This window comes from uncultured Tateyamaria sp. (assembly GCF_947504105.1).
Lineage (GTDB): Bacteria > Pseudomonadota > Alphaproteobacteria > Rhodobacterales > Rhodobacteraceae > Tateyamaria.
The window spans coordinates 1-53,674 of the sequence record NZ_CANNGP010000027.1; the positions used below are offsets into that span (position 1 = coordinate 1).

63 protein-coding genes, 1 tRNA gene and 1 pseudogene are annotated in these 53,674 nt (G+C 58.9%); 31 read left to right on the plus strand and 34 right to left on the minus strand.

What is annotated here, in order from left to right:
- Positions 1 to 465: 465 nt before the first annotated feature.
- A complete protein-coding gene (locus Q1A75_RS15490; RefSeq protein WP_299552361.1) occupies positions 466 to 978 on the minus strand; it encodes a hypothetical protein in 513 nt (170 codons plus the stop codon).
- Positions 979 to 1,484: 506 nt separating this feature from the next.
- Here Q1A75_RS15490 and Q1A75_RS15495 point away from each other — a divergent pair.
- From Q1A75_RS15495 to Q1A75_RS15505, 3 genes and pseudogenes are all read left to right on the plus strand, one after another.
- Positions 1,485 to 1,982: pseudogene (locus Q1A75_RS15495) on the plus strand (IS5 family transposase); the annotation flags it as partial.
- Positions 1,983 to 1,996: 14 nt separating this feature from the next.
- Positions 1,997 to 2,116: a hypothetical protein gene (locus Q1A75_RS15500; RefSeq protein ID WP_299552369.1), complete on the plus strand. Its 120-nt coding sequence runs from the start codon at positions 1,997 to 1,999 to the stop codon at positions 2,114 to 2,116.
- An 888-nt stretch (positions 2,117 to 3,004) separates the two neighbouring features.
- A complete protein-coding gene (locus Q1A75_RS15505) occupies positions 3,005 to 3,220 on the plus strand; it encodes a hypothetical protein (protein WP_299552358.1) in 216 nt (71 codons plus the stop codon).
- Positions 3,221 to 3,566: 346 nt separating this feature from the next.
- Here Q1A75_RS15505 and egtD read toward each other — a convergent pair whose 3' ends face one another.
- Entirely contained in the window at positions 3,567 to 4,535 is a 969-nt protein-coding gene (egtD, locus tag Q1A75_RS15510; protein ID WP_299552355.1) for an L-histidine N(alpha)-methyltransferase, read from the minus strand.
- Entirely contained in the window at positions 4,535 to 5,797 is a 1,263-nt protein-coding gene (egtB, locus tag Q1A75_RS15515; RefSeq protein ID WP_299552352.1) for an ergothioneine biosynthesis protein EgtB, read from the minus strand. The genes egtD and egtB overlap by 1 nt, the downstream gene beginning before the upstream one ends.
- A 186-nt stretch (positions 5,798 to 5,983) precedes the next feature.
- Between egtB and Q1A75_RS15520 the strand changes: the two genes are divergently transcribed.
- Positions 5,984 to 6,853 carry a LysR family transcriptional regulator gene (locus Q1A75_RS15520; RefSeq protein ID WP_299552349.1) on the plus strand — a complete coding sequence of 290 codons (870 nt, stop codon included), beginning with the start codon at positions 5,984 to 5,986 and terminating at the stop codon, positions 6,851 to 6,853.
- On the opposite strand, the gene Q1A75_RS15525 is transcribed toward Q1A75_RS15520, so the two are convergent.
- The gene (locus tag Q1A75_RS15525) at positions 6,843 to 7,811 is read right to left on the minus strand and encodes a hypothetical protein (protein ID WP_299552346.1); all 969 of its coding nucleotides are present in this window, start codon (positions 7,809 to 7,811) and stop codon (positions 6,843 to 6,845) included. The genes Q1A75_RS15520 and Q1A75_RS15525 overlap by 11 nt on opposite strands.
- Positions 7,808 to 8,656 carry a DUF6502 family protein gene (locus Q1A75_RS15530; protein WP_299592444.1) on the minus strand — a complete coding sequence of 283 codons (849 nt, stop codon included), beginning with the start codon at positions 8,654 to 8,656 and terminating at the stop codon, positions 7,808 to 7,810. The genes Q1A75_RS15525 and Q1A75_RS15530 overlap by 4 nt, the downstream gene beginning before the upstream one ends.
- A gap of 209 nt (positions 8,657 to 8,865) precedes the next feature.
- Here Q1A75_RS15530 and Q1A75_RS15535 point away from each other — a divergent pair, with 209 nt between their 5' ends.
- Entirely contained in the window at positions 8,866 to 9,282 is a 417-nt protein-coding gene (locus tag Q1A75_RS15535; protein WP_299552366.1) for a fasciclin domain-containing protein, read from the plus strand.
- Positions 9,283 to 9,447: 165 nt separating this feature from the next.
- Complete coding sequence (locus Q1A75_RS15540) at positions 9,448 to 11,235, plus strand: gamma-glutamyltransferase family protein (RefSeq protein WP_299552340.1); 1,788 nt, start codon at positions 9,448 to 9,450, stop codon at positions 11,233 to 11,235.
- A gap of 48 nt (positions 11,236 to 11,283) precedes the next feature.
- Here Q1A75_RS15540 and Q1A75_RS15545 read toward each other — a convergent pair whose 3' ends face one another.
- Positions 11,284 to 12,426 (minus strand): alpha-D-ribose 1-methylphosphonate 5-triphosphate diphosphatase, encoded by a 1,143-nt coding sequence (locus tag Q1A75_RS15545; RefSeq protein WP_299552337.1) that lies wholly within the window; start codon positions 12,424 to 12,426, stop codon positions 11,284 to 11,286.
- A gap of 34 nt (positions 12,427 to 12,460) precedes the next feature.
- On the opposite strand from Q1A75_RS15545, the gene Q1A75_RS15550 reads away from it, so the two are divergent.
- On the plus strand, positions 12,461 to 13,141 hold the full coding sequence (locus Q1A75_RS15550; RefSeq protein WP_299552333.1) for a DUF1045 domain-containing protein: 681 nt from the start codon (positions 12,461 to 12,463) through the stop codon (positions 13,139 to 13,141).
- On the opposite strand, the gene phnN is transcribed toward Q1A75_RS15550, so the two are convergent.
- The 5 genes from phnN to Q1A75_RS15575 are packed head-to-tail and all read right to left on the minus strand — an operon-like array spanning position 13,123 to position 16,360.
- On the minus strand, positions 13,123 to 13,665 hold the full coding sequence (gene phnN, locus Q1A75_RS15555) for a phosphonate metabolism protein/1,5-bisphosphokinase (PRPP-forming) PhnN (RefSeq protein ID WP_299552330.1): 543 nt from the start codon (positions 13,663 to 13,665) through the stop codon (positions 13,123 to 13,125). The two genes, Q1A75_RS15550 and phnN, sit on opposite strands and share 19 nt — an antisense overlap.
- Entirely contained in the window at positions 13,662 to 14,345 is a 684-nt protein-coding gene (gene phnL / locus Q1A75_RS15560) for a phosphonate C-P lyase system protein PhnL (RefSeq protein WP_299552327.1), read from the minus strand. The genes phnN and phnL overlap by 4 nt, the downstream gene beginning before the upstream one ends.
- A gap of 43 nt (positions 14,346 to 14,388) precedes the next feature.
- Positions 14,389 to 15,159 carry a phosphonate C-P lyase system protein PhnK gene (gene phnK / locus Q1A75_RS15565; RefSeq protein ID WP_299208692.1) on the minus strand — a complete coding sequence of 257 codons (771 nt, stop codon included), beginning with the start codon at positions 15,157 to 15,159 and terminating at the stop codon, positions 14,389 to 14,391.
- On the minus strand, positions 15,156 to 15,494 hold the full coding sequence (locus tag Q1A75_RS15570) for an NIPSNAP family protein (protein ID WP_299552323.1): 339 nt from the start codon (positions 15,492 to 15,494) through the stop codon (positions 15,156 to 15,158). The genes phnK and Q1A75_RS15570 overlap by 4 nt, the downstream gene beginning before the upstream one ends.
- On the minus strand, positions 15,491 to 16,360 hold the full coding sequence (locus Q1A75_RS15575) for an alpha-D-ribose 1-methylphosphonate 5-phosphate C-P-lyase PhnJ (RefSeq protein ID WP_299552320.1): 870 nt from the start codon (positions 16,358 to 16,360) through the stop codon (positions 15,491 to 15,493). The genes Q1A75_RS15570 and Q1A75_RS15575 overlap by 4 nt, the downstream gene beginning before the upstream one ends.
- 118 nt (positions 16,361 to 16,478) lie before the next feature.
- Here Q1A75_RS15575 and Q1A75_RS15580 point away from each other — a divergent pair, with 118 nt between their 5' ends.
- On the plus strand, positions 16,479 to 16,718 hold the full coding sequence (locus Q1A75_RS15580; protein ID WP_299552317.1) for a hypothetical protein: 240 nt from the start codon (positions 16,479 to 16,481) through the stop codon (positions 16,716 to 16,718).
- Between the two features lie 77 nt (positions 16,719 to 16,795).
- Here the strand turns inward: Q1A75_RS15580 and Q1A75_RS15585 are convergent, their stop codons facing one another.
- From Q1A75_RS15585 to phnG, 3 genes are read right to left on the minus strand one after another with little or no spacing between them, the layout of a single operon-like run.
- Complete coding sequence (locus tag Q1A75_RS15585) at positions 16,796 to 17,887, minus strand: carbon-phosphorus lyase complex subunit PhnI (protein ID WP_299552314.1); 1,092 nt, start codon at positions 17,885 to 17,887, stop codon at positions 16,796 to 16,798.
- Position 17,888: 1 nt separating this feature from the next.
- A complete protein-coding gene (phnH, locus tag Q1A75_RS15590) occupies positions 17,889 to 18,449 on the minus strand; it encodes a phosphonate C-P lyase system protein PhnH (RefSeq protein ID WP_299552311.1) in 561 nt (186 codons plus the stop codon).
- Positions 18,449 to 18,904 carry a phosphonate C-P lyase system protein PhnG gene (gene phnG / locus Q1A75_RS15595; RefSeq protein WP_299552308.1) on the minus strand — a complete coding sequence of 152 codons (456 nt, stop codon included), beginning with the start codon at positions 18,902 to 18,904 and terminating at the stop codon, positions 18,449 to 18,451. Before phnG ends, phnH begins: the two co-directional genes overlap by 1 nt.
- A 102-nt stretch (positions 18,905 to 19,006) precedes the next feature.
- Here phnG and phnF point away from each other — a divergent pair, with 102 nt between their 5' ends.
- Both phnF and Q1A75_RS15605 read left to right on the plus strand, forming a co-directional pair.
- Positions 19,007 to 19,720, plus strand: coding sequence for a phosphonate metabolism transcriptional regulator PhnF (gene phnF / locus Q1A75_RS15600; protein WP_299552306.1), 714 nt, complete (start codon positions 19,007 to 19,009; stop codon positions 19,718 to 19,720).
- A gap of 82 nt (positions 19,721 to 19,802) precedes the next feature.
- The gene (locus Q1A75_RS15605) at positions 19,803 to 20,984 is read left to right on the plus strand and encodes an alpha-D-ribose 1-methylphosphonate 5-triphosphate diphosphatase (protein WP_299552303.1); all 1,182 of its coding nucleotides are present in this window, start codon (positions 19,803 to 19,805) and stop codon (positions 20,982 to 20,984) included.
- On the opposite strand, the gene Q1A75_RS15610 is transcribed toward Q1A75_RS15605, so the two are convergent.
- From Q1A75_RS15610 to Q1A75_RS15640, 7 genes are all read right to left on the minus strand, one after another.
- The gene (locus Q1A75_RS15610) at positions 20,985 to 21,602 is read right to left on the minus strand and encodes a chloramphenicol acetyltransferase (RefSeq protein ID WP_299552300.1); all 618 of its coding nucleotides are present in this window, start codon (positions 21,600 to 21,602) and stop codon (positions 20,985 to 20,987) included.
- Complete coding sequence (gene phnE / locus Q1A75_RS15615) at positions 21,602 to 22,921, minus strand: phosphonate ABC transporter, permease protein PhnE (protein WP_299552297.1); 1,320 nt, start codon at positions 22,919 to 22,921, stop codon at positions 21,602 to 21,604. Before phnE (Q1A75_RS15615) ends, Q1A75_RS15610 begins: the two co-directional genes overlap by 1 nt.
- Positions 22,921 to 23,799, minus strand: a complete 879-nt coding sequence (gene phnE, locus Q1A75_RS15620) for a phosphonate ABC transporter, permease protein PhnE (protein ID WP_299552294.1) — start codon at positions 23,797 to 23,799, stop codon at positions 22,921 to 22,923. Before phnE (Q1A75_RS15620) ends, phnE (Q1A75_RS15615) begins: the two co-directional genes overlap by 1 nt.
- 63 nt (positions 23,800 to 23,862) lie before the next feature.
- Positions 23,863 to 24,768: a phosphonate ABC transporter substrate-binding protein gene (phnD, locus tag Q1A75_RS15625; protein WP_299552291.1), complete on the minus strand. Its 906-nt coding sequence runs from the start codon at positions 24,766 to 24,768 to the stop codon at positions 23,863 to 23,865.
- A gap of 56 nt (positions 24,769 to 24,824) precedes the next feature.
- Entirely contained in the window at positions 24,825 to 25,646 is an 822-nt protein-coding gene (gene phnC, locus Q1A75_RS15630) for a phosphonate ABC transporter ATP-binding protein (RefSeq protein ID WP_299552289.1), read from the minus strand.
- Positions 25,647 to 25,967: 321 nt separating this feature from the next.
- Positions 25,968 to 26,043, minus strand: a tRNA-Ala gene (locus tag Q1A75_RS15635).
- Between the two features lie 90 nt (positions 26,044 to 26,133).
- Positions 26,134 to 26,466, minus strand: coding sequence for a TIGR02300 family protein (locus Q1A75_RS15640; protein WP_299552287.1), 333 nt, complete (start codon positions 26,464 to 26,466; stop codon positions 26,134 to 26,136).
- 154 nt (positions 26,467 to 26,620) lie between these two features.
- On the opposite strand from Q1A75_RS15640, the gene Q1A75_RS15645 reads away from it, so the two are divergent.
- A complete protein-coding gene (locus Q1A75_RS15645; protein ID WP_299552284.1) occupies positions 26,621 to 27,313 on the plus strand; it encodes a SprT family zinc-dependent metalloprotease in 693 nt (230 codons plus the stop codon).
- 31 nt (positions 27,314 to 27,344) lie between these two features.
- The gene (locus Q1A75_RS15650) at positions 27,345 to 27,995 is read left to right on the plus strand and encodes a GntR family transcriptional regulator (RefSeq protein ID WP_299208830.1); all 651 of its coding nucleotides are present in this window, start codon (positions 27,345 to 27,347) and stop codon (positions 27,993 to 27,995) included.
- Here Q1A75_RS15650 and Q1A75_RS15655 read toward each other — a convergent pair whose 3' ends face one another.
- Both Q1A75_RS15655 and Q1A75_RS15660 read right to left on the minus strand, forming a co-directional pair.
- The gene (locus Q1A75_RS15655; RefSeq protein WP_299552281.1) at positions 27,996 to 28,958 is read right to left on the minus strand and encodes an acetyl-CoA carboxylase carboxyltransferase subunit alpha; all 963 of its coding nucleotides are present in this window, start codon (positions 28,956 to 28,958) and stop codon (positions 27,996 to 27,998) included. It lies immediately after the preceding gene.
- Between the two features lie 58 nt (positions 28,959 to 29,016).
- Positions 29,017 to 29,610: a LysE family translocator gene (locus Q1A75_RS15660; protein WP_299552278.1), complete on the minus strand. Its 594-nt coding sequence runs from the start codon at positions 29,608 to 29,610 to the stop codon at positions 29,017 to 29,019.
- Between the two features lie 72 nt (positions 29,611 to 29,682).
- On the opposite strand from Q1A75_RS15660, the gene Q1A75_RS15665 reads away from it, so the two are divergent.
- On the plus strand, positions 29,683 to 30,135 hold the full coding sequence (locus tag Q1A75_RS15665) for an Lrp/AsnC family transcriptional regulator (protein ID WP_299552275.1): 453 nt from the start codon (positions 29,683 to 29,685) through the stop codon (positions 30,133 to 30,135).
- Between the two features lie 9 nt (positions 30,136 to 30,144).
- Here Q1A75_RS15665 and Q1A75_RS15670 read toward each other — a convergent pair whose 3' ends face one another.
- Positions 30,145 to 30,612 carry a DUF302 domain-containing protein gene (locus Q1A75_RS15670; protein ID WP_299552272.1) on the minus strand — a complete coding sequence of 156 codons (468 nt, stop codon included), beginning with the start codon at positions 30,610 to 30,612 and terminating at the stop codon, positions 30,145 to 30,147.
- A gap of 110 nt (positions 30,613 to 30,722) precedes the next feature.
- On the opposite strand from Q1A75_RS15670, the gene Q1A75_RS15675 reads away from it, so the two are divergent.
- Positions 30,723 to 31,199 (plus strand): lytic transglycosylase domain-containing protein, encoded by a 477-nt coding sequence (locus Q1A75_RS15675; RefSeq protein ID WP_299552269.1) that lies wholly within the window; start codon positions 30,723 to 30,725, stop codon positions 31,197 to 31,199.
- 63 nt (positions 31,200 to 31,262) lie between these two features.
- Here the strand turns inward: Q1A75_RS15675 and Q1A75_RS15680 are convergent, their stop codons facing one another.
- Positions 31,263 to 32,222 (minus strand): L-malyl-CoA/beta-methylmalyl-CoA lyase, encoded by a 960-nt coding sequence (locus tag Q1A75_RS15680; RefSeq protein WP_299552266.1) that lies wholly within the window; start codon positions 32,220 to 32,222, stop codon positions 31,263 to 31,265.
- Between the two features lie 256 nt (positions 32,223 to 32,478).
- On the opposite strand from Q1A75_RS15680, the gene dgcN reads away from it, so the two are divergent.
- The 4 genes from dgcN (at position 32,479) to Q1A75_RS15700 (ending at position 36,047) form a co-directional block, all read left to right on the plus strand.
- On the plus strand, positions 32,479 to 33,477 hold the full coding sequence (gene dgcN / locus Q1A75_RS15685; protein WP_299552263.1) for an N-acetyltransferase DgcN: 999 nt from the start codon (positions 32,479 to 32,481) through the stop codon (positions 33,475 to 33,477).
- A gap of 65 nt (positions 33,478 to 33,542) precedes the next feature.
- Positions 33,543 to 34,508 carry an N-acetyl-D-Glu racemase DgcA gene (dgcA, locus tag Q1A75_RS15690; RefSeq protein ID WP_299552260.1) on the plus strand — a complete coding sequence of 322 codons (966 nt, stop codon included), beginning with the start codon at positions 33,543 to 33,545 and terminating at the stop codon, positions 34,506 to 34,508.
- A complete protein-coding gene (locus Q1A75_RS15695) occupies positions 34,505 to 35,140 on the plus strand; it encodes an exonuclease (protein ID WP_299552257.1) in 636 nt (211 codons plus the stop codon). Before dgcA ends, Q1A75_RS15695 begins: the two co-directional genes overlap by 4 nt.
- 43 nt (positions 35,141 to 35,183) lie before the next feature.
- A complete protein-coding gene (locus Q1A75_RS15700) occupies positions 35,184 to 36,047 on the plus strand; it encodes a D-amino-acid transaminase (RefSeq protein ID WP_299552254.1) in 864 nt (287 codons plus the stop codon).
- A gap of 126 nt (positions 36,048 to 36,173) precedes the next feature.
- Here Q1A75_RS15700 and Q1A75_RS15705 read toward each other — a convergent pair whose 3' ends face one another.
- From Q1A75_RS15705 to Q1A75_RS15715, 3 genes are all read right to left on the minus strand, one after another.
- Positions 36,174 to 36,776 carry an OsmC family protein gene (locus Q1A75_RS15705; protein WP_299552250.1) on the minus strand — a complete coding sequence of 201 codons (603 nt, stop codon included), beginning with the start codon at positions 36,774 to 36,776 and terminating at the stop codon, positions 36,174 to 36,176.
- Positions 36,777 to 36,786: 10 nt separating this feature from the next.
- Positions 36,787 to 37,098, minus strand: a complete 312-nt coding sequence (locus Q1A75_RS15710; protein ID WP_299552247.1) for a DUF1244 domain-containing protein — start codon at positions 37,096 to 37,098, stop codon at positions 36,787 to 36,789.
- 78 nt (positions 37,099 to 37,176) lie between these two features.
- Positions 37,177 to 37,914 carry an N-formylglutamate amidohydrolase gene (locus Q1A75_RS15715; protein ID WP_299552244.1) on the minus strand — a complete coding sequence of 246 codons (738 nt, stop codon included), beginning with the start codon at positions 37,912 to 37,914 and terminating at the stop codon, positions 37,177 to 37,179.
- Between the two features lie 99 nt (positions 37,915 to 38,013).
- On the opposite strand from Q1A75_RS15715, the gene pyk reads away from it, so the two are divergent.
- The 5 genes from pyk (at position 38,014) to Q1A75_RS15740 (ending at position 41,024) form a co-directional block, all read left to right on the plus strand.
- Positions 38,014 to 39,459 carry a pyruvate kinase gene (gene pyk, locus Q1A75_RS15720; RefSeq protein WP_299552241.1) on the plus strand — a complete coding sequence of 482 codons (1,446 nt, stop codon included), beginning with the start codon at positions 38,014 to 38,016 and terminating at the stop codon, positions 39,457 to 39,459.
- A gap of 30 nt (positions 39,460 to 39,489) precedes the next feature.
- Entirely contained in the window at positions 39,490 to 39,711 is a 222-nt protein-coding gene (locus Q1A75_RS15725) for a hypothetical protein (protein ID WP_299208639.1), read from the plus strand.
- A gap of 143 nt (positions 39,712 to 39,854) precedes the next feature.
- Complete coding sequence (gene rpmI / locus Q1A75_RS15730) at positions 39,855 to 40,055, plus strand: 50S ribosomal protein L35 (RefSeq protein ID WP_027257795.1); 201 nt, start codon at positions 39,855 to 39,857, stop codon at positions 40,053 to 40,055.
- A gap of 17 nt (positions 40,056 to 40,072) precedes the next feature.
- Complete coding sequence (rplT, locus tag Q1A75_RS15735) at positions 40,073 to 40,438, plus strand: 50S ribosomal protein L20 (protein ID WP_147110356.1); 366 nt, start codon at positions 40,073 to 40,075, stop codon at positions 40,436 to 40,438.
- A gap of 148 nt (positions 40,439 to 40,586) precedes the next feature.
- Positions 40,587 to 41,024 carry a BLUF domain-containing protein gene (locus Q1A75_RS15740; RefSeq protein WP_299552238.1) on the plus strand — a complete coding sequence of 146 codons (438 nt, stop codon included), beginning with the start codon at positions 40,587 to 40,589 and terminating at the stop codon, positions 41,022 to 41,024.
- Here Q1A75_RS15740 and Q1A75_RS15745 read toward each other — a convergent pair.
- Genes Q1A75_RS15745 through Q1A75_RS15755 form a run of 3 tightly spaced genes read right to left on the minus strand, consistent with a single transcriptional unit; the run spans position 41,021 to position 42,276 of the window.
- The gene (locus Q1A75_RS15745; protein ID WP_299552235.1) at positions 41,021 to 41,254 is read right to left on the minus strand and encodes a hypothetical protein; all 234 of its coding nucleotides are present in this window, start codon (positions 41,252 to 41,254) and stop codon (positions 41,021 to 41,023) included. The two genes, Q1A75_RS15740 and Q1A75_RS15745, sit on opposite strands and share 4 nt — an antisense overlap.
- Entirely contained in the window at positions 41,251 to 42,045 is a 795-nt protein-coding gene (locus tag Q1A75_RS15750; protein WP_299552233.1) for an OmpA family protein, read from the minus strand. Before Q1A75_RS15750 ends, Q1A75_RS15745 begins: the two co-directional genes overlap by 4 nt.
- A gap of 21 nt (positions 42,046 to 42,066) precedes the next feature.
- A complete protein-coding gene (locus Q1A75_RS15755) occupies positions 42,067 to 42,276 on the minus strand; it encodes a hypothetical protein (protein ID WP_299208629.1) in 210 nt (69 codons plus the stop codon).
- A 183-nt stretch (positions 42,277 to 42,459) separates the two neighbouring features.
- Here Q1A75_RS15755 and pheS point away from each other — a divergent pair, with 183 nt between their 5' ends.
- From pheS to pheT, 4 genes are all read left to right on the plus strand, one after another.
- On the plus strand, positions 42,460 to 43,533 hold the full coding sequence (gene pheS, locus Q1A75_RS15760; protein WP_299552229.1) for a phenylalanine--tRNA ligase subunit alpha: 1,074 nt from the start codon (positions 42,460 to 42,462) through the stop codon (positions 43,531 to 43,533).
- A 114-nt stretch (positions 43,534 to 43,647) separates the two neighbouring features.
- Entirely contained in the window at positions 43,648 to 43,860 is a 213-nt protein-coding gene (locus Q1A75_RS15765; RefSeq protein ID WP_299552226.1) for a phenylalanyl-tRNA synthetase subunit beta, read from the plus strand.
- A 31-nt stretch (positions 43,861 to 43,891) separates the two neighbouring features.
- Positions 43,892 to 44,713 (plus strand): polyhydroxybutyrate depolymerase, encoded by an 822-nt coding sequence (locus tag Q1A75_RS15770; RefSeq protein WP_299552223.1) that lies wholly within the window; start codon positions 43,892 to 43,894, stop codon positions 44,711 to 44,713.
- Positions 44,714 to 44,804: 91 nt separating this feature from the next.
- On the plus strand, positions 44,805 to 47,201 hold the full coding sequence (gene pheT / locus Q1A75_RS15775) for a phenylalanine--tRNA ligase subunit beta (protein ID WP_299552364.1): 2,397 nt from the start codon (positions 44,805 to 44,807) through the stop codon (positions 47,199 to 47,201).
- Positions 47,202 to 47,266: 65 nt separating this feature from the next.
- On the opposite strand, the gene Q1A75_RS15780 is transcribed toward pheT, so the two are convergent.
- Positions 47,267 to 48,148 (minus strand): LysR family transcriptional regulator, encoded by an 882-nt coding sequence (locus tag Q1A75_RS15780; RefSeq protein ID WP_299552220.1) that lies wholly within the window; start codon positions 48,146 to 48,148, stop codon positions 47,267 to 47,269.
- 85 nt (positions 48,149 to 48,233) lie between these two features.
- Here Q1A75_RS15780 and Q1A75_RS15785 point away from each other — a divergent pair, with 85 nt between their 5' ends.
- The 3 genes from Q1A75_RS15785 (at position 48,234) to Q1A75_RS15795 (ending at position 51,093) form a co-directional block, all read left to right on the plus strand.
- Complete coding sequence (locus tag Q1A75_RS15785; protein ID WP_299552217.1) at positions 48,234 to 48,863, plus strand: class I SAM-dependent methyltransferase; 630 nt, start codon at positions 48,234 to 48,236, stop codon at positions 48,861 to 48,863.
- A gap of 58 nt (positions 48,864 to 48,921) precedes the next feature.
- On the plus strand, positions 48,922 to 49,371 hold the full coding sequence (locus Q1A75_RS15790; RefSeq protein ID WP_299552213.1) for a YtoQ family protein: 450 nt from the start codon (positions 48,922 to 48,924) through the stop codon (positions 49,369 to 49,371).
- A 117-nt stretch (positions 49,372 to 49,488) separates the two neighbouring features.
- Positions 49,489 to 51,093, plus strand: coding sequence for a GMC family oxidoreductase N-terminal domain-containing protein (locus Q1A75_RS15795; RefSeq protein WP_299552210.1), 1,605 nt, complete (start codon positions 49,489 to 49,491; stop codon positions 51,091 to 51,093).
- 81 nt (positions 51,094 to 51,174) lie between these two features.
- On the opposite strand, the gene Q1A75_RS15800 is transcribed toward Q1A75_RS15795, so the two are convergent.
- Positions 51,175 to 51,873, minus strand: coding sequence for a glutathione binding-like protein (locus Q1A75_RS15800; protein ID WP_299552207.1), 699 nt, complete (start codon positions 51,871 to 51,873; stop codon positions 51,175 to 51,177).
- Positions 51,874 to 52,019: 146 nt separating this feature from the next.
- Here Q1A75_RS15800 and mscL point away from each other — a divergent pair, with 146 nt between their 5' ends.
- On the plus strand, positions 52,020 to 52,448 hold the full coding sequence (mscL, locus tag Q1A75_RS15805) for a large conductance mechanosensitive channel protein MscL (RefSeq protein ID WP_299552204.1): 429 nt from the start codon (positions 52,020 to 52,022) through the stop codon (positions 52,446 to 52,448).
- A 60-nt stretch (positions 52,449 to 52,508) separates the two neighbouring features.
- On the opposite strand, the gene ald is transcribed toward mscL, so the two are convergent.
- Positions 52,509 to 53,627 (minus strand): alanine dehydrogenase, encoded by a 1,119-nt coding sequence (ald, locus tag Q1A75_RS15810; RefSeq protein ID WP_299552201.1) that lies wholly within the window; start codon positions 53,625 to 53,627, stop codon positions 52,509 to 52,511.
- Positions 53,628 to 53,674: the final 47 nt, after the last annotated feature.

Below are 53,674 nucleotides of genomic sequence, written 5' to 3' on the forward strand. Positions count from 1 at the left end.
TGACCGCAACCATAACAACAGAAAGAAACAGGAACGGATTCTACACCTGAACGGCCCGGATTAGGGGGCTGGGTCACTCGTCGTCGATGACGCGACGCCCGAGGGCCTCGGTTTTTAAGCCGTGGCTCATCGTAGTCTTTCTCATCGTCCACTCCCTTATGATGATGAGCCAAGAACACCTTCTAAGAAACTCACCTGAATTGGGCAAGAAGCGCTGACGTCAAACACTACAGGGTACTGCTGATTTGTACGTAGATCTTAGAAAATTTTCCGGTGGGCAATAAGAACTGCAAACGATGAGAGGTCTTGATGATGAGTGACTTTGAGAGCAGACCCCCGACAGAACACCTTCACCGGACGGAAATACTGTGCCCGCAGAATACCTATCTACAAAACAGGAAAAAATTGGGACGGAACTGAATCAAGAAGGTCTGACAATCTTAAGCTGATTAATGGATCTGGAACCTAAAAGAGAAATTCATCATATGTTTCGCTACCTACAGTGTCCAGCCATTCTGCAATGGCCTGAAAATCACTTGTCGTCGCACCCTCCTCCCCCTCATTTGATACAAGGCGATAATTTCCCTCACCATTATGAAGATCGGACTGTTTCCACGCATCGATATTGGTTTGACGATCGTCCAAAAATAGATATTCGCGATTATTTCCATAGTCGTTATAAATTTCATTAAATTCGTCGAGCTTATCCCCTGTGTTATAGTAGATGGATGTAAAGGAGTCTTCGATGCCAGCATCCTCCAATCCGTCGGTGATGTTACTCAGGTCAGAATTAGCGCTCACAATGATAAAAGTTGCATCGCCCGAAAAATCTTCAAAAAACTCCCTTGCTGCGTCGTTGACCGTATCCGAACCTGGGCCTTCGTCCAGCGTTCTATCCCAGTCAAATATAACGACAGGGGCGCCGTCAGACGTGCTACATCGTTCGTTGTTACCCAGTTTTCCATTTATTACTGCCATTGTTTTAGGCTCCCTTAACAATATCAGTAAAAATGGCTTAACACGCTCTTAGATTGATTTCCAGCGGACATCGATCTAATATAAATTTCAGCGGAAGTATACCGAGCAATTAAAAATATATAATTAAATCAGGTGGTTAATTGCGCCAGACGCCTGATGCTCATCGCCAGAATAGTGTGACAGTCTCGTAGTGGGAAACACAAAAGAGCCCCATCAGAGGGTTCCTGCACAGAATTTCGCTAAGAGAAAACTTTTAGCGAAAACTTGCGGGAGTTGAGTGCGGCTCAATGCAAAAAGACCGTGAGCGATAGGGTGGACGCCCATTCAACAGTTTCTAGGCTCAGGATGCATTGATTTTTGGCTCACGTTATGACTCGCGATTGCCCAAAACGGAACTGTAGCATGTCTGATCGACGAACAAATGTTGAAGCTCAAGCCATTCTTTCCCAAGTTGCCGCGGCAAACCTCGCATTGATGATAAGCGTGTTCTGAGTGGGATTATTTTCATCAATCGCAATGGCTTACGGTGCCGGGATGTGCCGGCTGAATATGGCCAGCCCAAGGCTCTTTACAGCCGCTGGAAGCGGTGGAGCGAAAAAGGTATCTTCGCCCGAATGTTGCTGGAACTGGCAGATCAGAGCGGTGAGACAGAGACGCTGATGATCGACGCAACCCAACTCAAAACCCACCGCACAGCCTCCAACCTGGGGCAGGAAAAGGGGGGGCGTGGCCGCCTGATTGGTCGAACCAAGGGTGGCATGAACTCGAAACTGCATGCCGTCACGGATGCGATTGGCCGACCCATGCGCCTGTTTTTGACGGCTGGACAGCGCAGCGATTACATCGGAGCGCGGGCGCTGCTGAGCAGCTTGCCATCCGCCAAACACATGCTGGCAGATCGCGGTTATGATGCGGATTGGTATCGCCAAGCCCTTGAAGGCAAGGGCATCAAACCCTGTATCCCGTCTCAGAAGGGTCGCAAGGTTCCGATCCCGCACGATACGAAAAACGCCACAAAATCGAGAACAGCTTTGCCCACATCAAGGACTGGCGGCGGGTGGCAACGCGATACGACAGATGCCCAAAGGTCTTCCTCTCAGCAATCGCACTCGTCGCAATCGTTATTTACTGGTTATGAGTCCTGAGCCTAGCGCCGACTACCGCCGCACGTCTGGGGGGTCACAGGTAAGATTTTAATTTTATCATCCATATGAGACAGCGAATTTCGATGATCGCCGGGCTCTTGGAAACTGGTCTATTGTATCTCAAGAGGAGCCCCTTACCGATAGTTCTGGTGATGGTTTGGATGTAGATCAATGAACCTTGCCCCAGTGTCAGAAATTGGAATTTGTCTTAGCCCCATAAAACTGTGCCAAAGTTGACTTAGCTTTGGAGGCTGGATTTATGGCGCGGATACGACGATTGGCTGCGCCTTTCAATCGGCCCGAATTTCCCATCTTCATTCCTTTTCAAGAGGGGTTTCTGCCCGAACGATTCGACGGCTCGTTCTTTTCCGAACTTCGTGAGGCTGATCCAGTCTGTGGTACCGCGCTTTGTTGTCTTTGCGTAACGCGACGCGAAGAATACATCGCCCCCGTATCTGCCTTCCTCATCGCGATCAAGACGCCCACGAGACACTGCTCGGCCCCCCGTGCGTTTGGTTCACAAATTCGACCGCCTGATCGAGGATCATCTGCTCAGTCTCTGGAGTGATGTCGAGATCCGTTGGGAACTGCAGAAAGGCATGACGTGCGACCGTGGATGCACCCTTGTCAAAGGGAGACCCGCTATCCGTTTTGGGTCCCTCCTGCGGATTCCCAAAACAGCGGGTGAGAGGAGCATCCCCTCAACCCCAGCACTCCGGCTTCCGGCCTGCGCGGATCTTCGATCCTTGCGAGCCGTCCTGGTGGACGGCACAAAACCCTCTCCTCCCCTGCCTTGTGGCGGGCAATGTTGGTGCGGATTTTGCGGGGAGTCCGGACAGCTTGGAGACCTCAAATGTCGGGGGGCGGCTCAAGGCGCGGCGGTGCTGATCAAGTTCTTCCCCAATGGCAAGGGCGCGGGGCCGGTTGGCTATCTCGTGGCCGAGCACGTGCTGGCCGACAGCAACCGCGACCTGATCCGCGACGCGGACGGCAAGCCCATGACCGTCACCCGCGACCCGCTGCACGAAGTGCTGTGCGGCAATCCCGAGCGTACCGAGGCGCTGACCGACGCCAGTGGACCTACCGCGCTGGCGTGATCAGCTTCGCCGCCACCGACGCCCCGACCGAGAAACAGTAGGCCGAGGTCATAGACCGGTTCGAGCTTCACTTCGGCGCACTGCGCCTGGAGTTGACCTCGGGCCGGAGCCTGAATATCGCGCCGCCCGGATACTAGAACGCTTTCGACTCCTTGCGTGACGTGATGAATCAGCGCCACGGCTGGTCTGATGGAGCGTACTCAAGAGGTCCGCGATATCATCGAGAGCCCAACACGCGCATAAGGCCGCGACGGGTTGCAAGCTTGTATTCTGGATCAGGTTATCCTGCGAAGGATACATGTAAAATGCCATTTTGAGGACATCTGCACGGATGTCAGATCGGTCGTCATGGCCGGTGCACGGGTGTCAAAACCGCCACTGAAAACCGGTCGCTTGCATCCGTGTGACGTGCTGCCACGTCCCAACCCGCACTGAGCGCGAGGTTGCGCAGACTGTCTGGCGTGTACTTGCGTGCGGCGCTGACATGGATAGCTTCCTGCGCCTCAAATGTGATTGCCTGTCCGGCAAGCGTAACCACCTGCTCGTGGCTCGAAACAAGCTGCATGTCGATCCGCGCAAGCGCCGGATTCCAACTCGCCCTGTATTTGAATGCATCGATATTGAAGTTTGCCTGTGCTTCTCTGTTAAGCCGCACCAGAATATTTCTGATGAACTGCGCGGTGACCCCTTGGGCATCGTCATATGCTGCCACAAGCGCGCTTGTGTCCTTCACCATATCCATCCCCACGATGAATGCGCCAATCCCACCCCATGCACGTACGCCTTCCAACAGCGCCTGTGCCCGGTCGGGCGCAAGGTTGCCAATCGTTGATCCAGGGAAAAAGCCAACCTTGGGGGTTGTAGCAAGTTCTCTGGGAAGTGCGACCGGAGCGGAAAAATCCGCAACCACGGGAACGATGCTCAGCCTTGGGTAACGGGTTCGAAGATCGCCCGCCGTCTCCAGCAGAAAATCACGTGAGATATCGATGGGCACGTAGGCACCGAAGTGCCTTCCAGCATTCAGTAGTGTTCGTGTTTTGACAGACGCGCCTGACCCCAGCTCGACAAGCGCACCATTGGCGGGGACAAGTCCAGACAGTGCTGCGGCGTTGTCGTGCAGAATGCCTGCTTCCGTTCTCGTGGGGTAATACTCGGGCAATTGAGTGATCTGTTCGAACAGTGCGCTGCCATGATGGTCGTATAGCCATTTAGGGCTGAGCGACTTGCTGGACGCGGTGAGGCCGTTAAGTGCGTCCGCAATCAAAGCGTCGGTTTCTGTCAAATTCACTGCCGGAATCCGGAGTACGCCGTCCATCATGATACGTCCCGTGCCAGGCGCAGGCCCAGCATTTGCCAACGTTGATGCGGATAGAAGAATGTGCGGTAAGTCGGCCGCATCTGTTCGCGCGGTGTCGCGCAGGATCCACCGCGCAACACGCGCTGGTTCACCATGAACTTGCCGTTGTATTCGCCAAGTGCCCCTTCGGGTGGCTGAAATCCCGGGTACGGGCCAAAGTCCGACGCCGTCCATTCCCACACATCGCCCCATATGCCGGGGCCGGGCAATGGACGTAGCGCGCCGGTCGCGCGTGCGTTCCCCATCAAGTTGCCTTCGATCAGTGTGTCGCAAAAGGCAAGCTCGTGCTCGGCCTCGGTTGGTAAGCGTCCACCCGCCCATCGCGCAAATGCTTCGGCTTCGTAGTAGCTGACATGCACAACTGCTGCATCAAGGGCGACGGGTTGCGGACCCCGCAGGGTGAAGGTCCACCATTCATCGTCCTGTCGCCACCAATATAGTGGGTGTGACCACTTTTCTCGCTGAGCGACAGCGTGCCCTTCCATCAACCAATGCCGGGTGTCGTCATAGCCGCCGTCCGTCATGAACGCGATCCAGTCCCGGTTTGTGACGGGACGATCGGCGATGTCGAAAGGGGCAAGATAGGTCTTGTGCCGTGGCCCCTCGCAATCATAGGCAAAACCGGCACCGTCATGCCCGATTTCGACAAGACCGCCATTGTGTCTGGTAAAGGTCAGCGGAACTTCGGATGAGACGGGAAGTGGTTCGGGGTCTTTGTAGACAGGCAGAAGTGGATTGAAGCTGAGCCCGTGCAGCACATCCGTCACCAGCAGCTCCTGATGTTGCATCTCGTGGTGGCAACCCAGTTCGACCAGAGCGGCAATGTCATCGGCATCATCACGAGAACTTGCGAGCAGATCTGCCACGCTGTCCTCGACATGTGCGCGGTATGATTCCACGTCTTGCACGCCGGGACGCGACACCAATCCACGCCTGTCGCGGGCATGACGCGGACCAGCTTGGGTGTAGTATGAGTTGAACAGGAACGCGAAACGATCATCCGGCGATGTGTAGCCTGGCATCCTTGGTTTCAGAATGAACTCTTCGAAGAACCATGTGGTATGAGCCAGATGCCATTTTGCCGGTGACGCGTCTTCCATGCTTTGCAGCATCATGTCTTCGGCGGTGAGCGGAGCGGCCAGCGCATCGGTGCGCGCGCGCGTGCGGGAAAACAGGTCCACTACCTTGTTTGGAGCCAGAGATGAGGAGAGGGGGGTCATGATGGCGAAGTTCCTTGAGTGGCTAAGGGTGCGTTCATCTGATCTGTTTGTCTGAGCCCATGTTGTCAGGAATTGGCGATAGAACCACAGGCTACACAGGAAAGTGTAGTGCGTTGATTTTCTGTGCGATGCAGCGAATAGTTCAGCATGGCGGATCGGCAACGATCCGCTTGGATGGAGGTCGCAATGAATTGGGATCACATGCGCATCTTGCTGGCACTTCATCGGGCGGGCAGCTTGCGCGGCGCGGCGAGCGCGTTGAAAGTCAACCATGCCACTGTCGCAAGGGCATTGGAGGGCGCGGAGCACAGTCTTGGCACCCGATTGTTTGATCGATCAGCACGCGGTTTAACCTTGACCCAACCCGGTGAGTTGTTGCTGCCACATGCCCAGGAAATGGAGCGGCGGATGCTGGAAGTGCAGCGCCGCCTGACTGGATTGGACAGTGTTCCCAGTGGCACCGTGCGCGTCAGTTTGCCGCCGTCTTTCGTGCACATGTTCTTTGTGTCGGTCTTGGCAGAGTTTACGGTGCTTTATCCCGACATCCGTATCGAGGCAGTTGCGACCAACAAAATCTCCGACCTGTCGCGGCAGGAGGCCGATGTGTCCATCCGTGTTGCAAAAAAGATCGATGATGATCTGGTGGGGCGCAGGATGGTTGATTACGTCAATGCGGCCTTTGCCACGCCTGATTACATTGCTGCCCATCCTGATCTGGCATCCTCGAACGGCGAAGGGGCGCATTGGATCGGATGGGGCGCGAATGACACGTGGATTGCTCAGACCCCGATGCCCAAGGCCAAACCACGCCATAGGTTGCCGGAAGTCTTCATGCAGACCGAGGCATCGGCTGCAGGACTGGGGATGGCGTGGGTCCCGGCCTTTCTAGGGGATGTGCACCCTGATCTGGTGCGCGTGCCGGGCGTACCAGTTGGTCCGGGGCGAAGCATCTGGGTCTTGATGCATGGCGATCTTCGCCGCACCGCGCGTGTGCGTGCATTTGTAGATTTCGTTACAGATTGGATCGCCGCGCGCCGGTCAATGTTTACCGCGTAGGGACTGCGCGCGCGCGTTCCCCCGAGAGCGATGCAGCGCTACTCTTGCCATTGGCCGGACGCAGGAGCGATGCCCGCTGGCCTTGCGCCTCGGGCACCAATACAGCGCGACGTGCAACGAAACGGCCAGTGTAGGGGCCAAAATAGACCGCGCGATTTTCGGCAAAACCACCCAGTTGCAGCCGCTGATCAAAGCTGTGGCCTAGGCCTGCCAGACGGAAGCCAGGTGCCCCAGCAACCTGTTCAAGATACCCCTCAACCGACAATTGCCGCAGGATGTTGCCGCCTTCGCGGAAGCGTCCGAACCGCAGCGACGTTGCTTGCAGTGTGCCGTGCGTGAACTGCCCCTTTGCAACAACGAACTGCCCGGCGATCAGGCTTTGTCCCCTGGGTGGGGCGACCGGTGTTTGACCAATACTCCAACCCGCTGCCGCCGATCCCTCGAGAACGCCTGAAATACTATCCGCCTTGCCGGGCGCACGTTGCATCAGGCTTGTTTGTACCGACCCGTCTGCCTGCCAAATCCCGCTCACCGTTACACGCTCGCCGACAAGCACGGCGACACCTGCAGTTTCAACAACCGGGGTACTGTTTACGGAATAGCCTGATCCTTGCCGCAACAGCACGCCTGTAAGTGGATCATCGATATCGATGCGCTGTGCTTCGAACCGGCCCAGCCTTGCGCGGGCCAGCATTGTGAGTGTGCGGCCGGGTACCAGCAACGTATCGTTGGTGCGTTTGTTTGCAGAAAAAATGCGGGTAGAGGATGTCACTTCGACCCGTAGACCGTTCACAAGCACGCTGCCCGAGCCAGTCATCAGGCCAACAATGCCAGTACCACCAATCCCGCCCTCGAATGGGTCATCGCTCAACTGGGATGTTGAGATGGCCGGGGAACACGCTGCTGCTGCAGTGCCGCCCAAGAGGCCAAGCGTGTGCCGTCTGGTCAAGCGTGTCACTGGTCTTGGACCTTTTCTTCTGCATCTGCCGCGTCTTCCCGGTAGAAGTAAATGCCCAGTCGGTAGCGTTGTCGAGGGCCATCGTTCCCCTTGCTGGCACGGTGGAGGTCGCTCGACTGCTTGTTCAGATCTTCAAGCAGGGTCTGGGCTTGCGCACGTGCTGCCGTTTCGACGGCGTCCACGGCATCGGGGGGCAGTTGATTATAGAACACCGCGCGTTCAAAGAACGGTGGGGTGTCAGCAAGCAGGTTTTCTGTTGCCGCTGCCAGATGGTCGCCCACATTTGCGGCAAAGAATGCTTCTTTATCCGGAGTGTTGCCAGTGCCAACGATTGCCTCAGCCTCCAGGCGCAACAAGCCATCCCTGCTTTCGGTTATTAGACCCGCGTTCTGCAATTCATCCAGCACCGTGCGCGGCCGCACATCCCGACTGACGGATCGGACCAGTGCCTCGAAGCTCAGCGCGTTGTCCGCTTGCCGAGGCAATAGAACTGGTGTGCCGTTGCTGTCCGAGAATTCCGGCGCAGACATCCATTGTCCGATTACCGTCGCCAGCAGGGCGCTGTTGCGGCGTGTCTGCCCGGTCGCATCGCTGCCCTCTGCCTTTATGGTGCGAATGTCCTTGCGGTGCACGCCTGTCAAAAGGGCAATTCTGCTGTCGGTCAAAGGTTTGTCATCAAGGCGGAATGACTCTTCAGCAACCTCGACATAGACCCGTTTCAGCAAGCCGTAGATTGCTGGGGCCGTCAAACCGCGCACAATCATTGTGCGCACCAGTGGTCGCAGTAACCCCCTGAGAACACGCATAAATGCGTCGGATGCGTTGGTTTGCTTGCCTCTTGCCATCCTCCAACAATACCGCGCGTGGAAATTTTTTCCACGCAAAACCTTGAAATCGCATTGGCCTGCGTCATTTCGTCTTGCGTGGGAAATATTCCCACTAAATATTCGGCCCCGCGCCAAACCTTTGAGGAGACACACTTATGAAACGCCGTTCCTTTATGAAAATGACCGCCGTCGGCGCGACACTTGCCACTCTTGGCGCCTGCGCCGAGATGAACACCCAGCCCGACATTGTCGATACTGCCGTCGCTGCCGGTTCCTTCAATACGCTTGTTGCCGCTGTGCAGGCGGCTGATCTGGTCGACACTCTGAAAAGCCCGGGTCCGTTTACCGTTTTCGCGCCGACGGACGAAGCCTTTGCCGCGCTGCCGGCCGGCACGGTGGAAAACCTGTTGAAGCCTGAGAACAAGGACCAACTGGTCAGCATTCTGACCTACCACGTTCTGCCAGGTCAGACCCTTTCCTCTGACCTCGGGGGCCAGCGTCTGAGCGTTGCAACCGTGAACGGCGCCAACGTCCACATTGATGGACGCAACGGTGTCAAAGTCGAGAAGTCGAATGTCATTCAGGCTGATATCCTGGCATCCAATGGGGTGATCCACGTGATCGACCGCGTGCTCATTCCCTGATTGCCCCCAGGTTTCAGGGATGATGTCCCGCTTAAAGCCGCAAACGGGCGGGCATCATGAACGGCGGTTCTGACAATATGTCAGGATCGCCGTTTTGGTTTCGTATCATGCACACCCACAAAGAATGCGGTTAGAAATAACCAGCAGCATGAAAAGGGTACCGCCATGACATTTACCACGCGTCCAGAACTGAGCGGCACGTTTGGCATGGTTGCATCGACCCATTGGCTAGCCTCGGCGGTTGGGATGAAGCTGCTTGAGGCGGGTGGTTCAGCCTTCGATGCCGCGGCTGCCGTTGGGTTTACGCTAAACGTGGTGGAGCCGCATCTGAATGGTCCCTTGGGAGACATGCCAGCGTTGATCCGGGTTGCGGGAGAGAGGCCCACAGTGTTGTGCGGGCAGGGTGTAGCTCCGGGCGGTGCGTCTCTTGAGCACTATCGCGACGAGGGGCTGGACATGATCCCTGGTTCTGGTCTGTTGGCGACGGTCGTGCCGGGTGCGTTTGATGCATGGATGCTGATGTTGCGCGATCACGGCCGTCTTCCGTTGCGCGATGTGCTGGAACCCGCCATCCACTATGCGCGTCATGGCCATCCGCTGCTGCCGCGTGTTTCTGCAACGATAGCTGATCAAGCCGAGTTCTTTGCTGCTGAGTGGCCAACCTCCGCTGCTGTTTGGATGCCGGGCGGAGAACCTCCGCAAGCTGGCGCGCTATTCAAGAACCCGGACCTTGCTGATTTCTGGACCCGCCTGCTGGTCGAAGCCGAGGGCGAGATCGGCCGTGTCGCGCAGATCGAGGCCGCCCGCCGGGCTTTTGCGAGCGGGTTTGTCGCCGACGCGATTGACACGTTCATAACCGATACGTGCGTTATGGACGGTACAGGTGCGCGCCGAAAAGGCGTATTGTCAGGGCAGGACATGGCCACATGGCAGGCCACCTACGAAACACCCGTATCAGTTTCGTATCACGGTTGGGATGTCTTCAAGTGCGGAGCATGGAGCCAGGGACCGGTTCTGTTGCAATGCCTGCAAATGCTGCGCAATGATCCTGTTGCAGACATGGATCCGTTGGGTCCGGATCTTGTGCACCTTACAACGGAAGCGCTGAAACGCGCCTTTGCAGACCGGGACACTTACTATGGTGATCCGGTGCATTCTGATGTGCCGATTGGTGTCTTGTTGTCAGAATCCCACGCCGATGCGCACCGCAAAGACATCGCACATAAGGCCACAACCGATAACCGCCCCGGCGTCATTTCGGGCTTTGAGGCACAGATCAAATCCTACCACGCACGCATCGCACGCGGTGCGACATTGACTGCTGGTGTGGGCGGCGGCGAGCCGACCATGGCGCATCTGGCGAACCGCAAGGGCGATACGGTGCATATCGATGTGGTCGATCGCTGGGGAAACATGGTCTCTGCGACACCCTCGGGCGGATGGCTTCAGTCCAACCCGGTTGTGCCCGTCCTTGGGGCACCCCTAAATACCCGGGCGCAAATGTTCTGGCTGGACGATGATTTGCCGACCACGCTTGCGCCTGGCCGCCGCCCACGTACCACATTGTCACCGTCGCTTGCGTTGCACGAGGATGGGCGGGCCTTGGCCTTTGGCACCCCTGGGGGTGATCAGCAGGACCAGTGGCAACTGGCGTTCTTCCTTCGCTACGCGCATCACGGAATGAACCTGCAAGAGGCCATCGATGCGCCGCTGTTCCATACCGGTCACTTGCAGGGGAGCTTTTATCCGCGTGACCTGCGCCCTAGGCATTTGATGGTTGAACCGCACTTTCCCAGTGCCACGCTCGATGATCTGCGTGCACGGGGTCACAACGTCGAGGTGGCCGAGCCATGGACCGTGGGACGGCTGAGCGCGGCCCTGCATCAACGCAATGGCATCATGAAAGCCGCAGCCACGCCGCGCCTTATGCAAGCCTATGCCATAGGGCGTTGAGGGCCACATTGTCACTCGTAAGGCGCACCTGTTGGTGTGCCTCGTACGTCATGCCACCTGGTGCCCCTGGCTAAATACTTCGCGCGCAACAGCTGCCTCGTCCATCTGGGCGAAGCGTACAAGGTCGGCGCGCTTGCCAGGGGCAATCTGCCCTCTGTCATTCAACCCGACCGATGCGGCGGGGGTACGGGTGACCGTTGCAATGCCACGTGCCATGTCACCCCACATGTCGCCCAACTGCACCGCGGACATGAGCAATGCAGCCGGTACGTAATCCGATGACAGAATGTCGAGCAAGTCATGTTCGGCCAACTCTTTGGCTGCAATATTCCCCGAATGGGACCCGCCGCGCACGAGGTTCGGTGCACCCATGATTATGGCGATGCTTTTGTCCCGGCACGCCCTGGCCGCTTCCACCGTTGTCGGAAACTCGGCCACTGCAACTCCATGCTGTGCCGAAACGCCAACCTGATCGGCTGTTGTATCGTCGTGACTTGCCAATACGGCGCCCAAACGTCCGGCTTCAGCCACGGCTGCCGCCTCGTGTTTGACCCCCAGCCGGTCCTGCAGCGCTTGCAGTTTCTCCACATGCGCTGCGAACTCGTCTTCGGTCAGGTTGTTCTTGCCCATGACATAGGCCTTCATCTTGTTGATGTCGCGGAACTGTCGCTGACCGGGCGTGTGGTCCATCAGGCTGACGATTCCCACCCGATCTTCTGGGGTGAACTCCGACAGTTCGTCCATCAGGGTTTCCGAGCAGATTTCGGCACGCAAGTGCAGAAAGTGGCTGATCTTGAGTACACCCTGCGCGCGCAGGGCCAGCATCTCGGACGACAATTCGCGTGCATATTTCAGATATCGCCCCTTGCCTGAAGGGATCGACCCGACACGCATCGCGTCAAAGACGGTTGTGATCCCGGTGCCCGCCAGTTCGCGATCATGGGCGAGAATCGCAGGACCATGCGGCCATGGCACCCTGGGGCGGGGCGAGATGTGGCGCTCAAGGTTGTCGGTGTGTAATTCGATCAGTCCCGGCGCTAGGAAATCGCCCTCACAGTCCAAAGCCCCTGCAGGCACTGACGTGCCCGTACCAATTTCGGAAATCAGGCCATCGCGGAGGACGACATGCCCCGTGACCACTTCTGTAGGCAGCACAAGCTTGGCGTTGGCGAGGATCGTATCTTGTGTCATGTGCCTGTCATCTCGAACTGGAATGGGGTGGGATATGTTCAAGCGCTATGCCATCTACTACACGCCCGAACCGGGTACGCCCTTGGCTGATTTCGGTGCGAGATGGCTGGGATGGGACAGCGCTGGCGGAGTGGGGTGCGCGCACCCTAACATCGGCGATTTCGATGTGGCCGCGGTGACTGAAACCCCACGCAAGTATGGGTTCCACGGGACGATCAAGCCGCCCTTTAGGTTGGCGGAGGGACAAACCGCAGAAGCGCTCAAGGCAGCACTGACCGTGCTGTGTGCGGATGCGGCGGCCGTGTCGCTCGATAGCCTTGAACTGACGCGTCTCGGGCGTTTCCTCGCCCTGGTTCCAATTGGTAACGCCAGTAGCCTTGGTGTTTTGGCTGCTCGCGCCGTGCAAGAGCTTGACGTTTTCCGCGCGCCGCCAACCGACACAGAATTGGCCAAGCGTCGTGGCGCCAATCTGACGGCTGCACAAGATTCGTACCTTGTGCGCTGGGGCTACCCGTATGTGCTGGACCAGTTCCGGTTTCATCTGACACTCAGTGGCAAGCTGGACAAACCTACGATAGCGCGCGTTGAGACTGCCTTGGCCCCGGCCTTGGCAGAGTTCGACCTGTCGCCCTATCGGATCGATGGCCTGACCCTGCTGGGTGAGGATGAGAACGGGTTGTTTCATCAGATACATCGCTACGCCCTGACCGGGTAGAGCGCGTTCAGCGCCTTTTGAACGGTCGTCTCCAGTGTGCTTGAATTGTCGATGATGGTTGCCTTGATGCCGTCCGGAATACTTGCGCCCACCCGCGCAAGGCGCGCGACAATGTCGGCATGGTCCTCGCGCCCGCGTGCCGACAGACGGTGCGCCAGAACGTCAGGGTCTGCTGTGAGAGCCAGAACGATCAAACCGGGAAACCGAGATTGCGCCTGAGACAACACTCCACGCGACAAGTTGGCCAGCATGTCCTGACCTGACGCGAGGCATGCATCACCCGATGTCGGAATCCCATAGGATAATCCATGCGCTGTCCAAGACAGGGCAAATGCCCCATCGTGCTTCATTGTCCGAAAGGTCGCTTCTGAAACACCGTCAAACACCTCTCCCCCTGACGTTGCGGGGCGGGTGATTACTCTGCGCACCAGGCCAAGCCTGGGGGCTGCCTTGGACATGGCGTCCATCACGGTGTCCTTTCCAACCCCGGATGGTCCAACAACGGCAATCAAACGCCCGGTCATGCTGCGCGCTCCGGCGTAAAGAGGTTGACATCGACCTCGCGATCACAGACCTGCGCGCGCGCGGCTTCATCATGGAAAATGCCAATGATGGTCGCTCCGCGTGCCTTGGCGCGCTCAATCAGCTCAAGCACGACGGCGCGGTTCGTTGCATCAAGGCTCGCTGTGGGTTCATCAAGCAGCATGGCCGGATAGTCATATGCAAACCCACGCGCGATGTTCACCCGCTGCTGTTCACCGCCGGAGAAGGTTGTCGGACTAAGCGACCAAAGCCGTTCTGGTATGTTCAGCATCATAAGCAGATCGCGTGCCCGTGCGTCAGCCTGTTCAGCGTCAACACCAACGGCGCGCAACGGCTCGCTGACGACGTCGATGGTGGGCACACGCGGGACCACGCGCAAAAACTGACTGACATAGCCCAGCGTCTCGCGCCGCAGCGCCAGAACATCGCGCGGCGGGGCCGAGGCGAGATCGACATCTCCGACCATGATTTGCCCGGCTTGTGTGGTGTAGTTGCCGTAGATCATGCGCATCAACGTCGATTTTCCGGCGCCCGATGCGCCAACCAAGGCCACGCATTCGCCAGCGCTCACCGTCAGGGATGCGCTGTGCATGACCGGTATGACTGCGCTGCCTTGATTGTGCAGAACAAAGGATTTGGCGACGTCTTCAACTTTGATCATGTTCATCTTCTTCTTGCCAAAAGCTTCGGGTTTGTCCTGTTCGTCACACCTGCAACACACTCGACACCAGCAATTGCGAATAGGCGTGTTGCGGATCATCCAGCACCTGATCGGTCAGCCCCGTTTCGACCACATGTCCGTCCTTCATCACCATCAGACGGTCAGCGAGCAGACGCACGACGGCCAGATCATGGGTCACAATGATCGCGCTCAAACCCATCTCACGCACCAGCCCGCGCAGCAGATCCAACAACCGCGCCTGCACCGAGACGTCCAAACCGCCCGTCGGTTCATCCATGAAGACCAGTCGCGGGCCCGTCACCAGATTGCGCGCGATCTGCAATCGCTGCTGCATGCCGCCCGAGAACTGTCGGGGGCGGTCGTCGATGCGGTCAGCAGCAATCTCGACCCGCCCCAGCCAGTCGATGGCCTGATCGCGGATGTCGCCGTAATGGCGCGCACCCACGGCCATCAGGCGTTCACCAACATTCCCGCCAGCACTGACGTTCATCCGCAGCCCGTCGCGGGCGTGCTGATGGACAAAGGCCCAATCCGTACGACCGAGCATGCGCCGTTCCGGCTCACTCATCGTGACCGTGTCGCGCATTCCGTCTGTGCGAGTATTGAACAGCACCTGGCCAGTGTCGGGCGGCAGGTGACCGGCCATGCAGTTCAGCAGAGTCGACTTGCCCGACCCACTTTCGCCAACGATGCCCATCACCTCACCAGGATACAGATCAAAGCTTACATCCGCGCAGCCCACACGTTGCCCATAGAACTTGGACAGCCCTTCGACCTGCAACAATGGCGTCATTGGTCTTCTCCAATCGCTCCGCTGAACGCGGTTGGCGTCAAAACAATGTCTTCGATCCCCAGCACGAATGTGCCGTGCTGTGCAGCAGTTTCTTTCTTGATCTGCGCCCAGCCTTCATCGGCCATGAAGGCGGCCCGTCGACCTTTCATCTCGGCCTCGTCCTGCCACGCCAGTAAGTAGACAAAGCGCAACCGGTCCTCGGCTTGCTCTGTCCACATTGCTTGGATACGAAACCCATATGTCTTCATCAGCCGCGCCGCACGGTCGCGAAAACGGTCGAGGAACGGCTCCGCATTCTCTGGTGGAACGTCATAGATACGCAATTGATTGATCATACTGCATCCTCCTGAAGGGGTGTTCCTTCAGCGCCCACATGACCCTTGGCCCGGCGCGCGCCGCAGTAGTCCGTGTCGGAACACATAAACATGCGCCCACCCGCATCGTCGACGATCAGCTCGTCCAAATAACTGTCCGTCGATCCACACAACCCGCATGGATGGTCAGCTTTGGTCGCCTCGAATGGATAGTCCTCAAAGTCGAGGCTGACCACCTGTGTGTAGGGCGGCAGGGCATAGATACGCTGTTCTCGCCCGGCACCAAAGAGTTGGATCGCGGGCATGCTCAGCTTGGGATTGTCGAACTTGGGAATGGGGGACGGGTCCATCACATAACGCCCTTCGACTTCAACCGGGTAGGCATAAGCCGTCGCAATTGCACCATGCGCGCTGATGTCTTCGTACAGCTTCACATGCATCAGGCCGTAGTCCTCAAGGGCATGCATCTTGCGGGTCTCAACCTCGGATGGTTCAAGGAAGCGCAGCGGTTCAGGGATCGGCACCTGATACACGAGAATCTGATCTGCGTTCAGCGGTTCTTCGGGAATGCGGTGGCGGGTTTGAATCACCGTGGCCTCCGCTGTTGCTTCGGTTGTTTCCACATCCGCGGTACGTTCAAAGAAGCGCCGGATAGACACCGCATTGGTCGTGTCATCCGCGCCCTGATCAATGACCTTGAACACATCGGATTGCGTCATGACCGCCGCCGAAACCTGTACTCCACCCGTACCCCAGCCATAGGGCATCGGCATTTCGCGGCTGGCAAAGGGCACCTGGTAGCCGGGAATGGCGAGCCCCTTCAGGATCGCGCGTCTAATCATGCGCTTGGTTTGTTCATCCAGATATGCGAAATTGTAATCAGACATGATGTACGACCGAAGCAATAGGTTGATGTGATGCAGCGGGGCCAAGAGAAACTGGTCCGAAAACATGCGGCGGCGTCCGTTCTGTCTGATTTTCCAAAACGAAACAGGAAGTTGTTTTATGCTGAGCTACAGCTCGGAAACCGGATGGGTCTACAACCCTTTCGAAATTGCAATTGTGTGCGCCTGCGTCGCGTTCAGCGTCTGGCGCAACCGCGTCCGGCGACGCAGTTTGCGACAGCGCGAAGACGGCATGTACGTCTGGGTCGAATGGCATGGAGGCGAGCGATGTTCCTTGGATGACCCGGCGGCCCCCGGCGGGGCGTGGGACAGCGAAGGAGACGGCGGCGGAGGCGATTGAACGGCCTCTTTTTTTTGTCTTTATCGATGCGTTGACCGGGGCCAGTTGGCCTATTTTTTGTGCCTTAGGGTGAGTGCTCATTCGGCCGCCTCCTGATGCACGTTCCGGCCCATTGACTCTCGACGTAGCTTGCGGATCAGTTCCAATTCTGACTGAAAATCCACGTAGTGGGGTAGTTTGATGTGCTCCAGAAACCCCGTCGCTTGGATATTGTCAGCATGGTACAGGACAAATTCCTCGTCCTGCGCAGGTGCCCCCACATTGTCTTCGCCCAGCTCTTCCCACCGCAGCGCCCGGTCTACCAGCGCCATTGAGATCGCCTTGCGCTCGGACATGCCGAACACCAGCCCATAGCCACGCGTGAACTGAGGTGGCTCCGTCTTGGACCCTTGGAACTGGTTCACAGTCTCGCATTCTGTCAGTTCAATTTCGCCAATCTCGATCGCAAAACCCAATTCGGGGATATCCATCTCGACCGCGCAGGTGCCAATGCGCAGTTCGGCTACGAATGCGTGATTTCGGGCGTATCCACGCTGGGTCGAATAAGCCATGCCGAGGATGAACCCTTCGTCGCCGCGCGTCAGGGATTGCAGTCGCAACGCCCGATCCGCCGGCAGTTCCAAGGGCTCCCTTGTCAGATCTGGCGGGCTGTCCGCGCCCTCCGGTTCCGGCTGGATCAACCCCTCGCGATCCAAGTAGGACATGATGTGTGGTTTGGGACCGCCATCGCTTTGGCGTTCGGGTGCGCTGGGCACATCCCCATCGGCCGCCAGTTTGAAATCCAGCAGCCGGTGTGTGTAGTCAAAAGTGGGCCCCAGAACCTGCCCCCCCGGTGCGTCCTTGAACGTGGCCGACACGCGGCGGTCGCAGGACATGCTTTCGGTGTCCACCGGCGCCGATCCACCAATTCTGGGCAGCGTGGTGCGATAGGCGCGGATCAGAAAGATCGCTTCGATCATGTCGCCGCGCGCTTGCTTGATGGCGAGCGCAGCAAGGTCCGGATCATAGAGCGAGCCTTCGGCCATGACGCGGTTCACAGCCAGTTTCAACTGTCCCTTGATCTGTGACACGGACAACTCTGCCACATCCGCAGGTCCGCGGCGTTCCTCGGCCAGCCAGGCATGGGCTGCGTCGATGGCTTTTTCGCCTCCTTTGACGGCAACATACATGTCAGGACACCTTTGTACTGCGGGGCAGGGCGGCGATGCGCGCCCCGCACGTGAACATGAAGTCCAGCCCAAGAGGGAACAGCGTCGCGTTGCGCCGGAACGTCTCCAGGTCAGGCAGGTTGAGCCGCGCGACGTCCCTAATACCCGGTCCTTTCAGTGTTGCGCCTTCGGCGTTCAATACGGGCAGGTCGACAATGACAGTCGCCGACCGGTCGGGATACTCTGCGGTGCCAACTGCAAGATTGGACAGGTCGATGTCTTCCCAAGTTCCCAGAACGAATTGTGCATCAGTGGCATCAACCAAAGGCGCGCCTGTCTGAAACGTTATCCAATCGCGTGCGGCTTGCGCGTTGTAGCGCCCCGCCAAATGTATGCCAGTGTCGTGGTCGGCGAGGGTTATCAGTACGGTCCCTGCCGCGACGGACAGTGGGCTGGGCGGCACGGCCCCCGCGACATCGCAAATCGTTCCAGGACAGGCCATGGCGCGCATGATCCCGCGAAACGCCTGTGCGCTTTCTTGAGGCGGGTCGATGAAGCCGCCTGCCAGACTTGAATGCTCCATCAGTCCTCTCCTCGCACCATTGTGAAGAAGTCGACCTTGGTCGCCGCCGCCTTCGCAGCCCGTGTCGCGCAACGTCGTTCAGCGGCTTTGCGCAAAGGAGCGATGATTGAGGCGTCTACGTCTTTTGCATCAGCAGTCTGCATGAGAGCGTCGGCCAAAGCGGCTTGCGTCGCGTGGTTCTTGTCGCGACCTTGAATATAGCCATGACCGACTTCTCCAGAAGCGAGGCGGACGGAACAGCGTGTGACGGTCATTTCGCCCAGATTGAACGGTGCGCCAGCCGCGCCGGCGCGGCCACGGACCATCACGGCGCCAATCTCGGACGCACGCAGCACCTCGTGCGCCGGATCGTAGCCAGCTTTGGTCCAGAGGTTTGCAAGGTCGGTCGCCGGTGCCTTGGACAACACCGATAACCATGCCTTTCGCGCTGCATTTGGGTTGCTTGATCCGTCCATCTATACACCTTGCGAAGTTGTCGAGATTCCTATACAACTAGACAAATAATAGGCGAGCCGCTTCGCCACGTCCACCGACTTGATGTGAAAGTTCCGTGACACATGGCGCGCACGCCCATCTGGAAATCCATTGCGGATACCCTCTCCGGCGAAATTGCCGATGGCCTGTACAGTCCCGGCGACAAACTTCCGACCGAGGCGCAGCTATCGGCCCGGTTTGGTGTGAACAGGCATACGGTGCGCCATGCGCTGTCTGCCCTGGTCAAAGCTGGAACCGTGCATACACGGCGTGGGGCGGGCGCATTTGTTGCGCAAACGCCGACCGATTATCCGATTGGTCGACGGGTGCGTTTCCACCAAAACCTCAGGGCCGCCGGCCGAACCCCGGCCAAACAGGTTCTGTCGGTCATTACCCGTCTTGCCAGCTCCAAAGAGCAGGAGGCGTTGCAGCTTGGAGAAGCCGCGCAGGTACATGTTTATGACGGCCTCAGCTTTGCAGATGATCAACCCATCGCGCTGTTCTGTTCGATCTTCCCCGCTGCGCGATTTCCTGACCTTCCGAGGGCGTTGGAAGGGTTGGGCTCGGTCACCGCGGCGCTGAAGTCTGGCAAAGTCTCCGACTACACACGCGCATGGACGCGATTGACGGCCACAGCCGCGACCGCAACGCAGGCCCTTCACCTCCGACTTGCCGAAGGGGCACCATTGTTGCGCAGTGTCGGCGTGAATGCCGACCTGACCGGACAGCCGATTGAACTGGGGCGCACATGGTTCGCCGGGGATCGGGTTACACTGACTCTTTCCGACGAAATGTGAAAGTTCTGTGATGTCACGGCGCTGACATATCCACAGGCTATTCAATTCAGACGAGTATCTGCGCAAGTGACCGAGCACATTGATGCACCATTCTACACCTTCCATACGCTTTGTCGGCGCACGTGTTCTGCGCGACAGTGCATTGGTGGACGCGCCTGTTAGTGTCGCAGATGGAAAGCTGGTTGATGCGGTCAATTGCGACTTGGACCTGCGTGGATATTTTATCATGCCGGGCATCATCGACCTGCATGGAGATGCTTTCGAATACCACATGGCTCCACGGCGTTCGGCGCCATTTCCGTTACACACGGGTCTTGCTGGTACGGATCGGGATGCGGCCGCCAACGGGATAACAACAGCGTGGATGGCTCAAAGCTGGAGTTGGGAAGGTGGTCACCGCGGACCCGACTACGCAGAGGCGTTTCTGGCGGCGCACGCGGCGTACCGTCCACAGATGCAAACTGACCTTCGCGTTCAAATTCGGTGCGAAACGCACACGATGGATTATCAGGACCGTCTTCTGGCCGCGATCCGGAAACACAGGATCGACTATGTCATCTTTAACAATCATCTTGATGAGGCCGTTGAATTGGCTGTCGCCAAGCCGGAGGAGATCGCTATCTGGGCGGCGAAATCCGGGCGTACGGCGGACGAGCATATGACCTTGGTCAAGGCAGCCAAGGAGCGGGACAAGGACGTGCCGCGCTATTTGTGCAATCTGGCTTCGGCCTTTGATCGGCTCGGTGTGACCTATGGCAGCCATGACGATCAGGATGCCGCCACGCGCGAGCGGTATTCAATGATTGGGGCCAAGATTTGTGAGTTCCCCACCTCCATGAAAGCGGCGGTCGTTGCCCGCACATGGGGAGATCCGATTTTGATGGGCGCGCCAAATGTGGTGCGCGGGGGCAGCCAGTCTAGTAACATTGCAGCCGCGACATTGATCAGCGAGAGGGCATGTGACGCACTTGTGTCCGACTACTACTATCCCGCCTTGGCGCAAGCCGCATTTACCTTGGCCGACATGGGAATGCGCAGCCTTCCCAAAGCATGGGGAATGATTTCATCCCGCCCCGCGCAGATCATGGGGCTTGAGGATCGCGGCACGCTCGACATTGGCAAGCGGGCAGATCTTACCATCATCAACGCCGACACACGCCAAGTCGAGGCAACAATGGCAGGCGGACGCTGGACGCATTTGTGTGGTGATGTTGCCAACCGCATCAGCGGAATGTACGCCGCGCTTTCTGTCGCGGCAGAGTAGCTAAAAGACTTCGTATTTTTCCAGAAAGGCTTCGGCGCTCAGGCTGCGGAAATCTGCAAGCCGCGCGCGCAGTGTTGCGTGATCCCAGTCCCACCAAGCCAGATCCAGCATACGATCGGCAGTCTTTGGAGTACATCGATCGCGAATCTTGGTCGCGGTTACCCCACCCACAATGGTGTAGGGTGCGACATCCCTGGTCACAATGGCACCGGATGCGACCACCGCACCATGGCCCACTGTCACCTTGGGTTTGATTTGGGCATTGTGCCCGATCCAGGTGTCATGTCCAACGAAGGCGCGTCTGGACGCGCGATGGGCGAACCATGCTCCGTCGTCCTTCGTCTCGTCCCAATAGCTGGCTGACCGATACGTGAAATGGTGCAGCGACGCCCTGTCCAGCGGATGATCCGTGGCTCCGATGCGCACGAAGCTCGCGATGTTCGAAAACTTGCCCACGGTGACGTTCGCAAGATCACAGAACCGGTCGCAATAGCTGTAGTCGCCCAGATCGACCTGCGCGAGCCGCGTGCCTTTGCCAATCTCGACATAGCGGCCAAAGATCGCGTTCATGGCATCGACGTCATCGTGAAGCGTCGGAACGATGGACAGCCTCTGCATCAGTGACCGGCCTCGTTTCCTTTGATCAGCTTGCGACGCAGCAGGCCCGATAGCCAGTCCATGAACACCACCATCACGATGATCAGCATGATGTAATAGCTGACCTCTTCCCAGTCCTTCTGGGTGATGATCGCTTGTGTCAGCAACAGGCCAATGCCGCCGCCAGTGATGGCTCCGATGACCGTGGCTGAGCGGGTGTTCGATTCCAGGAAATACAGAATCTGACTGATCAGCACTGGTGTGATCTGCGGAAGCACACCGAACCTATAGCGCTGGATCGGCTTGGCCCCGGTCGACTGCACACCCTCTATCTGCTTCCTGTCGACGTTTTCCAACGCTTCCGAGAACAGCTTGCCAAAGGTGCCCGTGTCCGTGATCAGGATCGCCAACGCACCAGTCAAAGGCCCAAGACCAAAGGCGCGGCTCAGGATTATGGTCCAGATCAGCGCATCGACGCCGCGGATAAAGTCGAACAGTCGACGCGTCGCCATGCGCACCACGACCAGCGGGGCAAAGTTGCGTGCTGCCAGAAAGGCCAGCGGCAGCGCTACGATAGCCGCGCCCATAGTGCCCAGAAAGGCCATCAGGATCGTTTCGAAAATGGCCCAGGCCACATCGCCGTGCCGCCACATCTTGTTGTCCCAGAAATCACTTGTGATCGCCCCGGCCTCACCGCTTAAGGCGCGGTTGATCAGTTCGCCCAAACCCATGCCGTGATACGGACTGTCGAGGGTGAAAAAGAAAAGCTCCCACCCCAGGAAATAGCGGAACACTTCCGTTCGATTGCGGGTGACCGACAAACGACCTGCGTCGGTGGTGACCGCCACGCGGTTCTTCGAGGCATTGATCCACTCCGGCAGCACGTCGGTGGGATAGCTCTGGATCACGCCTTGCGATCGCGACACCCCAAAGGTCATCAGGCCATAGCCCGGCACGTCATAGGTGACGCCGTTGTTGTCGGGCAGATAGGTGATGATGTGGCCGTCGCCCAGATCAATGACCGTCTCAGCGCCCAAGGCAACCCAATCGGGGGCCTCACCGTCGGGATAGGCGCCCTTGTTCTCGCCCTCGATGGCGACGCGGACCGCGCCGTTGCGGTTGTCACGGGTCACATGCACCTTGTGGCTGTAAGTGTCGGACATCAGCGCTTGGGCATTGGTCCCGCTTGCCTTCTGCATCAACTCGGGCACACCAAAAGCAAAGAACACGTATGTCAGGTACGCCAGCACCAAAGCGGGGAGCCCAAAGCTGACAAGGCGCTTGCGCATCATCACCCGGTCGGCGGACCCTTTCAGGTCAGCTGTATCAAGCATGGCCATCAGCGGCGCTCCGATTTGGAACCATGCGTCAAGCAGTCACGGTAGTGGCTTGAGGTCTGGTCGATGATAACAATTGTGATGAACAGCAGCAGAAAGATCGCGGCCGCTTCGTCATAGCGGCCCTGTCCCCAGCTGATTGCGTTCTTGAGCTCGTACCCCAGCCCCCCCGCACCCACGAAGCCGAGAATGGCCGAGGCGCGTACATTTATCTCGAACCGCAAAAGCGCGTAGCTCAACCAGTTCGGCGCAACTTGCGGGATAATACCAAGGGTCATCTTTTGACCCCAAGTGGCCCCGACCGAAGCGAGACCATCCAGTGGCTTCAAATCGGCATTCTCGTTCACTTCCGAGAACAGCTTTCCCAACGCCCCAGCAGTATGGATGGCTATGGCGATCATTGCAGGCACGGGGCCACCGCCTAGGATAAAGATCAGCACCAGAGCCACCACGATCTCGGGGATCGCGCGGCTGATGTCCATGATGCGGCGAAAGACCGGAATCAGCGTGGGAAAGCGCGCCATGCCGCGTGTCGACAGCAGCGATAGGAAGATGGCCGCAAGCGCCCCAAGCAGCGTTGCAGCGCCGGCGATATTTACAGTCTCCACCAAAGCCGGAAAGAAGGTTACGAAATGGCTTGGCAGCTCGCTCAGCTTGCCACTCGCCTCGATCACCAACTCTGCGGGGTAGTCAAAGAAATTGTCCAACCCACCCCAGAACGATCCGGCATTGCGCCCGCCCGCGACCGAAAACCCGGCGACCATAAGTGCGATGAAAATGACCAGAAGAATAAAGGAATAAAGACGCTTCTGCCGCGTGAGTGCCATGTAGTCGTCGTGGATGTTACCCAGATCGCGGACGCCTGCCGTCGTCTCTGCCATGCCCATACCCCCAATGGATTGCCGCGCCCCCACGATAGGGGACCCGGCAGACGCACACTCAAATCAGTTGGATTTGGCTTTACGTGCTTCAATCACGGACACATACGCATCGTGGGTGATCGGGTCGAAGCCCAGCGATTCACCAGCCGAGATGGAGTATGTGCAGTCCTTGTCTGTTTCGAACATGTTGTCGACCAACGCGATCATCTTGGCTTTGACGTCTTCAGGCAGGTCCTTGCGCAGAACGATGGGGCCTTCCGGGATCGGCTTGGATTTCCAGATTTGAACCAGGTCGTTCATGTCGACGAGGCCCGCGTCCACGGCCTTGCGCAGAGCACCGGAGTTGTAGCCGTCTTCCCAATTACCTTGGCCGTCGGCCCATGTGACGCCACCGTCGATGTCACCATTGTTCACAGCAACGATGGTCTGTTCGTGACCACCGGTGAATTTGACTTCGCCAAAGTACTCGCCCGACTCCATGGTCACGCCGTCTTTGTACTGCGGAATTTCGATTGATGGGATCAGGTAGCCTGATGTCGAATTCGGGTCACCAAAACCAAATACTTTGCCTTCCATATCGTCGATTGAAGTGATGCCGGCCTCTTTGCGGGCAAAACCGATCGAGTGATAGCCGTAAGAGCCATCGAGGTTGATCTTCACCAGAACGGGCTCTACCGCGTCAGGGTTCTGCAGATAGGTCGCGGCATAAGACGACGCGCCCAGCCATGCCATGTCCAACGTGCCGCCAACGAGGCCCTGGATCACACCGGCATAGTCGGCGGGGGCGAACAGCTTGGTTTCAACACCCAACGCGTCTTCGGTATAAGAGCGAAGGCACTCGTTCGAATTTAGGCGATCCTGTGCGTTTTCCCCGCCCAGGAGGCCGATGCGAAACTCGGTGATGTCGTCGGCCGACGCCACACCGGCGATGGCTGTGGTTGCCAATGCGGCAGCGATGATCTTTTTCATGTGTCTCTCCGTTGGAACGAAAAACCCCCAGCGCGGAATGGCAAGGGGGGTGAAGGTTAGACGTAGGCCTCGGCCTCCATCTTGGCTTTTCCCGAAGCGTCGAGTGTCTCGATCTCGGTCGAGGTGGCGCTTTCGGAAAACTCGGCGCCCGCGCCATAAATCTCGCGGGCCATGTCCGTTGTCAGCTTGTCGGGTGTTGCATCGAATACGATCTTGCCCGCCCGCATTCCGATCACCCGGTCGCAATAGCGCCGCGCGGTGTCGAGTGTGTGCAGGTTGGCGATGACCATGCGGCCATCCTCCTCGTGGATGCGGCGCAGAGCCTGCATCACCACTTGCGCGTTCATCGGGTCAAGCGAGGCAATGGGCTCGTCCGCCAGGATGATCCTGGGGTCCTGCATCAACGCGCGGGCAATCGCAACGCGCTGTTGCTGACCGCCCGACAGGGCCTCGGCCCGCTTGGGCGCGTGTTCGGCGATGCCCAGCCGGTCCAGAATGTCGATGGCGCGATGAATGTCTTCGGTCGGATACAAGTTGAACAGGGTCGCCACTGTCGACCGGCGGTTCAAAGTGCCATGAAGCACGTTCGACACCACATCCATCCGCGGGACCAGGTTGAACTGTTGAAAGATCATCGCGCATTGGCTTTGCCACGCGCGCTTTGCCGAACCTTTCAGAGCGGTGATGTCCTGCCCTTCGAAATGGATGGTGCCAGACGTGTGGTCGGTGAGACGGTTCAACATCCGCAGCAAGGTCGACTTGCCCGCGCCAGAGCGTCCAATGATACCGATCATCTGGGGGCGGTTGATTTCAACCGATGCAGTATCAACTGCTATGTTCTGCCCAAATGCTTTGGTCAGCCGTTCGATCTTAAGCATACCATTCCCCAGTTTTATGCCGGGGTGTATCGGCGGTGTTGGATTCGAAAATGTATCAGATAAGCGAAATTTTTGTGACACGGCTGCGTGTCGCTACAGCGATGGACCATCCCAAAAGCCTGATTGAACACCTGCGTTCCGACTAACGTCGTCGCTGACAAAGCCCTTGTAAAATGGGCGTCGTTGCCCAGCATCAGAAGGACTGAATGCTGCGCCATGGCGGGATTGAACCGCTGCACTCACAGTGGCAGCACAGCAGACGCGCGCAAGTCAGGGCCTGACAGTGCTGCCGCATTCTGCGTGATTTGCGAGAGAGAGGGATGGTGGAGCATAGCGGGATCGAACCGCTGACCTCCTGCATGCCATGCAGGCGCTCTCCCAGCTGAGCTAATGCCCCATCCTTGGTGGCCCTGCCGGGCCGTGCGCCGCTGATTAGGCGCTTTGCCAAACGGGATCAAGCGAAAAAGACCCCGTTTGGCGCTTGCGTTTACGACTCGTCTTCTTCGACTGCCACGTCTGCCAGCTCGTCGAGCGAGACGTTGTCTTCATCGTCGTCATCATCATCCAGCAGATCATCATCCAGCTCGACCTCGACATCGTCGTCGTCCAGCACCTGATCTTCGGAGTCGGCCGATGTTTTCTCCTTGGCTTTGGCCGAAGCCGCATCCTCGGCATCTGCAGCGATCATGCGGGTCTTTGAGCTGTCGACCTCGACCGCATCACCGGTGTAGGGGCTGATGATGGGCGTCCGGTTCATGTCGTAGAACCGTTTGCCGGTTGTCGGACAGAGTCGCTTCGTGCCCCATTCTTCCTTTGGCATGTGTCATCCTTTTGTCTGCGTGTGGCCCGGTCCGGCGCTGTGAAAGCGGGCGACAGGGCGTGCCTTGTGTTGCGGCGATTCTGGGCAAGTGCCATAAGGCTGGGACGGAGTCAAAGGCTTATGGGTGAGCGTTGGCCCGGGATGGGGAGATGGGATGGCCGAGCGGGTTCTTCAAGGGCGCCCTGAGATTGTGCTGATGCTGCGCCGGTCGGCGCGTGCGCGCCGTATCACACTGCGCATCTCATCCTTGGACGGGCGCGTGACGCTAACTCTGCCGACGCATGTGGCCGAGCGCGAAGCGTTGGATTTTGCACGCCAGAAAGAGCCATGGATTCGCAAGCATCTGGCGGCGAGAGTTGAGGATGTGATGGTACAGTCTGGCACCCATTTGCCAGTCGAGGGGCAGCCGCGCAGGATAGCGCAAGGGACAGGAAGACGCGTCGTGATGACGGATGACGCCTTGTTTTTTCCCGGTTTGCCCGGTGCCGCCCCCGCCCGTGTCCTGGGGTTTCTCAAAGCCCGCGCGCGTGACGTATTGGCCGGAGCTTGTGATGATTATGCGCAAAGGCTTGACCGCCCCTACAGTGGTCTGACGATACGCGACACGCGATCTCGCTGGGGGTCGTGTTCGTCGTCAGGGCGATTGATGTTCTCATGGCGTCTTATCCTCGCCCCACCCTCAGTGCTACAATATGTGGCTGCACATGAGGTCGCCCACCTTGAGCAGATGAACCACTCGCGTGCATTCTGGGACACGGTTGATCGCATCCATGGGCCCTATGACGCGCAGCGTCGGTGGCTGCGGACCGAAGGCAACACGCTGCACCGCTACCGCTTTGTCGATTGACCCGCGCTGTCCAGTGTGATCACAAAAGATGATGCAGCAGGTTCCGCGCACCAGAGACACCGCTTCCGCAGCCCATGATCGCGTTTATCGTCGCTTGCGGACGCGTATAATGCATGGCGATATTGCCCCGGGGCAGGCGTTGACCCTGCGCGGGATCGGCAAACAATATGATGTATCCATGACGCCCGCGCGCGAAGCGGTGCGCCGTCTGGTGGCGGAAGGGGCGTTGACCCTGTCGCAGTCCGGACGCGTGTCCACACCGGAACTGTCCAATGAACGGATTGAAGAGCTCGCGGCCCTGCGCGCCTTGATCGAGGTGGAGTTGGCCACCCGGGCTCTGCCCCGTGCGCACCTTGCCCTGATCGAACGATTGCAGAGTATCAACGGCGCGGTCGCTGAGGCCGTCGCGCATCGCGATGCTGTCAGCTATATCCGTACGAACCTCGAGTTCCACCGTACCCTTTACCTGCGGGCACAAGCCCCTGCGATGCTGGCGATGGCGGAAACCGTGTGGCTGCAGATGGGCCCAACAATGCGAGCGCTGTACGGTCGCCTGCGCCGGACCGAGCCGCCGCGCTACCACCGTTTGATCATTGCTGCCTTGCGCGCGGGTGACGAACCCAGTCTCCGCCTTGCGGTACGGTCTGACGTAACGCAGGGCCTGCGGATGCTGGCCAGCTGATCAGGCGGCAAGCCCGGTGCTGCCAAGGCTCAGGAATTTTTGCCTGCGGTCGCTGACGAGCGTCGCGCGATCCTTGCCGTCAAGTTCATCCAGCATCGCGGACAGGGCGTTGCCAACAGACGCAATGGTTGCGTCACGGTGTCGATGTGCGCCGCCCACGGCTTCGGGGATGATGCGGTCGGTCACGCCCAGTTGCTTGAGATCCTGCGCTGTCAGGCGCAACGCCTCAGCCGCTTCGCGCATCTTTTCCGCATCTTTCCAAAGGATCGATGCGCAGCCCTCGGGGCTGATCACCGAATAGACCGAGTGTTCGAGCATCGCGACCCGGTTCGCGGTGGCAAAGGCCACGGCCCCGCCCGATCCACCTTCACCAATCACCACGGACACCAGCGGCACACCGATCTGAAGGCACTTTTCGGTTGAGCGCGCAATGGCCTCGGATTGACCGCGTTCTTCCGCCCCTTTGCCCGGATATGCGCCGGGCGTGTCGACAAGCGTGATGACTGGCAGGTTGAACCGGTCTGCCATGTCCATCAAACGGATCGCTTTGCGGTAGCCTTCGGGACGGGCCATGCCGAAATTGCGTTCTATGCGGGATTTGGTGTCGTTGCCCTTTTCGTGGCCAATCACAACGACAGGCCGATCGTTCAGGCGGGCCAACCCGCCCATAACGGCGTGATCGTCTGCAAAGTTCCGGTCGCCCGCAAGCGGGGTGTATTCAGTGAACAGCGTTTCGATGTAGTCGCGGCAATGCGGCCGGTCCGGGTGGCGCGCCACTTGGCATTTGCGCCAAGGCGTCAGGTCACCATACAGATCCTCAAGCATCTGCACCGCTTTGGCATCAAGCCCGGCGGCCTCGTCGGTGACGTCCATATCTTCGTTCTGGCGTGCGAGGGCCCGCAACTCTTCCGCCTTGCCCTCGATTTCAGCCAAGGGTTTTTCGAATTCAAGATACTGCGTCACGCCTGCGTCCCCGATGCGATTTTTGGCTATATGGCCGCAGGATGCAGCATTTGCAACGTTAGGGAAAGATCACGGGGTACAGCGACGCGACGAGAAGCGCAGCCATGGTCCAGTTGAATGCTGTCAGACGGGCCGGATTTGTAAGTACCCGCGCCATCTGTTGGCCCAGCAATGTCCACGAATTGACGGACGGAAAGTTGATTGCGCCAAAGACGATTGCCACAAGGGCAATTGCCCAAAGGGTTGTGTCGGGCGTGTAGACGGTCACGGCTGTCAGTGCCATGGTCCACGCCTTTGGATTGACCCACTGAAAGGCAGCCGCTTGCAGGAACGTCATGGGCGTCCCCTTTTCAGCGCCATCTTTTATGGGCGCTGCGGTCGCAATCTTCCATGCGAGGTACAGAAGATAGGTCACCGACGCCACTTTCAGGACCGTGTGGCTGGCGGGATATGCGTCAAACACCTGAACAAGCCCGGCACCGACCAGCAGCACCATGAACACAAAGCCCAATCCAACGCCCAGCATATGTGGGATCGTCCGGCGGAAGCCGAAATTTGCGCCGGATGCCATAAGCATCAGGTTGTTGGGTCCAGGTGTGATGGAACTGACAAAGGCAAACATGGCCAATGCCGTGAGGAGATCATACGTCATTCACAACAAATGCGGTAAGTTTAGCCGAGATAGATTGTGAATTGAATGAATCTCGGCCTATCTTTGCAACTAATGATGAAAATTGATCAGATAAATGACCAGATATTGCAAGAACTGAGCCATGATGGCCGGATCAGCAATATCGAATTGGCGGATCGCGTGGGCCTGTCGCCGTCCGCTTGCTTGCGGCGTGTTCAAGAGTTGGAGCGGGCAGGGGTCATTGCCGGATACCGTGCAGTGCTGGACAGAACCAAGATGGGCATTGGCTTTGTCGCTTATATCGCTGTTGGGTTGAACGACCATTCAAAGGCCAGTCAGGAAGCGTTTGAACGTGCGATTTCTCGCGCGCCCGAGGTGCTCGAATGCCACAACATCACGGGCACAATCGAATACCTGCTGCGCGTCGAATGTGCAGACCTGCCCAGTTACAAGACATTTCACACCGACATGCTGGGCGCACTGCCGCAGGTGAATGCCATAACGTCTTACGTGGTTATGGGTTCACCGAAGGATGAGCGCGCCTAGCGTCACGCTTTACTGCGTGGCTTGGTCCGAGATCGCTGCAAAGATCGCGTCCAGGTCCTGCGCAAGAGTTGCGAGTTCCGGGCCAGCTTCCTCTGTGTAGGGCGCAAATACGCTCGATGGCGTCTTGTAGCTGAGGGTCGCTGTCCCATCCGCATTTTCGGTCACGTAGACGCGCACGGGCGCTTCGATCATCGCGGCTGTCGACAGGTTCAGGATGTTTACCGCGTAGACGTTGTTGAACAGCCCGATCACCCGGTTGCCTGGAATTGTAATCCCGCGGGATTTTGCGGCCCCGGTGGGACCGGCTTGTGTGACGACGCCCATTTTGTTGGCTTTGGCCGCCGTTTTGACATCCGCGATCAACTGATCGTAGCTCTTGGTTGTTGGCGTGACGGACCAACCTTCGCGCGGTGCCATCTCGGCTTGAGCGGCGAGTGGTGGCAGGATCAGTGCGAGGATGGCGAGTGTCAGGCGCATGGACGTCTCCGATGGTACAATGATCCAAGCAGGGAAGCATGTGAGCGAGGACTTGCCCAATCACGTCTGTGTGCGTGGTGCATAAGCCCGACTGCTATTAGTCATCCCTCATGACACGATTTATCCTGATGTGCATTGTGGCCTTGGTCGCCGCTTGCTCGAGCCCCGAACCAGAAGCGCCGCCGGTTTCCTCTGTGCCGCTTTATCCAAACGAAACGCCCGAACTGCGACAACAGATCGAGGCTGCTGCAACGGCAAATGACGTGCCCGTCGCCTTGGTGCAGCGCGTCGTCATTCGTGAAAGCACACACAGGCCGGGGGCACGGAACGGGCCTTACTACGGCTTGATGCAAATCCTTCCCGCCACGGCGCGCAGTATGGGGTTTCGGGGGCAACCGAACGACCTGCTCGACGCGGAAACGAACCTGAAATACGCGACACGCTACCTGCGTGGGGCGTGGTTGGTGTCCGGTCAGGATATGGATGCGGCGGTGATGTGGTACGCGCGTGGATACTACTTCGAAGCCAAGCGACTGGGTCTGATTGAAGAGACGGGCGTTGATGGCCGAAAGGTCTGGCCGGATTGAGGACGCCGGGTGGACGCTGTTTGCCGTTGGCAAAGACGCACCACCCACCGTCCCGCTTGGTGCTTAGCTGCCAGTGATCATCTCTGATTGCCGCACGATGACTTCCGCCTGTTTGATCGAGGCGATGTCGACAAGGCGGCCCTTGTAGACGGTTGCACCTTCGCCCTTGGCCTTGGCCTCTTCCATGGCGGCAAGGATTTCGCGCGCTTCGGCCACGGCCTCTTCCGACGGGGTGAACACCTCATTGGCCAAAGTCACTTGTTTGGGGTGGATCGCCCATTTGCCAACCATGCCAAGCGTTGCGGACCGCAGGGCCTGTGCGCGGAAGCCTTCGTCGTCCGAAAAGTCGCCAAAGGGTCCGTCCACGGGCAGTACACCGTAGGTTCGGCACGCTGCGACGATCGCGGCCTGTGCCCAATGCCAAGGATCGGACCAGTGTTTCTGCCCTTCATGCATCATGTAGTAATTGGCTTGCGTCCCACCGATCCCGGTGGTCGCCATGCCCATCGATGCCGCAAAATCGGCCGCGCCCAATGACATGGCGGCCAGCCGGGGCGAGGCGGCGGCGATGTCCTCAACATGTGCGATGCCGGCTGCGGATTCGATGATGACCTCAAACGTGATTGGCTTGCTGCGCCCTTTGGCGGCCTCGATGGATGTCACAAGCGCATCGACGGCATAGATGTCTGCGGCATTGCCCACCTTCGGGATCATGATCTGGTCCAGTCGGTCACCCGCCTGTTCCATCAGATCCACCACATCGCGATACCAGTAAGGGGTATCAAGGCCGTTGATGCGCACCGATAGGGTCTTGGTGCCCCAGTCGATATCACTGATGGCTTTTATGACGTTCTCGCGGGCGCTGTCCTTGTCGCTCGGCGCGACGCTGTCTTCGAGGTCAAGGTTGATAACGTCCGCCGCCGACGCTGCCATTTTTTCAAAGATTGCGGGGCGCGATCCTGGGCCAAAGAGTTGGCAACGGTTTGGACGGGCCGGAGGCGTGGGTTGAAGACGAAAAGACATGGCGCACCTTTGGTAAGATAATTTCGTATGAGGTTACTTGGCTGGTATTAAATTGCGCACCGGTTCGCAAGGCGCATTTTGCAGGTGCAGCATGGCGCGGCGATTCTGCTGCGTTTGTAGGCGGATTCGAAAGAAACACTCTTCTATGATCATATCACGCAAGATTATTCGACATATTATAAGATATAAGAGAGTTTCGCGATGTGATTGCGCGCGGCATCGATAGAATGCCGCGCAACGACGAAGGGGATGTCAGATGATTCAAACACCATATCTATTGTTCCTCGGCGATGCGCCGGATCAGTTGGCTGCCAAAGTGGCGCAAGGGATCAAGGACTGGCGTCCTGAGAATGCCGTTGGGCAGATCCGGCTGGAGGGCTGCGGCGCCGATATGGGGCTGACGGACATGACCCTCGAGGAAGGCCTGGCCGCAGGCGCCAAGACCCTCGTGATTGGCGTCGCAAATCGCGGCGGTGTGATCTCTGATGCCTGGAAGGTCGTGCTCGTGAAGGCGTTGCAGATGGGGTATGATCTGGCCGCTGGCCTGCATAACCTGTTGCGAGACGAGGATGAATTGCAGGCGGCCGCACGGGTCAATGGCTGCACGCTGCACGATGTGCGCATCCCCACGATTGCCTACCCCATTGCCAACGGGAAAAAGCGCAGCGGCAAACGCGTATTGGCCATCGGCACGGACTGTTCCTGTGGCAAGATGTACACTGCCATGTCGATGGATGCAGAAATGCGCAAGCGCGGCATGAATTCGGATTTCCGGGCAACGGGTCAGACGGGTATTCTGGTCACGGGCAAAGGTGTGCCACTGGACGCCGTGATTGCGGATTTCATGGCGGGTGCGGTCGAGTATCTGACACCTGACAACGATGATGATCACTGGGATCACATCGAAGGGCAGGGCAGCCTGTTTCACGTGTCGTATTCCGGTGTGACAATGGCCTTGATCCATGGCGGTCAGCCAGACGCGCTGATCCTGTGCCATGAACCAACACGCACTCACATGCGCGGACTGCCCCACTACGGGCTGCCTTCGCTGGAGCAATTGCGCGATACGGCACTGCCGATTGCCCGTGTTGCAAACCCGGATTGCTTTGTGGCTGGTGTGTCGGTGAACACAAAGGCACTCGACGACGACGCCGCACGCGCATGTCTGGCAGAGATCGAAGACCGTATGGGCCTGCCCGCTGCCGATCCGTTCCGCTTTGGGGCTGGCAAGCTGGTTGACGCGCTGGCATCCTGAGGCAACGAAATTGCTTCTTTCGACCTCCATCGGAGGCCGTTTTGTGAATAGAAAATGGTGGACTGATGCGCATTGATACAACCCGTGATGTCTTTCGATTGGCGCAGGCGTTCACCATTTCACGTGGATCCCGGACAGAGGCCCACGTGATCACCGTCAAGGTCACCGATGGAGCGCATGCTGGTTACGGTGAATCCGTTCCCTATGCCCGGTATGACGAAACGCTGGACAGTGTCACGGCAGAGATCGAAGCCCTGCCAGAAACGGTGACCAGAGCAGCGCTCTATGACCTTTTGCCTGCTGGTGCGGCCCGCAATGCGGTCGACTGCGCATTGTGGGATTTGGAGTGCAAACGTGCAGGAAAGCGCGCTTGGGACCTCGCGGGTCTTCCGACACCGGGACCCGAGATTACGGCGTACACCCTGTCGCTTGACACGCCCAAGGCGATGCAGGCGCAAGCGGCTCAGAACGCGCACCGCCCGCTTCTCAAGATCAAACTGGGCACACCGGACGACATGCCGCGGCTCGAGGCCGTTCGGTCGGGCGCACCCAATGCACAGATCATCGTGGACGCGAATGAGGGGTGGTCGGCAGAGGTCTATGCCGATCTGGCCCCGCATCTGGTTCGTCTGGGCGTACAAATGGTCGAACAGCCATTGCCGGCAGGCGAAGATGATGCATTGGCCGGGATTGAGCGCCCCGTACCGGTTTGCGCCGACGAAAGCTGCCACGATCGGGCCAGCCTGCCGGGGCTGAAAGGCAAATACGATCTGATCAACATCAAGGTGGACAAAACGGGCGGGCTGACCGAAGCGCTTGCCCTGCGCGACGCAGCGCGCGCGGAAGGCTACGGTATCATGGTCGGGTGCATGGTTGGATCGTCCCTTGCGATGGCACCGGCGACATTGGTTGCTCAGGGTGCCGCCGTGGTGGATCTTGATGGGCCTCTCCTGCTGGCCGAAGACCGTACCGCGCCACTTGTCTATGATACGGCTGGCGTTCATCCCCCGACCACAGAGCTTTGGGGATGAGCCGCACCGCAATCATTTATGATTGCGAATTCGCGACTGCGCCGGGTGCGCCGCAACGGTTCTGGTGTGGACCGAATGATCCTGACCCGGTGGTGTTCCAGATCGGTGCAGTCCGTATTTCGCTTGAGGCGCCGTACAATGATCTTGAGCGTTTCGAGGTGCTGATCCGGCCAGTGGATCGCTCAGGTGCGCCGCTTGCTCTCGATCCGTTGAATGCAACGCTAACAGGCGTCACCGATGAACGTTTAGCGCAAGAAGGTGTATCGCTTGCCAATGCTCTGGACCAGTTCAGCCGGTTCGCGGGCGACGACCGGATGTGGGCCTGGGGCAAGGACGAATTCAACATGGTCGCCATCAGCTGCTACGTGGCCGGCATTGCACCACCCCTCCCGGCAACCCGGTTCGGCAACGCGCCCGAGTTGTTTCTAGCGGCGGGTGTACCGTTGGACGTGATCCACGGATTGCGCAGCAACACTATGCTTCAGCATTTCGGGTTGAGCCTGCCTGATGCCCGTGGACACGACGCGCTGGGTGACGCCCGGATGGTCGCCGAAGTTCTGCGCCACCTCATGCAGACCAATCAGCTTGATCCCATGCGGCTGTCCGCCCCATTGCACGCCAAAGACATCTGAAATAACGCCAGCGCCAATGCGCCCTGCCAGAAGGAACCCCGCCATGACCAGAACCGTATATGTGAACGGAGATTACCTGCCTGAGACCGAGGCAAAAGTGTCGATCTTTGATCGCGGGTTCCTGATGGCTGACGGTGTTTATGAGGTCACCAGCGTACTGGACGGCAAACTGATCGATTTCGATGGTCATGCCGTGCGCTTGCAGCGGTCGCTGGATGAGTTGGAAATGCAGGCACCAATCACAAAGGATGACCTGCTTGAAGTGCATCGCGAACTCGTCCGCCTGAACGGGATCGAAGAGGGTATGATCTATCTACAGATCACCCGTGGCGCGCCGGATGACCGCGACTTCGTGTTTCCCGACCCCGCGACCACCCCTGCGACCATTGTGCTGTTCACTCAGAACAAGCCGGGACTCGCCGACAATCCGGCGGCCAAGAAGGGTATGAAGGTCATCAGCATTGACGACATCCGCTGGGGGCGCCGCGACATCAAGACGGTGCAGCTGCTCTACCCGTCCATGGGCAAGATGATGGCCAAGAAGGCGGGGGCCGACGATGCCTGGATGATCCAGGATGGGTTCGTGACCGAAGGCACATCGAACAACGCCTACATCGTGAAGGGTAACAAGATCATCACGCGCGCCAAGTCGAATGACATCCTGCACGGCATTACCCGGGCGGCTGTGCTGCGTTTTGCTCAGGAGGCACAGATGGAAGTCGAAGAGCGCAATTTCACCATTGATGAAGCACGCGATGCGGATGAGGCCTTTATCACTTCGGCGTCCACCTTCGTGATGCCGGTGGTCGAGATAGACGGCGTGACCTTGGGTGAGGGTGTGCCCGGACGGGTCGCTCCGCGCCTGCGCGAGATTTATCTTGATGAAAGCCGCAAAGCGGCCATCTAGCCAAGTCTGCCTTGGCTCGCTCTTTTGTAAACTGGTGCGCTTTGACAACCGTGCAGCAAGCTCGGGTCATGTAAGCAGAGCGAAGTCCCAGAGATCGAAGTTGGCAGGGTGCAGGACGCTTCCGTCTTACGCGCCGTTTCCAGAATGGCTGATTGCCGTTTCACCATTGTGAACAAGGCGCGTGGTCCATGGGATCGGATTGCGCAGCGCGAAATGGGCCATACAGGCGCCTTCGGCTTCTTCCAAAAGGGTCGTGATCCTGTCGCGTGGCTCGGGGCTTTCGATCAATACATGGGTTTCGACCAATTCGGTCTTGCCGTCGGTCGTATGCCCGAAATCGCGCATATGCCCCAGGTTGGTGGCAAAGCGCACTCGCTGTTCCAGCCTGAGAGACGTGATTTCGATTTTGCGCGCGGTGTAGATGTCCGTGAGGTGCGTCATCAGGCAAAAGCCGATGCCTGCGCAGAAATAGGCAAGTGGCGGCGGGGCCTGGTCCTCGCCTACGGGTGGCTGTTCATCGCAATACAGCGTCAGCGGTGAGAAACCCGGAATGTTTACCGAAACGCTACCGGTCTTGTGCTGCTTCGTACCCGCTTCGGCGACCAGGTTGACCTCGAATTGCAATGGGTCGGGTGCCCTGGCCCGTTGGAACGGACAAGGTGTAAACGCGGTTGGTTCGGGTGCAGCGCTGGCCCGATCGCCGACGCGGTAACTCTGATCATCAGACATGCGCCCAACCCTAGCCTTTCTCGACGTTTTCAGCGAATGCCGTTTGGAAAGCATCCTGCTGCGCGGGCGTCGCATCTGTCTGGTAGTTGGCTTTCCACTCGGCCATGGTCATACCGTAGAAGGTCTCGCGTGCTTCGTCTTTCGACATCTCGATACCCTTTTCCGCCCCGGCCTCCTGATACCAGCGAGACAGGCAGTTGCGGCAGAACCCGGCGAGGTTCATCATATCGATGTTCTGCACGTCCGTGCGGTCCTCCATCAAGTGCTGCCTAAGGCGGCGAAAGGCAGCTGCTTCAAGTTCAATGCGAGTTTGTTCGTCCATGCGAGATGTCCTTGTTTAAGTGCAGGGCAGGGATACTTTCCCACACCTTGCTGTTTTTTTGGGCGAAACGGGTTTGTGCTAAAGATTGGCTTCATTCCTGGCCGCTTCAAGATGGGTTGCCAGCAACGTCGCCCAGTGCCGTTGTCCAACTGGATCCGCAATCAGATCCTGACGGACTTCCAAAATAACGTTGGGACGTCCCGGGATGTGTGCATGCTGGCTCATTGCGTCGCCGGGAAAGAATCCCGCGTAGGGGGCGTTGTCCCCAACGGGGCTGCTTAGGGTACTCTGCAGGCCCGCAATCAACGGGTTCGTGATGCGTCGGTCTTGAGCCGATAGAACTCCTATTTCCCATGGGCGCCGCGGGCGATTCACCAATTGGGGTGTGAAGCTGTGGACTGCCAGAAACGCAATGTCCCGCTCTGCTGCCGTGCGGGCAATCGCATCATGGTACGGCGCGTACAGGGTATCAATGCGCCGCTGGCGTTCCGTCTCGGGCAGGATCCGGTTGCCGGGAATGACCGTCCCGTCATAGAGTTGTGGTATTAAGGTCGGGTCATCATCACCGCGGTTCGGATCGATGACGAGGCGCGAAAAGTTTGCGCTTACGACCGGCGCATTGAGCAACTCGCCCAATGCCCGTGCCAGCGCCAGGGCGCCAATGTCGATCGCGATGTGTCGGGACATCTCCGCTTCGGGCAGGCCAAGCGTGCCCCCGTTTACATGGTTCGGGACAGTGTTTGTCGCGTGATCACAGGTGATCACCCACCCGCCGTTCCGTTCTGTGCCATCTATGAAAAAGGGGGTATGTGTCATCTGCCTGTCACCTATTGTGTCGCAGGTCTAGGCCAGTTGCCTCGGGATGTGAATTGGGCAATAAGGGCGCTGTTAGCGGTATCAGAAGAGGGCAACACCATGCGACGCCTGCGCAACGTGAAAATCGTGGCTACCTTGGGTCCGGCCTCGGACACGTATGAAACCATCCGGGCGTTGCACGAGGCAGGGGCTGATGTGTTTCGCCTGAACATGTCGCATGGCAGTCACGAAGAGATTGCCAGCAAGCATGCGATTATCCGGAAAGTGGAAGAGGACACAGGCTCTGCCATCGCCATCCTGGCTGACCTGCAGGGGCCAAAGCTTCGTGTTGGTGTCTTTGCCGGTGACAGCGAAATGCTGGATGGGGGTGCAAAGTTTCGTCTGGACCTGAATGAGAAAGACGGTGACAGCAGCCGCGTCTGCCTGCCCCATCCCGAGATTTTCGAAGCCTTGGAAGTGGGTAAGACGCTGTTGGTCAACGACGGCAAGATCTGCTTGAAGGTTGAAGACTGTGGCCCTGACTTTGCGGATTGTGTCGTTGTCGCGGGCGGTGTGATTTCCAACCGCAAGGGCGTGAATGTTCCCGATGTAGAGCTGCCGTTGGCGGCGCTGTCAGAGAAGGACAAGGCGGATCTTATGTTCGTGGCTGATCTGGGTGTGGACTGGATCGCCCTCAGCTTTGTGCAACGTGCCGCGGACGTGGAAGAAGCCAAGGCAATGATCAAGGGGCGGGCTGCTGTTCTCTCCAAGATCGAGAAACCCAATGCTGTCGACCGGTTTGATCACATCCTGCAGGTCAGCGACGGCATCATGGTGGCGCGCGGCGATTTGGGTGTGGAATTGCCAGTTCAGAATGTCCCCCCGATTCAGAAGCGGTTGGTGCGCAAGTGTCGCCACGTTGGCAAGCCGGTAATCGTCGCCACGCAGATGCTGGAAAGTATGATTGAAAGCCCCATGCCCACACGGGCCGAGGTCAGTGACGTCGCCACCGCCATTTACGAAGGTGCGGATGCTGTCATGCTGAGCGCAGAGAGCGCCGCAGGCAGCTACCCGATTGAGGCTGTGACGACCATGGACCGTGTCGCGGCCGAGGTTGAACAGGATCCAACCTACACCCAGATCATCGAGGCCAGCCGTAGCGCCAGCCGTGCATCCGTGGCGGACGGCATCGTGGCTGCGGCGCGCGAGATTGCAGAGACAACCGATATCAAGGCGATCTGTTGCTTTACCCAAAGCGGCACGACAGCCTTGTTGGTGGCCCGCGAACGGCCACGCGTCCCGATCCTTGCGCTGACCCCGTTGGCGCGCACAGCGCGTCGCATGGCACTGAGCTGGGGGTGCAATTGCTATATCACGCCAACGATGGATCGGTTCAAACAAGCCGTTGTTGGGGCCGCTCGTGCTGCACGCGACGGCGGGTTTGCCGGACCGGAAGATCAGATTGTTGTGACCGCTGGCGTCCCCTTCAACGTTCCGGGCACCACCAATATCCTGCGTGTTGCGCCTTGTGATGAACGTTTGATTTACTCGACCGATCCGGAGTAATGTGACTTTACTTAAGGTAAGGTCATATTCATGAGCCCCGATTTTTATCTGGTTCTTGGCATTCTGCTCGCAGGGTTTTCAATTCCATCCGTGCTTTCTGCGATATCTGATCGGCGGGCGCCACGCGCATCGGCCATCACGATCCTGATTTCCGGGGGGCTGATACTTCTGGCCATTCAGACTCAGCCCGGCGGCTACACGATAGAAGAAATCCCCGATGTCTTTGTTCGTGTGATCGCACGTCTTATCTAGGGTCGCGAACCGCAGAGCATCAAGCGTTCAAAGCCTCTTGCCATGGGGCGCATCTGCCCCTATACGCCCAATTCGTTCCGCGCGTCCGGCCCAAGTGGCATGCCGAGTCGCGCATCTACCGAACTCAAACGATGGAGACGGAAATGCCCAAGATGAAGACGAAATCAAGCGCCAAGAAGCGCTTCAAGGTGACCGCCACCGGTAAGGTGATGGGTGGTCAGGCCGGCAAGCGCCACGGCATGATCAAGCGCACCCGCAAATTCATTCGTGACGCCCGTGGCACCACGACCCTGTCTGCCCCCGACGCGAAAATCGTCAAGGGCTTCATGCCCTACGACCGCTAAGAAGAAGGAGCAGATATATGTCCCGCACCAAAGGTGGAACCGTCACCCACGCCCGTCACAAGAAGGTCATCAAGGCCGCCAAAGGTTACTATGGCCGCCGCAAGAGCACCTTCAAGGTCGCACGCCAGGCGGTCGACAAGGCCAACCAGTACGCAACGCGTGACCGTCACAATCGCAAGCGCAACTTCCGCGCCCTGTGGATTCAGCGCATCAACGCCGCCGTTCGCGCCCATGACGAAGCACTTACATACAGCCGCTTCATCAACGGTCTGAACCTGGCCGGCATCGAAGTGGACCGCAAGGTTCTGGCCGACCTGGCCGTGAACGAACCCGATGCATTTGCTGCCATCGTGGACCAGGCCAAAGCCCAGCTGAACGCCTAAGCACACGTCAGAATTGATTAAGGCCGTCCTCACTTCGAGGGCGGTCTTTTTTTGTGCGATATGATGCGTTTGTGGGTTGGTTTTGCTTGATCCTGTGGTCCATAGAACGCACCATACTAAATGTGCCGTTTGTCTGGGGGGACGACCAATGAATTTGACGCGCCTTGTTTACTACTCGCAACGCAATCCGTCCGAGAGCATGGATGCGCAAGATCTGATCGCGACCTGTGAACGTAACAACATGCGCCTGAACCTGACCGGTATGCTGCATTACAACGGCGATCACTTCCTGCAAGTGATCGAGGGTGGACGGGTCGAAGTGTCGGCGCTCTATCACCGGATCGCCCGTGACCCACGGCACAGCAATATCATTCTGCTCTCGTGCACAGACGTGCGTGAACGCATGTTCCCGAACTGGTCGATGGGCATGCATCAGGGCATGGATGAACGCGCACGCACCATCTACCTGCGCTATTTTTCGACGGATGACGTCAATCCCGAGACGGTGAACGTGGAAAGCCTTCTGGACGTGCTTCAGGACTTGTCCGTCGAAATGGCGCCGCGCCTGCGGGTCAGCAACGCTTAACGCCGCATCCGCCGCCGTTCCCTCGTCAGGGCATTCTCAGCCGCCTTGGCGCGATCCTCGGCATTGTTTGCCCGACGACGCCACTTCGCAGTTTCACCCGCCAGCAAGGCCGTCCGTGTCGCGTTCTCACTGCGATACCTTTGGCGCGCCATCACGAACCCAATGGCGGCCGCCACGCCCATGAATGCAATGGCGAGGATGAATTGAATGACAAGGCTTGCGCTGATCATGGCCTTAGCTCGGCCCGCATGATGCGTATTTCAACCCGTCGGTTCAAAGGTGACGCGGCATCGCTGCCTTGTTCCAGTGGCACCCGCGACCCAAACCCGACGGCCTCCATTTGGCTGATGTCGGTCCCAGAGGCCGCCATCGCGTTCACCGTGTTTTCGGCACGGGCCCAACTGAGCTGCAGGTTTGAAAGGTCGTCTCCGGAACTGTCCGAATGCCCGGCCACCTGGATCTGTGCCTCCGGACACGCATTGATGCGCTCACCCAGTTCACTCAGGCGCGGTTGCGCCGCCGGATCTATGTCCGCGCTGCCCGGGGCAAACTGCAAAACCACGCCCGAGACATCGGATGTAAGCGCCGCCACGCAGTCGGCTGTCTTTACAGGATTTGTCGCTACCTTGGGGGGCGCTGCTGCCTCATTGGTGGCTTCTCGAAGGGCAACAACCCATGGCAATTCGCTCGGCTCATCCGGCAGAGAGGGAGCGACGGAGGCGGTCGATGCAACGGTCTCGGCCTTCAAAGTCTCGACGGCTGGTACATCTGCGGCAGGTTGCACGTCTGGCGCAACCGTTTGGGTTGTTGGGGATGCCAGTGCCAGATCGGTCGCCCCGGTCGTTGGCAAATTCATCGTGTAGACGCCGACGCCAGCCATCAGCGCAATCGCCGCGATACCGACACCGGCCAAGGCCCAAGTCGACCCGCCTTTCTGCGCTGCCAATCGGTCCGCGCTTGCCAGTGTGAGCCCTGCGGCTCTGAGCGTGCGAAGATCTTGGCCCTTTTTGCGTGCTTTCATCAATTGTCCCCCCAGACAAACTCACTGATAAAACGTAACGGACACACTGTTTTCGTTTGTTTCGAAATGAACCTGGATGCCAAGAAGCGATGCGGTCTCCCGGATCATGGCCTCGTTTTCGCTCAGGCTGACCTCGGATCGGCCATCATCCAGAACAACCGTCAACCCAAGGTCGCGCACACTGTGCTGCAGAACCGACTTCAGCCGGTGCGAATACATAATGGGTGCCATCAAGCTTCCTGAACGCGTGTCTTTGCAATCTGATCCTGCCTACACCACATACAGTGTTGTGAAAAGAAGTTTGGGCTAAATATCGTATTATTGTGCACGTTATTGAACGGCTTACATGCATCTTGTCGGTGTTTGCCATCCCGCTGCGTTGTGGTAGCAGGGCACCGAATAAAGGAGCACGTCATGGACGACCTCAAAGCCAAGTATTTGACACAGATCGCGGACGCGGCAGACGAGACGTCTTTGGAAGACATTCGCATCGCGGCTGTTGGCAAGAAAGGCGAGGTTGCCCTCAAGATGCGCGAACTGGGCAAGATGACGCCCGAGGAACGGCAAGTGGCGGGCCCCGCGTTGAATGCCCTCAAGGACGAAATCAACAGCGCGCTGGCTGCGAAAAAAGCGGCCCTCGCAGACGCCGCCTTGGACGAACGCCTGCGGTCAGAATGGCTGGATGTGACATTGCCCACCCGCACGCAGCGTCGCGGCACCATCCACCCGATCAGCCAAGTGACCGAAGAGGTCACGGCCATCTTTGCCGAAATGGGCTTCTCCGTTGCCGAAGGGCCGCGGATCGACACCGACTGGTACAACTTCGACGCGCTCAACATCCCCGGCCACCACCCCGCGCGGGCCGAGATGGACACGTTCTACATGCACCGGGCCGAAGGCGATAATCGCCCGCCCCACGTGCTGCGCACCCACACCTCGCCGGTTCAGATCCGGTCGATGGAAGCAACAGGCGCGCCCACCCGCATCATCTGTCCCGGTGGTGTTTACCGCGCCGACTACGACCAGACCCACACGCCCATGTTCCACCAGGTTGAGGGCCTCGCCATCGACAAGGACATCTCGATGGCGAACCTGAAATGGGTGCTGGAAGAGTTCGTGAAATCCTATTTCGAGGTGGACGGCGTTGACTTGCGCTTCCGCGCCTCGCACTTCCCCTTCACCGAACCGTCGGCCGAGGTTGATATTCGCTGTTCGTGGGAAGGCGGCACGCTCAAGGTTGGCGAAGGCGACGACTGGCTTGAAATCCTCGGCTCCGGCATGGTGCACCCCAAGGTGCTTGAGGCAGGCGGGATCGATCCCAACGAATGGCAGGGCTTTGCCTTCGGTATGGGGATCGACCGGATTGCGATGCTGAAATACGGCGTGCCTGACCTGCGCGCCTTCTTTGACAGCGACCTGCGCTGGCTGCGGCACTACGGCTTTGCGGCACTGGATGTCCCCACATTGCACGGCGGGCTGAGCCGCTAAAAGTCGGTCCATTCCTTCCCTGTTTCAAAAAAATCCCCCCCGGAGGGCCGATTGGCCACCGGGGGGCGCATTGGCCCATGTTGTCTCTTTGCATGGTGCCGCTACCTTGACCCCATGCGTCGCGCCATCGTCATCCTCCTCGTCACCCTGATCGTGATCGCTCACATCTTCCTGTGGCGCTCTGACATGCCCACGCATCTCAAGCTGACCTTCACGATCATCAACGCCGCGGGATGGACCATCGTTCTGGCACCCATCCTGCTGATCGATCGTTGGCTCGACGCCGTTCAGAGGCGCAACCGCGATGACCACGACAATGTGACGTGACACGGGCCCGTATCTGCGTAGCGTGCGGCGAATGACACGTCTTATCTTCTTCCTCGCTCTTGTTTGGGCTCTGCCCGCCGCTGCCATGGGACCCTGGCAACGGGACACCTGCCATCTGGAGGTGCCGTGCGCATTGGGTGGCCGTTCCTACCATGTAAAAGAACCAGACGGATGGGACGGGGAAACGCCCATGCCGGTTCTGATCCATTTCCATGGGTGGCAACGCACCGGTGCGCTGCCCGTACAGCACCAGCGTATTTCGGGTGCCACCCGGCGCCGCGGGGTGCTGCTGATTGCGCCCAATGGCAATCGCAAGACCTGGAACATGTGGTCGCCGGAAACCGAGGATGTGCAATTCGCAGCCGACGTGCTCGATGACGTGATCAAGCGCTATCCGGTCGACACCGATAACATCTATCTGTCGGGCTATTCCTACGGCTCCATCATGGCGTGGCGTGTGGCCTGTGATCGTGGCACGGATATGAACGTGCGGGCGCTTCTGGGGATCTCGGGCACCATTGACCTGTCCGAAGACTGCGCGCAGGCCCCGCGCGAGGCGCGCCATGTGCATGGGCTCAACGACAACGTGCTTGATTTTCCATATGGCCCGGATGGGGACACCACGTATCCCGTATCGCTCTGGCGTGACCATTTGGGATGTACAAATGCGCAGACGGATGGTGGCGACTGGGCTGTTGTCGAATTTCTCTCGCTCTCGCGGACCGAATGGCAGGAATGTGAAGCGGGCATCAAGGTGACGCTGGATGTCCATCCGGGCGGGCATTTCATTCCCCACGGCTGGATCGCACGGCAGCTGGATGAGCTTCTGGGCCGAGAGCCTGTGTATCCCTGACACGCAAGGCGGGGCGTTCACTGCCCCGCGCTTGCACCTTGGGCCGATCTTTGCCATTGCAGGCCCGTACTGGAATGCAGGGGACGCTCCCATGAAATTCACGCTCAGCTGGCTCAAGCAGCACCTCGATACCACCGTAACGGTGGACGAGATCACCTATGCGCTGACCGACCTTGGACTGGAAGTCGAAGGGGTCGAGGATCGCGGGGCAAAGCTGGCCGACTTTACCATCGGCAAGGTGCTGAGCGCGGAAAAACACCCCGACGCCGACCGCCTGCGCGTGTGCCAGGTCGCCACGGATGAGGGCGAGAAACAGATCATCTGCGGCGCCCCCAATGCGCGCGAGGGGATCACGGTCGTGGTCGCCAAGCCGGGCGTTTATGTCCCCGGCATCGACACAACCATCGGCGTGGGCAAGATCCGGGGTATTGAAAGCTTCGGCATGATGGCTTCCGAGCGTGAGATGGAGCTGTCCGAGGAACATGACGGCATCATCGAACTCCCGTCGGGAGAGGTCGGCGACCGCTTTGTCGACTGGCTGGCCGAAAACGACCCGGCCAAGGTCGACCCGGTGATCGAGATTGCAATCACCCCCAACCGCCCCGACGCGCTGGGCGTGCGCGGCATCGCGCGCGATCTGGCTGCGCGTGGCCTGGGCACCATGCGTCCGAACCCGGTTCCGGAAGTCGAGGGCGCCTTTGTCTCTGACATTACGATCAGCATTGACGACGATACGTTGGACGGCTGCCCGGCGTTCTTCGGGCGGCTGATCCGGGGTGTTCAGAACCGACCAAGCCCGGCGTGGTTGCAGGACCGCCTGCGCGCCATCGGCCTGCGCCCAATCTCGTTCCTCGTCGATGTGACCAACTACTTCACCTACGATCTGAACCGCCCTTTGCACGTCTTTGATGCGGACAAGGTCGCCGGGAATTTGCGCGTGCACCGCGCCAAGGGCGGCGAAGAAATCGCCGCCCTTGATGAAAAAAGCTACACGTTCCAGCCCGGCCAGATGATCATCTCGGATGACAATGGACCCGAAAGCATTGCGGGCATCATGGGCGGCGCCGAAACCGGCTGCACCGAAGAGACGGTGAACGTCTTTGTCGAAAGCGCTTATTGGGACCCGGTGCAGATCGCCTATGCGGGCCGCGCGCTCAAGATCAACTCCGATGCGCGCTACCGCTTTGAGCGCGGTGTCGATCCGGCCTTCACCCCCGTCGGGCTGGACCATGCCTGCGCTATGATTATGGAACACGCAGGCGGAACCGCCTCCAGCATGATCAGCGCGGGTGCCGTGCCGGACACACGCCGCGCCTACAAACTCGATGCCGCGCGGGTGCAAAGCCTTGTCGGCATGGACATCCACGAAAGCGAACAGCGCCAGACGCTGACCGCTCTCGGTTTCAAGCTCGAAGGGGACATGGCCCACGTGCCAAGCTGGCGCCCCGATGTGATGGGCGAGGCCGATCTGGTCGAGGAAGTGGCCCGGGTCGCGTCGCTGACCAAGCTGCAGGGCAAGCCGCTGCCACGGCTGACGCCCGGCGTGCCAAAACCGGTGATGACACCCATCCAGCGGCGCGAACAGATTGCGCGCCGGACAGCGGCTGCGCTGGGTTACAATGAATGCGTGACCTACAGCTTCATCGATCAGGCCTCTGCCAAGCTCTTCGGCGGCGGTGACGATGCGACGATGCTGGAAAATCCAATCTCCAGCGACATGAGCCATATGCGCCCCGCACTTCTGCCCGGTCTGCTGCAAGCCGCAGCGCGCAATCAGGCACGCGGCTTTGCCGATCTTGCTCTGTTCGAAGTCGGCCCGGCCTTCAACGGCGGTGAGCCGGGGGAACAGCACCTGCTGGTCTCGGGCCTGCTTGTCGGACGGACAGGGCCCAAGGACGTGCACGGCGCATCGCGACCCGTCGACGTGTTCGACGTCAAGGCGGATGCCGAAGCGATCCTGTCGGCCATCGGCGCACCGGCCAAGGTGCAGATTCAGCGCGGCGCGCAAGGCTGGTGGCACCCGGGCCGTCACGGCAAGATCTGCCTTGGTCCCAAGAAGGTGCTGGGCATCTTCGGCGAACTGCACCCCCGTGTCCTTGAGGCGATGGATGTGAAAGGTCCTGCCATGGCCTTCACCCTCTGGCCTGCCGAAGTGCCTATGCCGCGCAAGGCAGGGGCCAACAAGGGCGCGCTGGACATCAGCGACCTGCAGGCGGTCGAGCGTGACTTTGCCTTTGTCGTTGACGCAGAGGTCGAAGCACTGACGCTGGTCAACGCGGCCATGGGCGCAGACAAGGCGCTGATCGAGGATGTCCGCATCTTTGACGAGTTCATCGGCGGCTCCTTGGGTGAGGGCAAGAAATCCCTGGCCCTGACCGTGCGCTTGCAGCCCAAGGACGCGACCCTCAAGGATGCCGACATCGAAGCGGTGGCGCAGAAGGTGGTCGAGAAGGTCACCAAGGCGACAGGCGGCAGCTTGCGCGGATAGGTCCGGCACTGGGGGGCCAGCCCCCCAGACCCCCAGAAGTTTATTTGGCAAGATGAAGGGGCGGATCAGGTTTCGCTCAGCATCTCTGCGAGCAGGTCGAACACAAGGCGAATGCGTTTGCTTGTGTGCAGTTCGCGGTGGGTGACCAGCCACACCGGGAAACTGAGGTCGGTGACACCGTCCAGCAAGCGGACCGCATCATCGAACTGATCACCAATGTGGTCCGACATTGGGAAAATACCGAAACCTTTGCGCAACAGCTCCCATGTTGTGATTCCGCTGGTGGAACCGGAGCGCAAGTTTGCGCGGCTTACGGGGATGCCATATTCTTCCATGGCCGCGACAAAGGCGTCATCGTCGGCCATGCTGATGAAGTCGTGTTCCCTCAGATCCTCAACCGTTTTGGGCATACCGCGAGCCGCCACATAAGACTTGGAGGCGTAAAGATGCGCTGACGAGTCGCCAATCTTGCGCGCGATTAGGTCAGGTTCGGTCGGGCGGACATGGCGGATGGCAATGTCCGCCTCGCGCTTGAGGATATCGCGGATATCGTTGGCGGCAATCACATCAACGCGCAGGCGCGGGGCAAGGTCCCGCAGTTTCAGCAGGGTATCGGGCAGGACATAGGCGCTCATCATGTCAGAGGCTGTCACGCGGATCGTGCCCTCCAACCCTTGGGTCCTTCCCTGGGCAATGACGGCGATGCGCGTCGCGGCTTCCCCCATCTTGCGTGCTTCAACCAGCAGGTCACGGCCTGCATCCGTCAGTGTCATCGTCCGCGATGTGCGCTCGAACAGGGTCAGGCGCAACGCGTCCTCCAGTGCACTGACCTGCCGCCCGATCGTGGGCTGGGCCAGGCCAAGTTGCCGGGCGGCTGCGGACAGTGATCCGGTTTCGGCCGTTGCCAGAAATGCGCGCAGATGCGTCCAGTCAAACCTTCGTTCCATGCAAATTTGTATATATACGTTGCGAAATTCGTCAATTTATTGCGCCCGAGGTTACCTGTATATGCAGTGGTGAAGGAGATGGATGATGAAACCGAACGCACAATTCTGGGACAAGTTGGCGGTCAAATACGCGGCACAACCGATCAGCGACCCGGATGCATATGAACAGACACTTGAGCGGGTTGTGTCTTACCTCAAGCCGACGGACCGGGTGCTGGAGCTGGGCTGTGGCACCGGCAGCACGGCGCTCAAGCTTGCACCACATGCGGGATCGATCCTTGCCACCGACTTTTCCGAAGGCATGATCGCACAGGCAGAAGCGAAGGTAGGTGTGGACAACGTGCGCTTCATGCAGGCCGACACGTTCAGTCCCGCATTGGCGGATGGATCGTTTGATGTCGTCATGGCCTTCAACCTGTTTCACCTTGTGGACCGCGTTGATGACGCAATGGCGCGTGTGCACGACCTCCTGGTGCCGGGCGGTGTCTTCATCTCGAAAACGCCCTGTATTGGTGAACGGTCGCTTGGGTTGAAGTTCGGGCTGTTGAAACGGCTCATTCCGCTGATGCAGTTTTTCGGCAAGGCTCCGTTTGTCCGCTTCGAAACCATCAAGAGCCTTGAGGCGCGGATTGTCCGCGCCGGGTTCGAGGTGATCGAGACAGGAAACTACCCGCTGCGCCCGCCCAGTCATTTTGTTGTGGCCCGGCGTCCTTGACCCTTGTTTTTCGTGCTGTCAGACGCAGGTTAGGTCCAGCTGGGAAAAAAGGAGCGCTGTGATGCTGAACGTTTACCTTTCCGGGGAAATTCATACCGATTGGCGAGAGCAGATAGTAGATGGCGCACAGGGCCTTGATGTGACCTTTTCCGGGCCGGTGACCGATCACGCTTCGAGCGATGATTGCGGTGTCGTGATCCTTGGATCCGAGGACAAGAAGTACTGGCATGATCACAAGGGCGCGATGGTGAACGCCATCCGCACCCGCAAGGGAATTGCGGATGCGGATGTGGTCGTGGTGCGCTTTGGCGACCAGTACAAGCAATGGAATGCCGCCTTTGATGCCGGGTATGCTGCGGCACTGGGCAAGTCGTTGATCATCCTGCATGGCCCCGATCATGCCCATGCCTTGAAAGAGGTGGATGCGGCGGCCCTGGCCGTGGCTGAAGAACCCGGGCAGGTGGTGGATGTCTTGCGCTATGTGCTGACCGGCTCTTTGCCCGGATAGGTCGCCTGGTGGCACTGTTCCGGGCCAGAGGCCCGGAATGCGCCCACCCGCCGACCCTGGGTCACACTTGTAACGCTCCGGGTGCGCTCTTAGCCTTTTTGAAAGGGAGACGCGCAGATGAAATTCGACTACGTGATCGTTGGCGGCGGGTCCGCAGGGTGCGTGATGGCATCGCGTCTGAGCGAGGATGCGGCTGTGTCAGTGTGCCTGATAGAGGCCGGGGGCTCAGGGCGCGACATCTTTGTCCGCGCGCCTGCGCTGGTGGCGGGCATGATCTCTGGCCGACCCAAGATCAACAACTGGGCCTTTCACACGGAACCGCAGCCCGAATTGAATGGGCGGCGGGGGTTCCAGCCGCGTGGCCGTGCATTGGGGGGATCAAGCGCCACCAACGCGATGCTCTATGTCCGAGGGCATCAGCGCGACTATGACGAATGGGCGGATCTTGGGGCTGATGGTTGGGATTGGGACAGCGTGCTGCCCTATTTCAAACGGTCAGAGGGCAATGTGCGCGGTGCGGATGACCTGCATGGCGATAGTGGGCCGTTGCAAGTGGCCGAGCAATCCGATCCGCGCCGGATCACGCATGCCTTTATCGAAGCAGGCGCCCAGCAGCAGTTGCGGGTTACTGATGATTTCAATGATGCCGAACAGGCCGGCGTAGGTCTGTATCAGGTGACGCAGCACCATTCCGGCGAAGCCAAAGGAGAGCGATGCTCGGCTGCAGCGGCGTATTTGCCAGATGCGGTGCAAGCGAGAGCGAACCTGACCGTTCTGACCCGTGCCATCGCCCAAAAGGTCGAGATGGACGGAACGCGCGCGATTGGAGTGCGGATCAAACATCAAGGCAAGGTCAAGCTGGTCGAAGCGGGACGAGAGGTCATTCTGTCGAGCGGTGCCTTTGGATCACCCCAATTGCTGCTCCTGTCCGGGATTGGTCCGCGCGATGAACTGGCGTCGCACGGCATCGAACCGGTCCATGAACTGCCCGGGGTCGGGCAGAACCTGCAAGACCATCTGGACTATATCATCAGCTATCATTCCAAGCGTGATGACGTTGTGGGGCTGGGTCCCAAGGGCTTGATGGCGTTGGCCAAGGCGGGGTTGCAATGGCGCAAGGACGGGTCGGGCATGTTCGCATCACCCTTCGCCGAAGGGGGTGCCTTCCTGCGCTCTGATCCGTCTGTTGACCGCCCTGATCTGCAACTGCATTTCGTTGTGGGCATCGTGGACCAGCATATGCGCAAGATACATGTGAAGTTTGGCTATTCCTGCCATGTCTGTGTGCTGCGCCCGCACAGCCGCGGCCATGTCGGCCTGCACTCTGCTGATCCGTCAAAACCGCCGTTGATTGATCCCGGTTACCTGACCGACCGGCGTGATCTGGATGTGATGATGAAAGGTGCGCGACAGATGGAGAGCATACTGACCGCACCCCCACTCGACCCTTGGCGCGGCACGCAACTCTATCCCCATGACGGTAGCGATGTGGGGTTGGAGGCTGATATTCGGGCGCGCGCAGATACGATCTATCATCCGGTTGGCACGTGCCGGATGGGGCGGGATGAGATGGCCGTGACGGACGCTGCGGGCTCCGTGCATGGTGTCGAGGGGCTGCGGGTTGTCGATGCCTCTCTGATGCCGCGCCTGGTTGGTGGGAACACGAATGCTCCCACCATCATGATGGCAGAAAAGATCAGCGCCCAGATGCGCGCAGCGTGATCCAGCGAGCGCTGCGCGACACCATTCCGCATTGGGGGCCAGCCCCCAAACCCCCGAGGTATTTTCAGCCAGAAGAAGGGATCAGGGGCGTGGCGGAATGTTCTTGGCCTTGTCCACGGCGGGGCGGGCCATGAAGCGGTCAAGATAGGCCACGAGGTTCTTGTGGTCGTCCCAACCGACCATCTCCCTGGCGCCGTAGAAGTTCAGGGCGTTGAGCCAGGGTGCGATCGCGATATCCGCGATGGAATATTGCCCGGTGACCCAGTCCTTGTCGCCGAGTTCCTTGTCCAGGACGGACAGCAGGCGCTTGGATTCGTTGACGTACCGCTCTTGCGGACGTTTATCCTCCCACTCGGAGCCGGCAAATTTCACGAAGAAACCCATTTGACCAAGCATCGGACCGACGCCGCCCATCTGGAACATCAGCCATTGGATCGTCCGGGCCTTGTCGCTGGCCGTTTCGCCAATCAGCTTGCCCGACTTTTCCGCAAGATAGATCAGGATTGCACCGGATTCGAACAGGCCGACCGGCGTGCCATCCGGGCCGTTTGGATCAATGATCGCCGGGATCTTGTTGTTGGGGTTCAGGGACAGGAATTCGGGGCTTTTCACATCCGTATCCGACAGCGTGACCAAATGCGCCTCGTAGGGGATCTCCATCTCTTCCAGTGCGATGGACGCCTTCACGCCGTTTGGCGTTGGAAACGAAAACAGTTGCAGAACGGATGGATCCTTGGGGGTCCATTTCTGCGTGATGGGAAAGGCGCTGAGGTCAGCCATGGGTCGTCTCCTTGAAATGATGGGTCCGACATAGGCGAAATTCCCCCCCAAAATAGGCTTTGTCATGTGGGAAGATGTGTTAACCAGTGTTTGCACGCGCACATCAAAACAAAATAGAGCGTGTGGAAGCCAACGAGGGACTAGATATGCTAAACGAATTCAAGGATTTCATCGCCAAGGGCAATGTCATGGACATGGCCGTGGGGATCATCATCGGTGCGGCCTTTACCGCCATCGTGACATCGCTGGTGGGTGATCTCATCAACCCGATCATCGGTTTGTTCACCGGCGGTCTGGATTTCACCAATAACTATGCGGTTCTGGCGGGTGATGTGGCCGAGGGCGCATCGCTGGAAGCGGCCCGCGAAGCCGGGGCCGCCGTATTTGCGTATGGTGCCTTCCTGATGGCCGTCATCAACTTCGTGATCATCGCGTTCGTGGTGTTCATGTTGGTGCGCTACGTGAACAAGGTCAAAGCGGCTGCAGAGAAGCCGGAAGAGCCCGCTGAAGAAGCGCCAGCAGGTCCGTCCGAACTGGATGTGTTGCTCGAGATCCGCGACGCTCTGGCCAAGTAAGGCTCAACACCGCAACAAGACCAAGTGGGGCCGCCCGGTGCAATCCGAGCGGCCTTTTTCTTATTGTTTGAGGGCAAGGTTGGGGGCAACCACGTCGATGCCCAGCGCTTTGCCAACGGCGTAGTAGGTCAGTGTCCCGGCATGCACATTCAGTCCGGCCAGCAGGTGCGGGTCATCCTCGCAGGCCTGACGCCAACCCTTGTCCGCCAGTGCCAGCATGAACGGCATCGTTGCGTTGCCAAGGGCGATGGTTGATGTGCGGGCAACGGCACCGGGCATGTTGGCCACGCAATAGTGCATGATCCCGTCGACATCGTAGATCGGATCGTCATGCGTGGTCGCGCGGGACGTTTCAAAACAGCCGCCCTGGTCAATCGCGACATCGACAATGGCAGCTCCGGGTTTCATGGTCGACAGCTGATCACGCGTCACCAGCTTGGGGGCTGCGGCGCCCGGGATCAGGACCGCACCAACCACCATGTCGGCCTCCGCCACCAGTTCGGCCGTATTGCCCGCACTGGCGTAGCTTGTCTTGAACAGGCCGGAAAACACGTCATCCAGGTAACGCATCCGGGGCAGGGATCGGTCCAGGACCGTCACGTCAGCGCCCATACCGGCGGCAACGCGGGCCGCGTGTGTGCCGACAACACCGCCACCGATGACGACCACCTTGGCAGGTCCGACACCGGGCACACCGCCCATCAACACACCGCGCCCGCCATTTGCCTTCTGCAAGGTCCATGCGCCAACTTGCGGGGCCAGACGACCCGCCACTTCCGACATGGGGGCAAGCAAGGGCAGGCCGCCTGCCGGGTCGGTCACCGTCTCATACGCGATGGCCGTACAACCCGAGGCGAGCAGGTCATGGGTTTGCTCGGGATCTGGTGCCAGGTGCAGGTAGGTGAACAACAGTTGCCCCTCGCGCAGCATCTTGCGCTCGACCGCTTGGGGCTCTTTCACCTTCACGATCATGTCTGCGACGGCAAAAATTTCTTCTGCCGTGTCCAAGACCTGCGCACCAGCCGCGGTGTAGTCCGTGTCTTCGAACCCGGCCCCTTTGCCTGCACCGGCCTGAACGCTGATGGTATGGCCGTGGGCGACGGCCTCGCGCGCCGCATTTGGCGTCAGGCCGACACGGTATTCTTGTGCCTTGATCTCAGTTGGGCATCCGATGTGCATAGCAGTTTACTCCTCCAGTTGCGCCCAGAGTCGCGCAATTGGCTTGC

Coding starts and splice junctions, on each gene's coding strand:
- Q1A75_RS15490 (WP_299552361.1), bottom strand. CDS start 978: ATGGCAGTAATAAATGGAAAACTGGGTAACAACGAACGATGTAGCACG.
- egtD (WP_299552355.1), bottom strand. CDS start 4,535: ATGGACGGCGTACTCCGGATTCCGGCAGTGAATTTGACAGAAACCGAC.
- egtB (WP_299552352.1), bottom strand. CDS start 5,797: ATGACCCCCCTCTCCTCATCTCTGGCTCCAAACAAGGTAGTGGACCTG.
- Q1A75_RS15520 (WP_299552349.1), top strand. CDS start 5,984: ATGAATTGGGATCACATGCGCATCTTGCTGGCACTTCATCGGGCGGGC.
- Q1A75_RS15530 (WP_299592444.1), bottom strand. CDS start 8,656: ATGGCAAGAGGCAAGCAAACCAACGCATCCGACGCATTTATGCGTGTT.
- Q1A75_RS15535 (WP_299552366.1), top strand. CDS start 8,866: ATGAACACCCAGCCCGACATTGTCGATACTGCCGTCGCTGCCGGTTCC.
- Q1A75_RS15540 (WP_299552340.1), top strand. CDS start 9,448: ATGACATTTACCACGCGTCCAGAACTGAGCGGCACGTTTGGCATGGTT.
- Q1A75_RS15545 (WP_299552337.1), bottom strand. CDS start 12,426: ATGACACAAGATACGATCCTCGCCAACGCCAAGCTTGTGCTGCCTACA.
- Q1A75_RS15550 (WP_299552333.1), top strand. CDS start 12,461: ATGTTCAAGCGCTATGCCATCTACTACACGCCCGAACCGGGTACGCCC.
- phnN (WP_299552330.1), bottom strand. CDS start 13,665: ATGACCGGGCGTTTGATTGCCGTTGTTGGACCATCCGGGGTTGGAAAG.
- phnL (WP_299552327.1), bottom strand. CDS start 14,345: ATGATCAAAGTTGAAGACGTCGCCAAATCCTTTGTTCTGCACAATCAA.
- phnK (WP_299208692.1), bottom strand. CDS start 15,159: ATGACGCCATTGTTGCAGGTCGAAGGGCTGTCCAAGTTCTATGGGCAA.
- Q1A75_RS15570 (WP_299552323.1), bottom strand. CDS start 15,494: ATGATCAATCAATTGCGTATCTATGACGTTCCACCAGAGAATGCGGAG.
- Q1A75_RS15575 (WP_299552320.1), bottom strand. CDS start 16,360: ATGTCTGATTACAATTTCGCATATCTGGATGAACAAACCAAGCGCATG.
- Q1A75_RS15580 (WP_299552317.1), top strand. CDS start 16,479: ATGCTGAGCTACAGCTCGGAAACCGGATGGGTCTACAACCCTTTCGAA.
- Q1A75_RS15585 (WP_299552314.1), bottom strand. CDS start 17,887: ATGTATGTTGCCGTCAAAGGAGGCGAAAAAGCCATCGACGCAGCCCAT.
- phnH (WP_299552311.1), bottom strand. CDS start 18,449: ATGGAGCATTCAAGTCTGGCAGGCGGCTTCATCGACCCGCCTCAAGAA.
- phnG (WP_299552308.1), bottom strand. CDS start 18,904: ATGGACGGATCAAGCAACCCAAATGCAGCGCGAAAGGCATGGTTATCG.
- phnF (WP_299552306.1), top strand. CDS start 19,007: ATGGCGCGCACGCCCATCTGGAAATCCATTGCGGATACCCTCTCCGGC.
- Q1A75_RS15605 (WP_299552303.1), top strand. CDS start 19,803: ATGCACCATTCTACACCTTCCATACGCTTTGTCGGCGCACGTGTTCTG.
- Q1A75_RS15610 (WP_299552300.1), bottom strand. CDS start 21,602: ATGCAGAGGCTGTCCATCGTTCCGACGCTTCACGATGACGTCGATGCC.
- phnE (WP_299552297.1), bottom strand. CDS start 22,921: ATGGCCATGCTTGATACAGCTGACCTGAAAGGGTCCGCCGACCGGGTG.
- phnE (WP_299552294.1), bottom strand. CDS start 23,799: ATGGCAGAGACGACGGCAGGCGTCCGCGATCTGGGTAACATCCACGAC.
- phnD (WP_299552291.1), bottom strand. CDS start 24,768: ATGAAAAAGATCATCGCTGCCGCATTGGCAACCACAGCCATCGCCGGT.
- phnC (WP_299552289.1), bottom strand. CDS start 25,646: ATGCTTAAGATCGAACGGCTGACCAAAGCATTTGGGCAGAACATAGCA.
- Q1A75_RS15640 (WP_299552287.1), bottom strand. CDS start 26,466: ATGCCAAAGGAAGAATGGGGCACGAAGCGACTCTGTCCGACAACCGGC.
- Q1A75_RS15645 (WP_299552284.1), top strand. CDS start 26,621: ATGGCCGAGCGGGTTCTTCAAGGGCGCCCTGAGATTGTGCTGATGCTG.
- Q1A75_RS15650 (WP_299208830.1), top strand. CDS start 27,345: ATGCAGCAGGTTCCGCGCACCAGAGACACCGCTTCCGCAGCCCATGAT.
- Q1A75_RS15660 (WP_299552278.1), bottom strand. CDS start 29,610: ATGACGTATGATCTCCTCACGGCATTGGCCATGTTTGCCTTTGTCAGT.
- Q1A75_RS15665 (WP_299552275.1), top strand. CDS start 29,683: ATGATGAAAATTGATCAGATAAATGACCAGATATTGCAAGAACTGAGC.
- Q1A75_RS15670 (WP_299552272.1), bottom strand. CDS start 30,612: ATGCGCCTGACACTCGCCATCCTCGCACTGATCCTGCCACCACTCGCC.
- Q1A75_RS15675 (WP_299552269.1), top strand. CDS start 30,723: ATGACACGATTTATCCTGATGTGCATTGTGGCCTTGGTCGCCGCTTGC.
- Q1A75_RS15680 (WP_299552266.1), bottom strand. CDS start 32,222: ATGTCTTTTCGTCTTCAACCCACGCCTCCGGCCCGTCCAAACCGTTGC.
- dgcN (WP_299552263.1), top strand. CDS start 32,479: ATGATTCAAACACCATATCTATTGTTCCTCGGCGATGCGCCGGATCAG.
- dgcA (WP_299552260.1), top strand. CDS start 33,543: ATGCGCATTGATACAACCCGTGATGTCTTTCGATTGGCGCAGGCGTTC.
- Q1A75_RS15695 (WP_299552257.1), top strand. CDS start 34,505: ATGAGCCGCACCGCAATCATTTATGATTGCGAATTCGCGACTGCGCCG.
- Q1A75_RS15700 (WP_299552254.1), top strand. CDS start 35,184: ATGACCAGAACCGTATATGTGAACGGAGATTACCTGCCTGAGACCGAG.
- Q1A75_RS15705 (WP_299552250.1), bottom strand. CDS start 36,776: ATGTCTGATGATCAGAGTTACCGCGTCGGCGATCGGGCCAGCGCTGCA.
- Q1A75_RS15710 (WP_299552247.1), bottom strand. CDS start 37,098: ATGGACGAACAAACTCGCATTGAACTTGAAGCAGCTGCCTTTCGCCGC.
- Q1A75_RS15715 (WP_299552244.1), bottom strand. CDS start 37,914: ATGACACATACCCCCTTTTTCATAGATGGCACAGAACGGAACGGCGGG.
- pyk (WP_299552241.1), top strand. CDS start 38,014: ATGCGACGCCTGCGCAACGTGAAAATCGTGGCTACCTTGGGTCCGGCC.
- Q1A75_RS15725 (WP_299208639.1), top strand. CDS start 39,490: ATGAGCCCCGATTTTTATCTGGTTCTTGGCATTCTGCTCGCAGGGTTT.
- rpmI (WP_027257795.1), top strand. CDS start 39,855: ATGCCCAAGATGAAGACGAAATCAAGCGCCAAGAAGCGCTTCAAGGTG.
- rplT (WP_147110356.1), top strand. CDS start 40,073: ATGTCCCGCACCAAAGGTGGAACCGTCACCCACGCCCGTCACAAGAAG.
- Q1A75_RS15740 (WP_299552238.1), top strand. CDS start 40,587: ATGAATTTGACGCGCCTTGTTTACTACTCGCAACGCAATCCGTCCGAG.
- Q1A75_RS15745 (WP_299552235.1), bottom strand. CDS start 41,254: ATGATCAGCGCAAGCCTTGTCATTCAATTCATCCTCGCCATTGCATTC.
- Q1A75_RS15750 (WP_299552233.1), bottom strand. CDS start 42,045: ATGAAAGCACGCAAAAAGGGCCAAGATCTTCGCACGCTCAGAGCCGCA.
- Q1A75_RS15755 (WP_299208629.1), bottom strand. CDS start 42,276: ATGGCACCCATTATGTATTCGCACCGGCTGAAGTCGGTTCTGCAGCAC.
- pheS (WP_299552229.1), top strand. CDS start 42,460: ATGGACGACCTCAAAGCCAAGTATTTGACACAGATCGCGGACGCGGCA.
- Q1A75_RS15765 (WP_299552226.1), top strand. CDS start 43,648: ATGCGTCGCGCCATCGTCATCCTCCTCGTCACCCTGATCGTGATCGCT.
- Q1A75_RS15770 (WP_299552223.1), top strand. CDS start 43,892: ATGACACGTCTTATCTTCTTCCTCGCTCTTGTTTGGGCTCTGCCCGCC.
- pheT (WP_299552364.1), top strand. CDS start 44,805: ATGAAATTCACGCTCAGCTGGCTCAAGCAGCACCTCGATACCACCGTA.
- Q1A75_RS15780 (WP_299552220.1), bottom strand. CDS start 48,148: ATGGAACGAAGGTTTGACTGGACGCATCTGCGCGCATTTCTGGCAACG.
- Q1A75_RS15785 (WP_299552217.1), top strand. CDS start 48,234: ATGAAACCGAACGCACAATTCTGGGACAAGTTGGCGGTCAAATACGCG.
- Q1A75_RS15795 (WP_299552210.1), top strand. CDS start 49,489: ATGAAATTCGACTACGTGATCGTTGGCGGCGGGTCCGCAGGGTGCGTG.
- Q1A75_RS15800 (WP_299552207.1), bottom strand. CDS start 51,873: ATGGCTGACCTCAGCGCCTTTCCCATCACGCAGAAATGGACCCCCAAG.
- mscL (WP_299552204.1), top strand. CDS start 52,020: ATGCTAAACGAATTCAAGGATTTCATCGCCAAGGGCAATGTCATGGAC.
- ald (WP_299552201.1), bottom strand. CDS start 53,627: ATGCACATCGGATGCCCAACTGAGATCAAGGCACAAGAATACCGTGTC.